Genomic DNA, 56,872 nt, shown 5'->3' on the forward strand with positions numbered 1-56,872 from the left:
GTCAGCACCCCAAAAAAACAAACCTTGCGAACCGCCCTCTTTCGAGTCTGGCAGCTTTGCAAGGCATCGTGCTGTCGATAGACGCTATTGTATAGACGTTTATCGACGCATTTCACAAATTTGCAATTTTTTTCAACTGCAAGCCTGTATCACACTTTCCACTTCTCCAGCAGCTTCTCCGGGCGCAGAGAGTCATAGCCTTCGAAAGGTTGGTGGATCCAGGGGTTGGTGGTCAGGAACTCCACCGAGTAATCGGGCGTGAAGGTGGAGACACCCTTGGTCCAGATCACCGCGCTGCGCAGCTCCGTGATGGGCGCGTAGTTGTTCTTGAGCATGTGGATCACCGCATTGAGCGTGTGACCAGAATCAGCCAAGTCATCGACCAGCAGCACACGCCCAGCAATCTCACCCTTGGGGGTGGTGATGAAGCGTGCGATGTCCAGGTGACCCTGCTGCGTGCCCGCTTCAGCGCGGTACGAGCTGGTGGACATGATGGCCAAGGGCTTGTCAAAAATACGGCTCAGGATGTCGCCAGGACGCATACCGCCGCGAGCCAGACACAGGATGGTGTCGAACTCCCAGCCGGATTGGTGAATCTTGATGGCCAGTTTTTCAATCAGTCCATGGTATTCGTCGTAGCTGACATACAGGTGCTTGCCGTCTTCAGTAAGCATGGGATTCCTCAATCAAAAAATAGCTACCAGCGCTCAGGCCTGGTACGGGTTGTGCATCAAGATGGTGTGGTCGCGATCAGGGCTGGTCGAGACAACGGCGATTGGTACGCCTGTCACTTCCGCAATGCGATCCAGGTAGCGGCGCGCGTTGATCGGCAGCTTGTCGTATTCGGTAACACCTACCGTGGTGTCGGTCCAGCCAGGAACCGATTCATAGATCGGCTTGCAGCGCTCGATATCGTCGGCACCCAAAGGCAGCAGATCGATGCGCTCGCCGTCGAGCTCGTAGCCCACGCACAGTTGCAGCTCTTCAATACCGTCGAGCACATCCAGCTTGGTGATGCACAGGCCGGACAGGCCATTGATCTGGGCGGAGCGCTTGAGCAAGGCCGCATCGAACCAGCCGCAGCGGCGATAGCGACCGGTGGTCACGCCTTTTTCAGCGCCGACGGTGCTCATCACCCAGCCAGGTGTGCCTTCTTTTTGCCATTCCAGCTCGGTCGGGAACGGGCCACCACCGACACGGGTGCAATAGGCCTTGGTGATGCCCAGCACATAGTGCAGCATGCCTGGGCCCACGCCGGCGCCAGCAGCGGCATTGCCGGCTACGCAGTTGGACGATGTCACATAGGGATAGGTGCCGTGGTCCACATCCAGCAGCGAGCCTTGCGCGCCTTCAAACAGCAGGTTGCCGCCTTCGGCATGCAGCTGGTTCAGCTCGGAAGACACATCAGCAACCATCGGCTTGATCAGCTCGGCGTGCTGCATGGCTTCGTTGTAGACGGCGTCGAATTGGATCTCGCCATTCTTCATGTAGGGCGCCAACTGCGGACCAAAGTCAAACTTCTGCGAACCGAGCACGTTCACCAAGATATGGTTGTGCAGCTTCAGCAGCTCACGCAGCTTGGTGGCAAAACGCTCGGGGTGCTTGAGATCTTGCACACGCAGGGCGCGGCGGGCAATCTTGTCTTCATAAGCCGGGCCAATACCCTTGCCGGTGGTGCCGATCTTTTGCACACCGCCTTGTTCACGGGCTGCTTCACGGGCCAGGTCCAGCGCTTGGTGGAAAGGCAGAATCAGCGGGCAGGCTTCAGAGACGCGCAGGCGATCACGCACCTGAACACCGGCCTTTTCCAGGCCTTCGATTTCTTCAAACAGCTTGCCAACCGACAGCACCACGCCGTTGCCGATGAAGCACTTGACGCCCGGGCGCATGATGCCGCTGGGAATCAGGTGCAAAGCCGTCTTCACGCCATTGATGACCAAGGTATGGCCTGCATTGTGGCCGCCTTGGAAGCGCACCACACCTTGTGCGCTCTCGGTCAGCCAGTCGACCAACTTACCCTTGCCTTCGTCACCCCATTGAGTGCCAACCACAACAACGTTGCGACCTTTGGAGATAGCCATGTCTTTTCCCATCCAAGAACAAAATACGGTTAAATGCTGCGCACGATCCACTGGCCATCCACTTCGGCCAGCTCTCGATCACAATTGAATTCGTCGACTTCGTCGTCATGCCCGGGCAGCGCGCAGACCACGGTTTCACCGGTCTGGCGCAAGCGAGCGATGACCTGGCGCATGTCCTGACGGTCTACCCAAGGCGCGCGAATGGCGGCCTTCAGCGGGCGCGGCTCGACCACCGGCACCAACTGCTTGATGTCCAGACTGAAGCCGACTGCCGGACGGCTGCGACCAAAGGCTGCGCCAACTTCGTCGTAACGGCCGCCGCGCACCAGCGCATCGGTCACGCCTTGCGCATAAATCGCAAAGCGCATGCCGCTGTAGTACGAGTAGCCCCGCAGATCGGCCAGGTCGAAAGTGACTGCTGGGCTGTCAATGCGGTCCGCCAACTGGCGCAAATCTGCCAGAATTGGCGCCACGCCGGGGATCGCCGCCAACGCTTTTTCAGCCTCTGCCAGCACTGCCACATCGCCATACAGATTCAGCAAGGCACGCAAACCATCGCGCTGCGCCTGCGGAAAATCGCGTGTCAGCAGCGCCAGCTCGGAGGCATCCTTGACCGCCAGCGCCGCATGCACGCGGCGCAAAGTGGGTAGATCCACCAACAGGCCTGCGAGCAGGCGCTGAACGATGCGGACATCGGCCAGGTCGACCGAAAAATCATGCAGCTGGGCCACGCGCAGCGATTGCGTCGCCAAGGCAATCACCTCGACATCGGCCTCTACCCCTGCATGGCCGTAGATTTCGGCACCGAACTGCAAAGGCTCGCGGGTGGCATGCGGGCGATCGGGCTTGGCGTGCAGCACCGGGCCGCAGTAGCACAGACGCGTCACACCCTTGCGGTTCAGCAAATGGGCATCAATGCGGGCAACTTGTTGGGTGGTGTCAGGGCGGATGCCCAGGGTGCGACCGGAGAGCTGGTCCACCAGCTTGAAAGTCAGCAGGTCCAGTGCTTCGCCGGAGCCGGAGAGCAGCGAGTCCAAATGCTCCAACAGCGGGGGCATCACCAGTTCGTAGCCGTAAGCACAAGCCGTGTCGAGCAGGCCACGCCGAAGCTCTTCGATGTGGCGCGCCTCGGAAGGCAGCACATCGGCAATGTGATCCGGGAGGATCCAAGCAGACATGGGGAATTGGGAGGGCTGTTAAAAACGTGATTCTACAGGGATGGCAGCCGATGAACGGCATATCCTGCTCTCGGCACTGCGCCTTTGCGGCCATTACAGAGCCCTTCGCCTAGCGGTGCTATAAGAAACCTCAATGAAAAAAGCCACTTTGCCTAAGCAAAGTGGCTTGTCGTCGTAGCGCCGAGGTCTTATTTGGCCGTCGGCGAGCGGTAGCCCTTGAAGAAATCGGACGACGACGGATCAACCACGATCACATCGGACTTTTTGTTGAAGCTCGATTTGTAGGCTTCCAGGCTGCGGTAGAACTGTGCAAACTGCGGATCCTTGCCAAAGGCCTCGGCGTAGACGCGGGCTGCTTCGGCATCACCCTGGCCCTTGAGGGCCTGGGCATCACGGTAAGCATTGGCCACCGTCACTTCCCGCTGGCGGTCCGCATCAGCGCGGATCTTTTCACCGACAGCACCACCGGTCGAGCGCAGCTCGTTGGCGACGCGCTTGCGCTCGGCTTCCATACGGCTGTAGACCGACTCAGTGATCGCCTCGACATAGTCCACACGCGTGATACGCACGTCAACAATGTCGATACCCCAGGGCTTGCCGCCCTTGACGGCTTCCAGCACTTCGCGCTTCACATCGGCCATGGTCTGCTCGCGCTTGCCAGAGATCATGTCTTGCACCGTACGGCGGTTGACTTCCTCCTGGAAGGCATTGCGCACCACGCGGTTGAGTTGCACAGCGCCCTGCCCTTCGGTGGTGCCCACATTGCGGATATAGGCCGATGGGTCGGTAATGCGCCAGCGCACGTACCAGTCGATCACCACACGCTGTTTTTCAGCTGTCAGCATCGATTCGGTATCGGTGCTGTCGAGCGTGAGTAAGCGTTTGTCCAGGTAGGTCACGTTCTGCAGCGGGGGCGGCAGCTTGAAGTTCAGACCAGGCTCAGTGATGACCTCCTTGATCTGACCCAAGGCATACTTGATGCCGAACTGGCGCTGGTCCACCACAAACACCGTGGAGCTGAGCAAGGCCAGCACCACCAGCACGGTTGAAGCTAAAAATCCCATTCGATTCACAAATCACTCCTAGCGCGACTCGCGGTCACGGGTACGGCTGGTATCACGGGCACGGGCATCGGGCACCGAAGGTGCTGGCACGGGTGCACTGGTCGTGGGCGCGGTCGAGCTGACCGAGGCATCACCTGCAGCAGCGCCAGCCTGGCCCTGCTGCATGAGCTTGTCCAGCGGCAAATACATCAGATTCGAGCCTTGCTTGGAATCCACCACCACCTTGGTCACATTGCTGTAGACCTGCTGCATGGTTTCCAGGTACAGACGGTCACGGGTGACCACCGGCGCCTTCTGGTACTCGGTATAGATCGATGAGAAGCGCTGCGCATCACCCTGGGCCTGCGCAACAATGCGCTCCTTGTAGGCAGCAGCCTCTTCCATCAGACGCGAAGCGGTACCGGTGGCACGGGGCACCACATCGTTGGCATAGGCTTCAGCCTGGTTCTTGGTGCGCTCACGCTCCTGGCCGGCCTTGAGCACATCGTCAAAGGCCGCTTGCACCTGCTCGGGAGGACGCACGCCACCTTGCTGCAGGTTGACACCCACCACTTCGACGCCAATCTTGTAGCGGTCCAGAATGACCTGCATCAGCTCGCGCACACGGGGTGCAATCTGGTCACGCTCTTCAGCCAGCGCAGCGTCCATCTTCATCTTGCCGACCACTTCGCGCACGGCGGTCTCGGCCACTTGGATGACGGTATCTGCCGGCGCCTTGCTCTCAAACAGCCAGGCGCGCGCATCGCTCAGGCGGTACTGCACGGCAAACTTGATCTCGACGATGTTCTCGTCTTCGGTCAGCATCGCCGACTCACGCAGACCCGTGGTCTTGATGATGCTGTCACGCCCCACGTCCGCAGAGCGAATCTGCGAGACATAGACCAGCTCATGGCGCTGGATGGGGTATGGCAGGCGCCAGTTGATACCGGCATTCACCGTCTTGTTGTACTTGCCAAACTGCGTGATGACGGCCTGCTGGCCTTCCTGCACGATGAAAAAGCCTGTACCCAGCCAGATCAGCGCAGCCACACCGACGATCAGACCCAGGCCAACGCCTGCGCCTTTGAACTCCGGCGGCTGGCCTGCGCCACCACGGCCGGTGCCGCCACCCTTGCCACCACCAAACAAGCCGCCCAGCTTCTTGTTCAGGTCTTGCCACAGCTCGTCCAGATCGGGCGCGCCACCAGAGGCGGGGCGCTGCGGATTCGGACGGTTGTTCTGCTCGGGAGGGGTGTAAGGTGGACGCGCAGGCTCTTGACCGGCATTGCTGCTGTCGTCCTTGCCGTCGTCGCCCCGCCCCCAGCGGGGATCGTTCAGGTTAAACATTCCGCGCAGGCCTTGCGGCAGCAAAGCCAGGCGCGGAAAACGTGAATGAAGTTTCATTAGCGATGTCTCTATGAATCAGCGTTACAAGCGCATGCAAGCAGCCATTGTGGCAGGCCTAGTGGGCATTTCCCAGCAATTCGTCATCAGCGTCTGGGGCTATCTCCAAAGTATCGCCCTGGTTGAGCGATGCCTGCCGAGCCACCAGGGCCTGAGCCAGGTACTCGCGCACCGCCTCCAGCCCCAGGCCCTTGGCCGCACTGACAAAGAATCGAGGAACCTGCACACCATCGAGCTCATAGCTGTCTGCAAGCACCGGCGGCCGCCGCTCTGGCTCAATGGCATCCAGTTTATTGAATACCAGAACCTGCGGCACGTTTTCTGCCCCAATTTCCCGTAGAACCTTTTGAACTTGTTGTATTTGTTCCGGGTGGGCAGGGTTGGAGGCATCCACCACATGCAGCAGCAAATCTGCATCGACTGCTTCTTGCAGTGTCGCCTCAAAAGCATTGACCAGCCCGTGGGGCAGATCACGGATGAACCCCACGGTGTCGGAGATGGAGACGGACTGCTGGGCCGCCTCCAGGTACATCTGCCGCGTTGTGGTGTCCAGGGTGGCAAACAGCTGGTCAGCCGCATAGGCCCGCGCCTTGACCACCGCATTGAAGAAGGTCGATTTGCCCGCATTGGTGTAACCCACCAACGAGACATTGAAGGTGTCGTTGCGCTGCCGCTGGCGGCGCTGCGTCGCCCGTTGCTTCTTGACCTTGAGGAGCCGGTCCTTGGTGCGCTTGATCGCATCGTTGATCATGCGCTTGTCCAGCTCAATCTGAGTCTCACCCGGCCCGCCACGCGTGCCGATGCCACCGCGCTGTCGCTCCAAGTGCGACCAGCGGCGCACCAGGCGCGTGCTGAGGTACTGCAGCTTGGCGAGTTCCACCTGGAGCTTGCCCTCATGGCTGCGCGCGCGCTGGGCAAAGATCTCCAAAATCAGCAAGGTGCGGTCATTGACCGGCATCTGCAAATGGCGCTCCAGGTTGCGCTGCTGCGCCGGGCTCAGTGCCTGGTCGAACAAGATCTCGGTGGCACCATAGGTCTGCGCAACCAGGCGGATCTCGTCGGCCTTGCCGCTGCCCACAAAGAGTGCCGCATCGGGCACCTTGCGCTTGCAGACCAAGCGTGCAACCGGGTCCAAACCTGCAGTTTGCGCAAGCAGGCCCAACTCTTCCAGTTCGGAATCGAAGTGCGGAAAACCAAAATCCACCCCGACCAACATGACCGGGGTGGATTTCTTATCGTTGAAATTTTGTTGATTACTCAATGATGTAGAGCTGTTCACCCGAGGATTTCACGGATGTAGGGCTGTCAAAAGCGTTAGGCTGCAGCCTCGTTGTCCTGGGATTCAGGGGACGAGAAATTCACAGCACGACCGGGAACAATGGTCGAGATCGCGTGCTTGTACACCATCTGGGTGACGGTGTTGCGCAGCAGCACAACGTACTGGTCAAAGGATTCGATCTGGCCTTGGAGCTTGATGCCGTTGACCAAATAAATGGACACTGGCACATGCTCGCGGCGCAGAGCGTTGAGGAAGGGATCTTGCAGAAGTTGGCCTTTGTTGCTCACGATATTCTCCGTGTTCAGACAGTGTTGTTGTAAAACGCCACCTTACCACAGTGGCAACTAAACTGAACGATAAATGGTTTATTCCATGCAATGGGTCTGTGGTGCAGACCTCACCTCACTTGTACGCTATCAATCTTTGTCAGCGTAAGGGTTAAGTGAGGTCTTGAATTCAATCCGCAAGGGGGTGCCGATTAAATTAAATTCCTTGCGGAAGCGCCCTTCCAAAAAGCGGCGATAGGCGTCGGTGATGTGTTCAAGCGAATTGCCATGGATCACGATCACTGGCGGGTTCATACCGCCTTGGTGCGCATAACGCAGCTTGGGGCGGTAAGGGCCGACCTTCTTGGGTGTCTGGAACTGCACCGACTCCAGCAGCAAGCGCGTGAGCACTGGCGTTGGCATCTTGCAGGTGGAGGACTTGTGCGCCTGGATCATCGAGGTCCAGACAGGGCCCAGGCCCTGGCGCTTTTTGGCCGAGATGAAATGCAACGGCGCAAACTTCAGGAAAGACAGGCGCAGCTCGATCGAGCGCTCCAGCATCTGGCGACCATAGTCATCCAGCGCATCCCATTTGTTGACGGCCAGCACCACGGCGCGGCCGCTCTCCAAAATGAAGCCTGCGATATGGGCATCCTGGTCCGTCACGCCCTGGGTCGCATCGAGCAACAGCAGCACCACGTTGGCGCCTTCAATGGCCTGCAAGGTCTTGACCACCGAGAACTTCTCGATCGCCTCAAACACGCGGCCCTTGCGGCGCAGGCCTGCGGTGTCGATCAGCTGGAACTGCTGGCCATTCTTCTCGAACGGCACCGCAATTGCGTCACGGGTCGTGCCGGCCATGTCAAAGGCCACCAAGCGCTCTTCACCCAGCCAGGTGTTGATCAAAGTGGACTTGCCCACGTTCGGGCGTCCTGCCACCGCCAGCTTGATGACCTTGTCATCCTCTTCGGGCTCGGCATCCTCTTCCTGGCTGAGCCAAGGCAATTTCTCCAGGGCCATGTCGATCATGGTCCGGATACCCTGGCCGTGCGCGGCCGAGACGGGGAATACCTCGCCCAGGCCCAGCTCGTAGAACTCGGCCAACTGGCCGCCATCCTTCATGCCTTCGGCCTTGTTGCCCACCAGCATGGCGGGCTTGCCCAGGCGGCGCAGATAACCGGCAATCTCATGGTCCTGGGCGGAGAGGCCCAGACGCACATCGACCACAAACAGCACCACGTCGGCCTCAGCAACCGCCTGGCGGGTCTGCTTGGCCATTTCCTTGAAGATACCGCTGGCGGCATCGGGCTCGAAACCGCCAGTATCAATCACGATGTATTCGTGCTTGCCTTGACGGCCTTGACCGTAGTGGCGGTCGCGGGTCAAACCGGCATAGTCGGCCACGATGGCATCGCGCGACTTGGTCATCCGGTTGAACAAGGTGGATTTGCCCACATTCGGGCGCCCCACCAAAGCAATAACTGGCTTCATTCCTGACTACTTTTTCTTTTCTTACTCGGGCCTAAAGCCATACACCGCGCCGTCATTCGTCTGCACCACCATGGTGTTGCCTGCCAGCACTGGCGCGACGGATATGCCGGAGCTATTGGTAGAAAAACGGTTCAGCGGAGAGCCGTCTTTCTTGGACAACATGTGTACGGTGCCTGAACTATCACCAAAAATGACCGAGCGCCCCAGCACCAGCGGCTGGCTCAGCTTGCGGTAGCGCAGACGGTTGCTGGTCCACACCACGCTGCCGCCGTTTTGCGCCCAGGCCGTGATCACGCCGTTGCCATCGGCACCGGCCACGACATCGGCATCACCCGAAATGCCATTGATACCTTCGGCACGCACCGTCCAGCTCAGCTGGGCCGTGGCGGCATCAATGCAGCCCACCGCCATCTGGTAGGCACGCGTGCACAACACCGAACCTTGGCGCGATACCCCGCCCACCAGCTCGACCAGACGCTCAACGTCGTTGGTGCCGCGCGGGCTGGCAATGGGCACTTCCCAGCGCAGAGCGCCGGTGTTGGGATCGATCCCGACAAAGCGGCCCGACACCCCAGCGATCAGGGTGTCCTGGTAAGCCGTCAGCACACCACTTTGGCGCAAAACCAGGGATTCGCTGGTCTTGGCCTGGTTCCACAGCGCCTGCCCGGAGGCGGCATCAAAGGCCTGCACCGAGCGGTCGGCGCTTTGCACAAAGATGCGCTGGCCGGCCACCAAAGGCGCGGTATAGACGCGCGCTGGCAGGCGCTTGCGCCACATCTCTTTGCCTTGGTTGATGGCCACCAGGTTACCGTCTTCGGTCACCACGGCGGCCCATTTGCCATCACTGCCTACACCTGCGGACAATTTCTGACCGAGGTTGAGGCGCCAGAGATCGGCACCGGTGTCGGCATTGACTGCAGCGATCTGGCCATCCGCAGAGGCCAAGGTCACGACATTGCCGCTGACATTCATCACCAAGGTCGGATTGCTCTTGCCAATACGCTGGGTCCAGGCCTGCTGTACGGACAGCAGCGCGACATTGGGCTCCAGCTCGACAGGCTTACGCTTGTCCGACGAGAACAAAGAGCAGCCCGCAATGGCCAGGGCCACTGCCGATACCGTCAAAACCTTGGCCGCAGCTGCTGCTGCGGCATATGCCTGTTGTTGTTTCATGCGCACTGCCTTTTGCCATCCATCACTTCAGATCTTCGCCCAGCGCATTGAGCTTGACGGAGATCACGTTGCGGTATTCCACGCCCGGTTCGGTCTTTTGCAGAGCCGCCTTGTAGGACTCGATGGCTTGCGCCTTATCGCCCTTGGCCAGGTAGACATCACCCTTGTGGTCTGCCACTACTGCATCAAATTCCGTCGGCATCTTGGTGTTAAGTTGCTTGAGCGCTTCATCATAGGCCTGGCTGTTGAGCAGCACGGCCGCCAGACGCACACGGGCCGTGGCCTTGAGGCCTTCGTCCGCGGCATTGTCTGCCACCCAGGTGAGCGCTGCCTTGGCATCGTCCATCTGGCCCTTGTCGCCCGCAGCCTTGGCCACCAGCAAGCCGGCATGCGCCGCTTGCACGGTACCTCCGTAGTTGCTGCGCAAGTCGCCAAAGGCCTGGTCGATGCGGGTCTTGTCGCCCGAGTTGACCGCCGCCTCGACAGCCGAGGACAGCGCGCTGGCCTGCGATGCCTGGCGGTTTTGCCAGTACAGGTAGCCATTCCAGGCCGCGAAGCCGCCCATCACGATGACCAGCACCGTGGTAATCAGCGTGCCCCACTTATTCCAGAAGTGCTTGAGCTGGTCTATCTGTTCCTGTTCTTCCAGATCTAAATGCGTTGCCATAGTTGTTCTAATGGAGTTGATTCAAAAAAATGTTGGCAGCCCAAGCTGCCCTCAAGCGCGCAATTGCGCTGCCCAATCGGCCACGGCGTTCAGCGGTTGCTCGGCCTGTGCGCCTTCGCCATCGCGCAGCTGTTTGACGGTGACCATACCGCGCTGCATCTCGTCAGTGCCAAAAATCAGCGCATGGCTTGCGCCGCTGGCATCGGCCTTCTTGAACTGCGATTTCATGCTACCCAGGTTGCCTGCCGAGGCCGAGCCATGCATCTGCACCCGGACACCGGCTTGCCGCAAACGCTGCATCACTTGCATGGCCTGCGGCAGCAGCGCCGCGTCCGGCAGGATAGCGTAGGCATCAATAGACGGGCGATCCCACTGGATATTCAACTCCTTGATCAGCTCAAGAACGCGCTCAATGCCCATGCCCCATCCCACCGCCGGCGCGGGCTTGCCGCCGATCTGCTCGATCAGGTAGTCATAGCGCCCGCCGCCGCAAATCGTGCCTTGGGAGCCCAGCTTGTCGGTGATGAACTCGAACACCGTCAGGTTGTAGTAGTCCATGCCGCGCACCAGACGCGGGTTGACCGACCAGGCCACGCCATTGGCATCCAGAATGTCCTGAACGGCCTTCAGGTGGGCCTTGGAGTCCTCGCCCAGAAAATCCAGCAACTGGGGCGCGGCATTGACCATGGCCTGCATCGCCGGGTTCTTGGTATCCAGCACGCGCAGCGGGTTGCTGTACATGCGGCGCTTGCCCTCTTCGTCCATCACCTGGGTGTGCTGCTCGAAATAGTCCACCAGGGCATCACGGTGGGCCCGGCGCTCGTCGGGCTGGCCCAGGCTGTTGAGCTCCAGGCGCACGCCTTCAATGCCCAAATCCTTCCACAGCTGCGCTGCCAGCAGGATTACTTCGGCATCCAGCTCGGCGCCGCCAAAGCCCATGGCTTCAACGCCCACTTGGTGGAACTGGCGGTAACGGCCGCGCTGGGGCTTTTCACGGCGGAACATGGCGCCAATGTAGAACAGGCGCTTGCCGCCGTCATACAGCATATTGTTCTCAACCACGGCACGCACCACGCCGGCCGTGCCTTCGGGGCGCAAGGTCAGGTGTTCGGCCTGGCCATGCTTGTCCGCCCGGTCTTCGAAGGAATACATTTCCTTCTCCACGATGTCGGTCACCTCGCCCAGGCCGCGCACAAACAAGGCCGTGTGCTCGGCCAAAGGCGTGCGGATATTGCGGTAGGCAAAGCGCCCCATCAAATCCCGCACCTTGCCCTCAAACCACTCCCACATGGCCGAATCGGGCGGCAGGATATCGTTCATGCCTTTGATGGCGGCCAGCTTTTCATTCATGCCCATGGGCTTCAATCTCTCTGTTCAAAAACCTTGCACACACTTGCGAACCAAGTGCAGGCAGCTGTCAATTATCTACCTTGGCGCTGCCGTAACGGCGCTCCACATAGGCCTGCACGATCTCGTGGAACTCTTGCGCAATGCGGTCGCCGCGCAAGGTCAGGGCCTTTTCGCCGTCGATAAAAACGGGCGCGGCAGGCGATTCGCCATTGCCGGGTAGGCTGATACCGATGTCGGCATGCTTGCTCTCGCCGGGGCCGTTGACGATGCAGCCCATCACGGCCACCTTCATCTTCTCGACGCCAGGGTATTTCACCCGCCACACCGGCATCTGCGAGCGCAGGTGCTGGTCAATGTCATGCGCCAGCTCCTGGAAGGTGGTGCTGGTGGTGCGACCGCAGCCTGGGCAGGCGGTGACGCTGGGCACAAAGCTGCGCATGCCCATGGCCTGCAAAATCTCGCTGGCCACCACCACCTCTTGGGTGCGTGCTTCGCCCGGCTGGGGTGTCAGTGACACGCGGATGGTGTCGCCAATGCCGTCCTGCAGCAAGATGGACAGCGCAGCGGCCGAGGCCACCGTGCCCTTGGTACCCATGCCCGCCTCGGTCAGCCCCAAGTGCAGCGCATAGTCGCAACGCGCCGACAGCCCCCGGTAAACAGCGATCAAATCCTGCACACCACTGACCTTGCAGGACAGAATGATCTGGTCACCGCTCAGGCCCATTTCCTCAGCCCGCTGCGCTGACGATATCGCCGACGTAATCAGCGCCTCGTACATCACTTGGCGCGCATCCCAAGGCACGGCCCGGCGGCTGTTCACATCCATCAGCTCGGCCAGCAGCTCCTGGTCCAGGCTGCCCCAGTTCACACCAATGCGCACGGCCTTGTCGTACGCGATGGCCGCCTCAATCATCTGGCCAAACTGCTTGTCCTTTTTGTCGCCCTTGCCGACATTGCCGGGGTTGATCCGGTATTTGGAGAGGGCTTTGGCACAATCGGGAAACTCGGTCAGCAGGCGATGCCCGTTGTAGTGAAAGTCGCCCACCAGAGGCACGTTCTCACCCATGCGGTCAAGCTGCTCGCGCACATAGGGCACGGCCGCTGCCGCCTCAGGCGTGTTGACGGTGATGCGCACCATCTCCGAGCCCGCCTGTGCCAGCTCCTTGACCTGGATGGCCGTCTCGATCACATCGACGGTATCGGTGTTCGTCATCGACTGTATGCGCACGGGCGCATCGCCCCCTACCGTGACCACACGGTCACCCCAGACCACGCGGGCCTGGCGGCTTTTACGGGCGGCGGGTGCCACCATGGACACGGGCGACAGGACGTTCTCTTCTTGCACTTAATTCACCTCAAAACGGGCAGTGCTGCCCTTGGTCACTTTTTTCAGATCAAAAACCGACCCGCGCAACTGCATCTCCACACCGGCTACATTGCCCACGATGAGCCTGAGCGGCGGCGTGGCCGCAATATCTTCAGTGGTGCCGGCGCGGATGGTCTTTTCAAACACCACCTTGCCACTGGCCTCTTTGACCTGCACCCAGCTGTCCTGGCTGGTCTTGAAGTGCAGCAAGGGTGCGCTTTCTGCCGGCGCAGCTGCTGCAGCCGCAGGGATGGCAGCTGCCGGGCTGGACTGGCCCGCCCCCGTTGGGCCAGTGCCAGAGTCGGCCGCGCCATTGGCCGGTGCCTCGGGCACTGGATCGGTGGAGCTGCCTCCCAGCGATACCGGCTCGGATTGGTCAGCCACACCGGCTACATTGTTGGAGCGTGGCGCAGCAGGGGCAGACGCAGCGGTCGAGCTCTTCCAGTAGCCCAAGAGCTGCGGATAAAACAGCACCCCAACGGTCGCCACCACCAGCAACACCACCACGCCCATCCAGGGAAAAGGCTTGCTGCTGGGGAAATCATTTTTCTTGCTCTGTGCCGGGCCCACCGCAACCCGCGCCTTGACACTGTCAACACCCGAGTTCAAATCCTTGCCGGGCGGCTTGGGCAACTGGGCCAACACCGGAGCTGGGTCGATCTTCAGCACCCGGCAGACCGCCGAGGCCAAGGCCCGCACAAAGACCACATCGGGAAACACCGCCAAGTCGCCCGCCTCCAGCGCTTCGAGCTTGTGCACGGACACCTTCAGGTGGGCAGCCAAGGCGGGCAGATGGTAGCCTCGCTCTTCGCGGGCCTGGCGCAGCATGTCCCCGGCGCCAAGTACTCCAGCAGCGCCCGATGGCTGGCCCGAACCGTTCACTTCTTCTTGCATATCAGACTCGATCACAGCACGCCTCCGCCGGCAATGCGTGCCGCCTCTTTGGAATCGGGAAAGCGCCTTTGCAGCTGTGCAGCCAGCGTGCGTGCGCTTTGGCCATCACCCAGGGCTTTTTCAATTTGGATGCCGAGAAACAAGGAGCCGGCATTGGCCAGTTCACCGTTGTTGAGGCGGCGAATGTAGAACTGGGCGCGCCGGGGGTCGCCGCGCTGGTTCATCAGCTTGGCCAGGTTGAAGCTGACGATGGGGTTGCCTGCGTCGTACTCATAGGCCTTGAGCAAGCTGGCCTCGGCCTCAGCAGGTTTGCCCGCCGCTTCCTGGCACAGGCCTTGCGCCATCAAGGTCTTGGCTTGCTGAAAATACTGGCGCTGCACCAAGGCCTGGTTGAAATAGCGATCTGCCGCATCGAACTGCTTTTCCTGGCAGAGCAACCAACCATGGTTGTGCATGATGTTGGCGTCGGTGGGCTTGAGGGTTTGGGCCTTGCTGAAGCTCTCCGCTGCGATATCGGGCTCGCCCAATTGCATGTAGATCAGCCCGCGCATGTTGTAGGCGTCGCCACTGGTCGGGTCCAAGGCCAAGACCTGCTTGATCTCATCGAGTGCGATGGTGGTCTTGCCCGACTGAAAATAATTGGCCGCCAGCTCAAGGCGGATGCGTGCACGCCGATGGACATCGGTCTCATCAGACTGGGTGACATAGGCCGCATCTTCACGCGCCGCCGTGGTAGCACCACAGCCGGCTAGCCCACCCACCAGGGCCAGACCCAGGAAGGTGGCAGCCACCAGGCGATGAACCCTCGGTTGCCCTGTTGTCAAAGCCTCTCGCATGCACACCCTCCTCAAACTATTGGACTACTTCTAAATTTGCGCCAGCGGTATGACCCGGTTTTTTGCCATGCGTTCTGCCGCTTTGGTGCGGTCTTTCACATCACCGGCCAGCTGGCCACAGGCGGCATCGATATCGTCGCCCCGGGTCTTGCGTACCGTGGTGACCACGCCCGCATCCGAGAGCATCTTGGCAAATTCAGTCACCCGGTTGGCAGGTGATCGTAACAGACCCGACGCTGGAAAAGGGTTGAAAGGAATCAAATTGAACTTGCACCATGCACCGCCCGAGCCCGCATACTCGCGCACCAGTGCTATCAATTGCTGGGCATGCTCGGGCTGGTCGTTGACGCCATCGAGCATGCAGTATTCAAAGGTGATGAAATCGCGCGGCGCAAACGCCAGGTAGCGGCGGCAGGACTGCATCAGCTCTTCGAGCGGGTATTTCTTGTTCAGTGGCACCAAGCCATTGCGCAGCGGGTCGTTGGGGGCGTGCAGCGACACGGCCAGCGCCACTGCGCAATCCTGCGAGAGGCGGTCCATCATCGGTACCACACCGGAGGTGGAGACGGTGACGCGGCGGCGCGACAAACCATAGCCATGGTCATCGAGCATGGTGCGCAGCGCAGGCACCAAGGCCGTGTAGTTTTGCAAGGGCTCGCCCATGCCCATCATCACCACGTTGGAGATGATGCGCTCCTCGCGCCCCAGGCGCTTGCGCAAGGCATGCTCGGCAAACCACAGCTGCGCCATGATTTCGCCGGTGGTCAGGTTGCGGCTGAAGCCCTGGTGCCCGGTAGAGCAAAAGCGGCATCCCACCGCGCAACCGGCCTGCGAAGAGACGCACAAGGTGCCACGGTCGTCTTCAGGAATAAATACGGATTCGACGGCATTGCCGTCACCGACATCAAACAGCCACTTGACCGTTCCGTCGGAGGACACATGCTCAGTGATCACGGGCAGCGCCGTGACATGGGCCGTGCCCTTGAGTTTTTCGCGCAGGGACTTGGCCAGATCGGTCATCTGGTCAAAATCGGCTGCACCGCGCTGGTGGATCCAGCGAAAAAGCTGCGTGGCCCGGAAGCGCTTCTCTCCCAGCCCTTCGCAAAAGGCGGTCAAACCAGCCAAATCAAAATCAAGCAAATTGGTGGTCATGGGGTATACGCTCGGGGCCACTTACCTATGCCGCGCGGCCACACAGGCCGCGCACATGTCAATTAACGGGTGTAAACGTTCATGCCGGGGAAGAAGAACGAGATTTCCACCGCAGCGGTTTCAGCAGCGTCAGAGCCGTGCACAGCGTTGGCATCGATGCTGTCAGCGAAATCAGCGCGGATGGTGCCCTTGTCGGCCTTCTTAGGGTCGGTAGCGCCCATCAGCTCACGGTTCTTCAGGATGGCGTTTTCGCCTTCCAGTGCCTGGATCATCACAGGGCCGGAGATCATGAAGTCCACCAGGTCCTTGAAGAAAGGACGGGCAGCGTGCACAGCGTAGAACTGTTCAGCGTCTTGACGCGACAGTTGCACCAGCTTGGCGGCGACGATCTTCAGGCCAGCAGCTTCAAAGCGGGCGTAGATTTGACCGATAACATTCTTAGCCACTGCGTCGGGCTTGATGATCGAGAGGGTGCGTTCAATTGCCATAATAAATTTCCTGTTGATGGTTTTTTTGCCGTAAAAGCAACCTTTGATTGTACGGCGTCCTGAAAGTCAGCGGCGTGACTACGACCTTCCGCCGCGGTTAAATCCACCACCACCACCACCACCGCCGCCACCGCCCTTGCGTTGACCCTGGCGTTGGCGTGTGAGACTGTCATGGCCAATGTAGCCCTGCGAGGTCTTCATCGGATCGGGCTGGCTGCTGCGCTTTTCGGGTGCCTTGCGCAGGCCACCACCGCGGGTGTTCTTAGCCGGGCCAATCGAAGGACGCGGGCCATTGTGCTGGGGGCGGTTGTCACTGCGGCCACCGCGCCCTGCGGAATTCTGCTCACGCGGCTTGCGTTCGGCAACGCCACCGGCAGCAATGGTCAGCGCCTGGATATCGTTCTGGTCCAACTCGACCCAGGAGCCACGGCGCAGACCGCGCGGCAGCACCATGGCGCCGTAGCGGATACGGATCAGGCGGCTGACCGCATGGCCCACCGACTCGAACATGCGGCGCACTTCGCGGTTGCGGCCTTCGGAGATGGTGACCCGGTACCAGCAGTTGGCACCCTCGCCACCACCGTCGTCGATGGAGCCGAAGCTGGCCATGCCGTCTTCCAGCTTCACACCGGCCAGCAGCAGGGCTTTTTCTTCATTCGTCAGCGCGCCCAGCACGCGGACTGCGTACTCGCGCTCCAGGCCGAAGCGGGGGTGCATCAGGTTGTTGGCCAACTCACCCGAGTTGGTGAACAGCAACAGACCTTCGGTGTTCAGATCCAGGCGACCGATGGACTGCCACTTGCCATGCGAGACGCGGGGCAGCTTGCGGAACACCGTCGGGCGGTTCTGGGGGTCGTCATGCGTCACCACCTCACCCACCGGCTTGTGGTAGGCCAGCACGCGCGCTGGCGGCTGCTCAATACGGAAGGTGATGAGCTTGCCGTTCACACGGATCTTGTCGCTGTGCAAGATGCGCTGACCGACGTGAGCAGGTTCGTTGTTGACGGAAATACGGCCTTCCAGAATCAGGCGCTCCATCTCCAGACGCGAACCCATGCCCGCCTGGGCGAGCAGCTTGTGCAGCTTGGGGGCCTCGACGTGGGGCTGGAGCACGCGCTTGACCGGTGCCGGAGCGTCCGAGTCCTCGGCATCTTCCAGCGCGCCGGCCACCACGTCTTCAAAGGCATAGCCCTCGGACGAGGTCTCCGGCTGCGGACGCGGCGCAGCAGCGCGGCTGCGGGGCGCGGCGGCTTCGCCATCTTCACCCTGCGCATCTCGGGGCTGTCCATCGCGATCGCGGAAGCGGCGGGCACGTGCCGGGTAGCGGCTTACGCGTTGCTCACCATCGCGGCGTGGGCGCGGCTCGGCAGCAGAGCCCTGCTCTGCAGCTTCGTCGGCTGCGCCCTCTTGCGGGGCGGCCTGTGCGGGCAGCGAATCGCCCGCAGTGTCTTGCGCGGGCAGCGCACGTTTGCGCGGGGCGCGGCGTTTTTCAGCCGGAGCAGCACCTTCTTGCAAGGCCTTATCTCCGTCCAGGGGCGAATTTGTATCGCTGGTATCACTCATCATCTTTTTGCTTTTCTACCCCGCCTAGCGCGGAATTATGGGCATCGTCATCACGGACCAAGGGATCCGCATCTTTTTCTGTAGCCAGTGCGGCAGGGGCATCCATATCGCCACCCGGCACACCAGCCTCGGCCGCCACACCAGCGGCAGCATCTTCATCACCGGCAGCCTCAGCCGCCAGCGCAAGCGCCGCATCCTGCGTCGCCTGCAGGGGCTCGGCAGCGGGAGCGGCCAAGGCCATGGGTTCACCGACCAGCTCAAATACCTCGGCATCCGCCGGCCCTGCATCCTGCAAGGCAGCATCCGCTGGCGGTGCTTCCAGCGGCAGGCTGTCAAACATCGTCTGCGGCGCGTTGCTGTTGTCGAGCTCCGGCAATTGGTCCAGCGACTGCAGGCCCAGGTCATCAAGAAACTGCCGGGTGGTCGCCAGCAAAGCCGGACGCCCGATCGTCTCGCGATAACCAATCACCTCCACCCAGCCTCGATCCTCCAATTGCTTGATGATCAGGCTGTTGACAGTCACCCCACGGATATCTTCAATGTCTCCACGCGTGACCGGTTGCCGGTAGGCAATGATGGCCAAGGTTTCCAAGGTGGCACGCGAATACTTCGGTGGCTTCTCGGGGTGCAAACGGTCCAGATACTCGCGCATCTCCGGCCGGCTCTGAAAGCGCCAGCCCGATGCCACCTGCACCAACTCCACACCGCGATGCGACCAATCGAGCTGCAACTCCTGCAGCAGCACCTTGAGCGTATCCGTCCCTAAATCATCCGCAAACAGACCCCGCAGCTCACGCACGGTGATGGGCTGGGGCGCGCAGATCAGCGCAGTCTCCAGCACCCGTTTTGCTTCCAAAGTATGCATGCGATAAATCCCTGTTGGCACGCAGCGCGCAGCTGCGTGTTGAGACAAAGGAATGCGTATCAAGAGGGCCGTGTTTGCATGGCCAAGATCACGGCGCAGGCATAAGCGCCCATAGCCGTCGGCACTGGGCGCCACCCATGCAGCATGCAAACTTGGTGTTTGCCCTGGTCAAAAACCAGCCCTGCATTGGCGGCGCTTAGGCCAATTCGGCCAAATTATACCGAAGATCCCAATTTTCCATCGCCGAGGTGATATCGGCCGGTGGCAGTGCGAACCAGGACATGCTCTGCCCCGTCACCGGATGCACAAAGGCCAACCTCAGCGCATGCAAGGCCTGGCGCTGCATGCCGGCAGCCGGTGTGCCGCCATAGAGCGTGTCCGCCAGCAAGGGGTGCTGGAGCGACGCCATGTGCACGCGAATCTGGTGGGTGCGCCCGGTATGCAGACTGCAGAACACCGCACAGCCCTGCTGGCCGTTGACCAAGAGGCGGATGTCGGTTCTGGCAGGCTTGCCGGGGTGCTGGGCCAGGTCCACTGCTGCCATGCGCAGGCGGTTGCGCGGATCGCGGCCAATCGGCAGGCTGACCGAGGTCTGCGCCGCGCCCTGCCAAGGCTTGTGGCCCAGCGCCAGGTAGTTGCGGCGCACATCGCGCGCAGCAATCAGCTTGACCAGCGCATCCATGGTCTGGCGCTCGCGCGCCACCACCATCAGGCCGCTGGTGTCCTTGTCCAGCCGGTGCACAATGCCCGCGCGCGGCAACAAAGCCGCCTTGGGATCCAAGGCCAGCAGCGCATTGAGCAAGGTGCCGCTCCAATTGCCCGGCGCCGGGTGCACCACCATGCCGGCGGGCTTGTTGATGACGAGCAGGTGCTCGTCCTGGTAGACCACGTCCAGCGGGATATCTTGCGGCAAGAAGGCCTGGCTTTGCTGCGTGGGACGCAGCTCGACCACCGCCTGGTCCCCGGCCTTGACCTTGGCACTGGGCTTGAGCCCGGCCTTGCCATTGACCAGTACCGCACCTTGCAATAGCAGCGCCTGCAGGTAGCTGCGGGAGAACTCAGGCACCCACAGCGCCAGCGCCTTGTCCAGGCGCAGACCGTGCTCGCCAATCCCGGCAACGATGCTGCGGGTCTCCCAGGTCTGTGACTCGACTTCCGCCGACTCTTCATCCCCTTCGTGCGACGCCAGCGCGGCATCCTCCAAATGGGAAAAGCCGACATCGTCGGCGGGCGGCGATGTCGACTTCGAAGAAGTGCCCGGCATCAGCGGGAAGGCAGGTAGCGCGATGGATCGACCGGCTTGCCCTGGCGGCGCACCTCAAAGTGCAGCTTCACGCGGTCGGCGTCCGAGCTGCCCATCTCGGCAATCTTCTGGCCCTTCTTAACCACTTGGTCGTCCTTGACCAGCAGGGTCTGGTTGTGGGCGTAAGCGGTCAGGTAGGTGTTGTTGTGCTTGACCAGAATCAGGTTGCCGTAGCCACGCAGGCCGGCACCCGAGTAGATCACGCGTCCGTCGGCGGCCGCAACGACCGGATCGCCGGCTTTGCCGCCAATATCCACGCCCTTGTTGCGCGCGTCGTCAAAGCCTTGAATGACCGCACCCGATGCAGGCCAGATAAAGCCCAGATTGCCATCGGCTGCAGCCGGAGCGGAAGCCGCTGCCGCAGCTGCCGGAGCAGGTGCAGGCGTGGCCGCTGGCGTGTTGGCACCCGTCACGGCAGGCGCGACGGCGGCAGGGGCGGCGCTTGCGGTAGTCGTCACCGGCGGCACCACGCGCAGCACCTGGCCCACTTCGATCACATTGGGATTGTCCAGGTTGCTCCAGCGGGCAATATCGCGCCAGTTCTGGCCATTGTCCGCCGCAATACGCATCAAGGTTTCGCCAGGCTTAACGGTGTAATAGCCAGGCTTGCCTGCGTTCTCTGCGCCAGGCAAGGTGGCGGGATCAATGCGCGCGGGCACAGACGCGTTCGACGAAGACATGCGGCCTGCCGACGAGCCCCGATCTTCCACGGGCGCCTGGTTGAGCGATGTGCTACCGCAACCCGCCAGCACCATGGCCGCTACCACACTGGCACCCCAGGTCAAAACACCACGTGAATCCAACATACCTATCCTTCTTAACCAAGCCCCGATTTTAGGGGTACGAAATGAACATGCTCCAGAACCGTGCGCTGAAACCCATCAGCGCTGCGGTCCACCACGAGCAAAACCTGTTGTTGACCTGGCCCCATCACCGGAGCCACCAGCCGGCCACCTTCCGCCAATTGATCGCACCAGGCCTGGGGGACGGAATCCCCCCCAGCCGCTGCGATGATCCCGGCATAGGGCGCGCCTTTTTCAAAACCCAGCATGCCATCGCCCAGGATCAGGTGCACATTGGCCAGCCGCAAAGGCCGCAGGTTAACCCGCGCCTTCTCATGCAACGCACGCAGCCGCTCAATGGTATACACCTCCTTGGCCATCAGGCTCAGAACCGCCGCCTGGTAGCCGCAGCCGGTGCCAATCTCCAAAATACGGCCCAGGCCCATTTTCCCTGCTGGCGATTGCAGCAGCAGCTCGCACATCCGCGCCACCACGCTGGGTTTGGAGATGGTCTGCCCCAATCCTATAGGCAAACTGGTGTCTTCATAGGCCTGCACCGCCAGCGCACTGTCAACAAACTGGTGGCGCAGCACGGAATTCATCACTTTGAGCACCCGGGTGTGCTCCACACCCGAGGCCGCCAGGCGCTGGACCATGCGCAGCCGAGCCGAGGTGAAGTCCACGCTCTCCGGGCCCAGGGACTCGCGCACCGCCATGGGCACGGGAGACAGCTCAGCGGGCAACCGGGCCCACTGCCGGTGCACACTGCTGGCCTGTGGTTTGCTGCTCACCGGCATGGCGCCGCGTGCAGGAAAGCCTGGCTTGCGCAAGCTCACCCTGGCACCTCCGCATCTTTGTGGCGCAGGCCCGATGCGGTCTGCGCCCAATAGGCCAGACTTTGGTGGTCGGTCAAATCCACTTTGAGGGGCGTGACCGCCATATGGCCTGCCGCAGTGGCATGAAAATCCGTGCCCTCGGCATCATCGAGCACCGAGCCGGCATTGCCGATCCAGTACATGGTCTCGCCCCGGGGGCTGGTCTGGGTGATCACCTTTTCAGCCGCATGCCTGCGCCCCAGACGGCAGAGCTTGAGCGGCTTGATCTGGGCAAAAGGCAGGTTGGGAATATTGATATTGAGCAGCCAGGGCTTGAGGGTCACTAGTTTGGAGGCTTCAAACTGCTGCACCAGCTCGCAGGCTTTTTGCGCGGCGGATTCGATCTCGCCCCAGCCTTTGTCGATCTGCGAGAAGGCCATTGCGGGCACGCCGAACAGGTAGCCCTCCATAGCAGCACCCACGGTACCTGAGTAGATGGTGTCATCGCCCATATTGGCACCATTATTAATGCCGGAGATAACCAAGTCAGGCCTGTAACCTAACAGACCCGTCAGTGCAATGTGTACACAGTCTGCTGGCGTGCCATTGACATAGCGAAAGCCATTGGCAGCGCGCTGCACGTACAGCGGCGAATGCAAGGTCAGCGCATTCGATTTGGCACTGTTGTTGTGCTCTGGTGCCACCACCTCGACATCGGCTACTGCCTGCAATGCAGCATGCAACGCCACGATGCCGGGCGCCTGATAACCATCATCGTTACAAAGCAGTATCTTCATGTCATTGAACCAGTTGCACTGCATTGTAGAGGTGCCAACACAGAACCCGAGCGGAGTGTGGCAGCAAAGCGACCTCGCAGACGCCCCCTGCTCACACCGCGCTGCTGCACAGGGGCCGAGGCACAAGGCTTTCGCATTGTAGTGAGGCCAGCTGCTCAGCCCTGTGCAGCATCGCCAATTGCTACACAAATTTACGATGATGGCCCTGCGCTGCGCCGCTCACAAGGCCAGGCCGGTCAGGTCTGGTCAGATCTTGGTCATGGCCATGCCCCTGACCTCAGGCAGCCATCCCTGTGCCGCCATCCGGTTCAGGATGGCAGTGCTTGCCTGTATCGGGTTCACACACCTGGGTGGTCAACGCGTGCAAGACGGCGGCGGTGCAACGCAACAAGGGCGTGGCTTTTCGCTTCGCAGATTGGGCCAGGCAGAGGTTGATCATCACCGGCGGTTCACTGATGGGCGCAACCACCAGATGATCATCGATGGCGTGCCCATCGAGTGCGCTGCGCGTCAAGGCAGCATAGCCATAGCCGCTGCGGACCAAATCCAGAATGGCAGGGACGCTGGAGACCTCCCAGACCACATTGAGCTGCACCTGTGAGAGCCGGGCCTGGGCCTCCATGAGCTTGCGAAAGATCTGGCCGTACTGCGGCATGATCAACGGAAACGCGCTGAGCTCCTCAAACCCCATGCTGCGGTAACAGCCCAGTGCACATTTGGGGCCGACCAGGCACAGGCGCTCCTGCAGCACCGGGATGACTTCGATGTGGGGATGGGGCTCGGGCGAATAGACCAGGCCCAGGTCGATGCGCCCCGATGCCAGCCACTCGGCCATCTGCACCGAGAAGCCCTCCACAATCGCCAGGCGGGCCTTGGGCATCTTGCGGCTGAAGGCATCGATCAAGGGCAAGGTCAAGCGCCGCGCCAGGCTGGGAGGAAGCCCCACCACAATGCGGCCGACCGGCTCATCGCGCTCGCGGCCCAGGTCTTCCTTGGCCTGGGCCACGTGCTGCAAGATGGCATGGCTGTGCTCCAGCAGGCGCCGCCCTGCCTCGGTCAAAGTCACCCCTCGGCCTGTGCGAATCAGCAAGGTCTCACGCAGCTCCATCTCCAAAGCCCGCACCTGCCTGCTCAGCGCGGGCTGCGCCGTATCTGACAGCATGGCTGCCTTGCTGAAGCTGCCGGTTTCTGCCACCGCCACAAAGGTCTCAATCTGCTGCAAATTCATAGCTGCCTCCTTGAATGCAAACCATTTTAATAATTTTTAGCTATTAATATGCCATTTTGCTATAGCTGCTAGCTGGATGGGTCCCTAGGTGCTTTGGGCCATCTTCCACAGAATCAGGTTCTTTCTAGCCAACACATGACAAGGAAGCCCCGCATGCCACACCAGCAGCTCCATGCCCGCAAGGCCCTGCGCCCAGCAAACCCGCAGCAGCCCCAGCCCGCCCGCACGCGGTAGACCTGAATCCCTGCACGCCCTTGCGGCGCGCTGGCCGCCTTCCAGCACCATCTTCACGCGGGCGGCTCCCTCGCTGGCCTGGCACAAGGCGCAGCTGCATCCCCTCCCGCCAAGGACCGCAAAACATCCTGAGCTGGGCCACACGCCCCTCTCCCAGGCCACCCCCAACACCCATTCAAGGAACACCTCCATGGTCGACAAAGCCCACACCGAATTCTGGCAAAGCCTCAGCCCCATCCCCAACCCGTTCATGCCCGACGCCTTGCCCGAGGTCTACATCCCGGATGCCGCCAGCGAAGACGAGCGCCTCTATGTCCCGTTTACCGACACGGTGTTTTCCCGCCCGCTGTGGATCTCGCCATCCCAGAACAAATGGTGCGACATCCTGATGGCCAAGAAGGCGGGTCTCGTCAACCGGCACTACCACCCCCATGAAGTCTTTGCCTACACGATCTCGGGCAAGTGGGGCTACCTGGAACATGACTGGACGGCGACCAAGGGCGACTTTGTCTATGAGACGCCGGGCGAAGGCCACACCCTGGTCGCCTTCGACCACCCCGAACCCATGCGGGCCTTCTTCATTGTCAAAGGACCGCTAATCTGGCTCGATGAGCAAGGCCAACCGGACGGCTACTTTGATGTGCATTCCTACATCGCCTTGTGCAAGGCCCACTACGAAAAAGTGGGGCTGGGCGCCGCCGCCGTGGAAAAGCTCTTCCGCTGACCGATCCACGATAAGGAGAACGCGATGCACACCTCCACCCGTCGCCCCATCTGGAGCTATGAGAATCGGCTGCTGCTGATTCTTTTTCTGACCTTCGGCTTTGTCTTCTTTGACCGCCTGGCCCTGTCCTTTCTGTTCCCCTTCATGCAAGACGAGCTCGATCTGAGCCAGACCCAACTGGGCATGATCTCATCGGTCCTGGCACTGACATGGGCCCTGTCCGGGGCGCTGGCAGGCGTCTGGTCAGATTCCCGGGCTAAGCGCAAGTCCTTGCTGGTGGTTGCCGTGCTGGGCTTTTCGATCTGCTCAGCCCTCTCAGGGCTGGTGGGTGGCTTCATCAGCCTGCTGGTGTTTCGCGCACTGATGGGCCTGGCCGAGGGCCCGGTACTGCCCATCTCGCAGTCCTTGATGATCCAAAGCTCCTCGCCATCTCGCAGAGGCTTGAACATGGGGCTGCTCCAAGGCTCGTCGGCAGGCCTGATTGGCGCGATGATCGGCCCGCCCGTGGTCATCGGCCTGGCCACCCACTACGGCTGGCGCCTGGCCTTCTATGTCACCGTCATCCCCGGCATCTTGCTTGCGCTGTGCATATGGCGCTGGGTGCGCGAGCACCCGGACGGCCTGCCGCCACCGCCGGCCCGGTCGGCCCCCATCAACCGCTGGGCTTTGCTGCGCGAGCGCAATGTCCTGCTGTGCATGCTGATCAGCTGCTTTTTTCTGACCTGGTTCATCATCATCATCTCGTTCGCCCCAACCTTCCTCGTCAAATACCGGCAGTTTTCCGCCAGCGACATGGGTTTTGTGATGAGTTGCCTGGGTGCTGCCTGGGTGTACTGGGGCTTTGCCGTGCCCGCCATCTCCGACCGCATCGGTCGCAAGTCGGCTTTGCTCATCTTTGCCCCCATTGCGGCGCTCAGCCCGATTGCCATGATCTACACAGAGTCGGTCACCACGCTGGGGCTGGTCGTATTTCTGACCTACACCCGTCTGGGCTGCTTTACCCTCTTCATGGCCACCATTCCGGCGGAAACCGTTCCGCCGCAAGTGCTGGCCGGCGCACTGGGCCTCATCATGGGTGCGGGCGAGTTGGTAGGCGGCTTCCTGGCCCCCACCATTGCAGGCTTTGCGGCCGACCAGTACGGTCTGCCCACCGCGATGTGGATCGCTGCAGGTGGGGCATGCATTGCAGGTCTGCTCGCATTGGGGCTCAAGGAAACCGCCCCTTTGGTGCTGCAAAGACGTGCCGCCGCAGGAGGCCAGCCATGAGGCTGCGCGCACCTGGTATGCACGGCGCCCCATACCCGCCTCCGAAAAACGCAGACTGCGACAGCCCCAGCCCCCCCGTCACTGCCGCTGTCAACGCCAACGCCAGCCTGGATGTAGGCAGCCGTTTAGAAGCGCCCAAGCACCATGGCGGTGCGGACCTGGCCCAGCACGGTGCGCAGACCAGGGGCCTGCCGCGCCCTACAGCCGCCCCTTACCGCAACCCCCACGCCTAGGAGAACCCCATGCCTCAAACACTCAACACCCCATTCATCCTTGTGACAGGAGGTACCTCCGGCATTGGCGCGAGCACGGCCCTGCACTTTGCCCATGCCGGCGCTTCGGTGCTGGCCCTTGGGCTGGATGCCCAGGGACTGCATGCACCCCGGCATCCGCGTATCCAGTGCCAGGAGCTGGATGTCTGCGACAGCGCGCAGCTGAACCAAACCATAGAAGGCCTGCCCCGGCTCGATGCGCTCATCAACGCCGCAGGTATCAGCCGCCATGAAAAGGAGTACCAGCCCGAGACCTTCATGCAGGTGCTGCACACCAATTTGACGGCCGTCATGCAGGCCTCGATGGCGGCGGCACCGCATTTGCAGCAAAGCCGGGGCTGCATCGTCAATGTGGCCTCTTTGTACAGCTATTTCGGCAGCAAGGATCGGCCCGCCTACAGTGCCAGCAAAGGCGGCATCGTGCAGCTGACCCGCTCTCTGGCCCAAACCTGGGCGACTGCGGGGGTACGCGTCAATGCCGTGGCCCCAGGCTGGATCGCCACACCCTTGAGCGAAGGGCTGATGGCCGACCCTGAGGCATCAGCGGGGATTCTGTCCCGCACGCCGATGCAGCGCTGGGGCCAGGCCGCCGAAGTGGCTGCGGTGATCGGCTTTCTGTGCTCGCCAGCAGCATCCTTTGTCAATGGCGCGGTGATACCGGTCGATGGCGGCTATCTGACGGTCTAGAAACCCTCCGCAAAACGCCCTGCGGTGGTCTGAACGCGGGCTCGGGCGATCCGCTGCGCTGTCGTCCTCGGCAATAGCTGCGGCTCGCCTGCAAAAGACGCCTTGCGCCTCATCCCGCTTTGCGTCCATCCCCCTTGGCGAGGGTTTTGCAGAGCTTGCCTCGCCTGGTGCGGCAGCGCTTGGGGCCGCCAAACCGCCCCCTCGCACTGCACCAGCACTGCACCAACGCACCTTCAGCACTGCTCGAACGCGTACTTTTCGGTATCCACCTCGCGCTGCGATGCGGGTGCGTAACGGTCGCCCGCGATCGCTTCGGGGGCAAACAAGGCATCGAGCTCGGCCAGCAAGCCGGCATCCAGGCGCACATGGGCGCCCCGCAGATTTTCCTGCAAATGGTCAATATTGGTGGTGCCCGGCAGCGCAACCACATGCTCGCCCTGGTGCAGCACCCAGGCAATGGCCAGCTCGGCCAGGCTGCAATCCGCACGCTCAGCCATCGCCTGCATGGGCGCCAGCAGCCGCAGGTTCTTGGCATAGGCTTCGGGCTGGAAGCGCGGCATGCCTGCACGAATATCGCCCGGAACCCAGTCCGTGCCTGCCGGCAGCTTGCCCGACAGAAAGGCGCGCCCCATCGGGCTGAAGGCCACATAGGCAATGCCCAGCTCGCGGCAGGCCTGCAAGCTGCCCAGCTCGGCATTGCGTGACCACAAGGAATACTCGCTTTGCAAAGCCGCAATCGGGTAGGTCGCATGGGCGCGCCGCAGCGTATCCGCGCCCACCTCGGACAGACCCAGCGCCCGCACCTTGCCCTCTTCCACCAGGCGCGACATCTCGCCCACCGATTCCTCGATCGGCACACGGCGGTCCCAGCGGTGCAGGTAGTACAGATCGATCACCTCCGTGCCCAGCCGCTGCAAGCTGTCTTCGCAATTGCGGCGCAAGGTTTTAGGATGGCCATCGATCACGCGGCGCAACACGCCATCGTCGCCGCGCACCCCAGCCATGCCGCACTTGCTTGCCAAGGTGATACGGCTGCGGTGGGGCTTGAGCACCGGCCCCACCAGGGATTCATTGGCACCAAAGCCGTAGAGCGCTGCGGTATCAAACAGCGTAACGCCCGCATCCAGCGCGGCGTACAACAAGGCCTGTGCCTGGGCAGCGGTGGCCGGGTGGCCATAGGCATGGCTCAAGTTCATGCACCCCAGGGCGACAGGGCCTACCTGGAAAGGGCCGATATGGCGCTCGGTCATCATCTCTCTCTCCTCCAAAAAACCGAAACCGCCCCTGAGACATGTGCGGGCGGTTGCGGGCGGCCGCATACAGCGGCACGGGGCTGGGCGATATTACTGCAGCTGCGCCTGCAGCGCTTGCAGAACCTCGTAGCAGGGCAGCACCTGTGCGACGCCGGCCTGCGGTTGACGGCCCTCGCGGATTGCGGCGAAAAACTCCCGGTCCTGCAGCTCGATGCCATTCATCGACACATCGACGCCGGAGACATCGATGGCCTCGTCCTTGCCGTTGACCAGCTCGTCATAGCGCGCCACATAGGTGCCTGTATCGCCGATGTAGCGAAAAAAGGTGCCCAGAGGCCCGTCATTGTTGAACGACAGGCTCAGCGTGCAGATAGCCCCGCTAGCCGCCTTGAGCACGATGGCCATGTCCATCGCAATACCCAACTCGGGGTGCTGCGGCCCTTGCACGGCATGGGCCTGCACGATGGGACTGCCTGCCTGGTGGGCGAACAAATCCACCGTATGCGCAGCATGGTGCCAGAGCAGGTGGTCGGTCCAGCTGCGCGGCTGGCCAAGGGCATTCATATTGCTGCGGCGCAAGAAATAGGTCTGCACATCCATTTGCTGGAGCGTAAAGGTCCCCGTCTTCACGCGCTGCTGAATCCACTGGTGGCTGGGGTTAAAGCGGCGTGTATGGCCGCACATCGCCACCAGCCCGGTGGATTTTTGCAGTGCCACCACCGCCAGCGCATCTTCCAGGCGGTCGGCCAGCGGGATCTCTACCTGCACATGCTTGCCCGCCTGCAGGCACTGGCTGGCCTGGGCCGCATGCAGTTGGGTGGGGCTGCACAAAATCACGGCATCCACCTCGGGCAGCGCTAGGCTGTCCTGCAGGTCGGTCGCCACATGCGCTATGGCGTATTGCGCGGCAATCTTCTGGGCCTTGGCCAGGTCCGGGTCGACCAGGGAGACGACCTGGACGCCGGCGATGTGGCGGATACCGTCCAGGTGTTTGAGGCCAAAGGCGCCCGCACCGGCCAGCGCCACTTTGATGGTAGGAAGGGTCATAAGAAGTTCCATAGTTCCCCAGCCTCCAGGCCATGGCCTGCGCTGCGGTTGGCAAGACAAAAAGAACCGCCATGGCGCGGCATGGGCGGCTTAGCCATTCTCAAGAATCAGGTGGCCCACGGCGGTGTTGGAGGCCGGCACGTGGTAGAAGCGGTGCTTGACGGTCGGCCGCCTTGCGGGATCGGCCACATCCGCCATGGCCCCTCGGGCAATCAGCCACATCACCAGCTCAATGCCTTCGGAGCCCGCCTCTCGCACATAGTCGATATGGGGCACCTTGGCCAAGGTCGCAGGGTGGTGGATGAGCTGATCGAGGAAGCAGTTGTCCCACTCCTGGTTGATCAAGCCTGCACGCGCGCCCTGCAGCTGGTGGCTCATGCCACCGGTGCCCCAGATCTGCACCTTCAAGTCCTGGTCAAAGCTCTCCACCGCTTGGCGGATAGCGCTGCCCAGGTTGAAGCAGCGCTGGCCCGACGGCACCGGGTACTGCAGCACGTTCACTGCAAAGGGAATCACCGGACACGGCCAGGCCCCGCTGCTGGGCGACTGCTCCCCGCACATCAGCGACAGCGGCACGGTCAGGCCATGGTCCACCTCCATCTTGTTGACCACGGTGAGGTCAAAGTCCTGCTGTATCACCGAGTGTGCGATATGCGATGCCAGCTCGGGATGGCCGAGCACCTTGGGCACCGGGCGCGGCCCCCAGCCTTCATCAGCAGGCAGGAACTCCGCTGCAGTGCCGATGGCAAAGGTGGGAATCAAATCCAGGCTGAAGGCCGTGGCATGGTCGTTGTAGACCAGAAAGATGACATCGGGCGTGTTGTCGCGCATCCATTGGCGTGAATACCTATACCCCTGAAAAAGCGGTTTCCAATAGGCCTCCTGGGTCTTTCCCTGATCCAGGGCGACGCCAATGGCGGGTACATGGGACGTAAACACCGATGCGGTAATACGCGCCATATCAGATCGCTCCCTTGCCAGCCACAGCCACAGCGCCAGCGCCGGAGGTGTCCGCCAGTTCGGTCACAGAGCGATTGCCTTCGACCGAGCGACCACCCGCAACCATCATCGCGCGGTAGGCGTCTTCGCTCATGCCCGTCATCGAGCCGGCCATCTGCTGAAAGCTCTTGCCATCGGTGGCCCCGATCTTGGCCAAGAAGTAGATATTGCCGCCGCTGCGAATGCACCTGTTCAGGTCACGGGCCAGTACCGCTTGTTTTTGCTCCTCGCTCATCGCCCATTCATCGAGATAGGTACGTTCATCCGCTTTGAAGCGCTGGCGATTGTCGCCCTGCATCAAGGACATGCAAAACTGGTTGAGCCAATAGCCCTTGCGCGATTGGTCCGCATCGAAAACAACGGTACCGGGGACATCGAGATAGGGTTTATCCAAAGCCATGCTGATTTTCATTCCTCATTTGTTATGCATTTAAAAAGGCCTGCCAGACTGGCAAACTGCTCAAAAGTTGAGATGCGCGTCCTGGCTGCACTCATGCGTCTTCGGGCCAGTACAAGCGCAGGGGGTTGTCCACCAGCAGTTGGTGCTGCAGCGCGCGTGTGGGGGCAATCTGGGCGATGAAGTCCACCAAAATCCCGTCATCGGGCATATGGCCTCTCAGATTGGGATGGGGCCAATCCGTGCCCCAGAGCACACGATGGGGAAAGGCCTCCACCACCCGGCGCGCAAAAGGCACCACATCCTGGTAGGGCCGCAGCTCGCCATGCAAGGCCGGCGGCCCGGTCACTGACAGCCGCTCCGGGCAGCTGACCTTGCACCAGACGTTGTCGTGCTCGTGCATGAGCTGGAGAAACAGCCCGAAGCCAGGCCCATGGGCAGGCTCACGCACATCAGGGCAGCCCATGTGATCCACCACCACCGTATTGGGCAGGCGGCTGAAAAAAGGCCACAAGGCCGGCAGATCCGCCGCTTCAAAATAGACCACCACATGCCAGCCCAGATCGGCAATGCGCTCGGCAATCTCCAGCAGCTCATCCTCAGGCGTGCAATCCACCAGCCGTTTGACAAAATTGAAGCGCACGCCCCGCACACCCGCGGCGTGCATCTGCTGCAACTCCAGGTCAGTGACATCACGCCCCACGGTAGCCACCCCGCGCGCCCGGCCCCCAGAGGCCTTGCAGGCATCGAGCATGGCGCGGTTGTCGGTGCCATGGCAGCTGGCTTGCACGATCACATTGCGTGAAAAGCCCAGGTGGTCACGCAAGGCAAACAGCTGCTGCTTGCCGGCATCGCAAGGGGTGTACTTGCGCTCGGCGGCAAAGGGGAACTCCTGGGCCGGGCCAAACACATGGCAGTGCGCATCCACCGCACCCAGGGGCAATGCCAGAAATGGCTTGGCCGGCCGGGGGTGCCAGTCCAGCCAGCCGGGGGTTTTTTCAATGCAAGACATCGTGTCGCCCTCCTCAGTCGATATAGCGCAAACCAAATTTGGCCAGCGAATCACGCATCTGGTAGAGGTCCAGTCCCAGCACCCCCGCCGCCAGCTGGGCCCGCTTGGCCCGCTCCTGGCGCTCGCGCTCCAGCGCCGTCTCCCAGGTGGCTTGCGCCATGGCCGCCGGTACACAGACCACGCCGTCGTCATCGGCCACGATTACGTCGCCAGGCCTGACCCACATGCCGGCGCAGACCACCGGGATGTTGACCGAGCCCAACGTCGCCTTGATGGTGCCCTTGGAGGACACTGCCCGGCTCCAGACCGGAAAAGCCATGTCCTGCAATGCCTTGGTATCCCGCACGCCGGCATCAATGACCAGGGCGCGCGCACCTCTGGCCTGAAAGCTGGTCGCCAGCAGGTCACCAAAATAGCCATCGCTGCATTGGGAGGTGACTGCCGCCACCACGATGTCGCCGGGCTGGATCTGCTCGGCCGCCACATGCAGCATCCAGTTATCGCCAGGCTGCAGCAACACCGTCACCGCAGTGCCGGAGACCTGCTGGCCTGCATAAATGGGACGCAGCGCGGGCTGGAGCAAGCCCACCCTGCCCATGGCCTCGTGGACGGTGGCCGAGCCCAGGCTGGCCAAGCCATCGGCAACCACACCGTCAGCGCGCTGGATATTGCGGTAAACAACGCCAAGTTCGTACATAAATAACTGCTTCCTTCGTTCTTGGGTGGGAGGCGCCTTACAGCCCCTTGCTGCGAAGCGCGGCATCCAGGCGTGGAAACACGCGGCGCGCATTGCCCTCGTACACCTGCTGGCGCTCTTCGTCACTGAGATGAGGCGTCGCCTCGATATAGCGTTTGGTGTCGTCGTAGTGCTGGCCGGTTTGCGGATCGATGCCGCGTACCGCACCCAGCATCTCGCTGGCAAACAGAATGTTCTTGGCGGGGATCACGCGCGTCAGCAGATCAATGCCTGCCTGGTGGTAAACGCAGGTGTCAAAAAACAGGTTCTCCAGCAGGTGCTCCTCCAGCAAGGGCTTGCCCAGCGCCTGCGCCAGGCCCCGAAAGCGCCCCCAGTGGTAAGGCACGGCCCCACCCCCGTGGGGAATCAGAAATCGCAGCGTGGGAAAGTCCTGGAACAGCGCACTGTTCAGGCATTGCATGAAGGCCGTGGTATCGGCATTGAGGTAGTGCGCGCCGGTGGTGTGAAAGCAGGCGTTGCAGCTGGTGGAGACATGCACCATGGCGGGAATGTCGTACTCCACCATCTTCTCGTAGATGGGGTACCAGGCACGGTCGCTCAGTGGCGGTGCAGTCCAGTGCCCGCCAGAGGGATCAGGGTTGAGGTTGATGGCCACATTGCCGTACTGCTCGACACAGCGGACCAACTCGGTAATGCAGCTGCGGGGGTCGACCCCCGGTGACTGGGGCAGCATGGCGGCAGGCACAAAGTGGTCAGGGAACAGCTCGCTGACGCGAAAGCACATCTCATTGCAGACATCGGCCCAGGCGCTCGATGTCTCGAAATCGCCGATATGGTGGGCCATGAAGCTGGCACGCGGGCTGAAGACTGTCATGTCCAGGCCGCGCTGGCGCATCAACTTGAGCTGGTTGCTCTCGATGGTCTCGCGGATCTCGTCATCGCTGATGCGCAAGTCTGCGGCCCGAGGCGCCTGGCGCGGGTCATGGAGGCCAGCCATCTGCAGATCGCGCCACTGGCCCAAGGCAGCGGGTGCGGTGGTGTAGTGCCCGTGTACGTCGATGATCATGCGGTGCTCCTATCGGATGGTTGGAAACAGGGCTTGGTGCCACCCAGCGGCATCAGCGCCCGGCATGTGCGCGGGGCACTTGCGGCAGGGCAGCAAAGTGCTGCTTGACGAGCAAGGCCACCATGCCGATCAGCCCGGGAATCGCCAGCACCGCAAAAATCTCCGTGGTGCCCCATCGCCGCACCAACAGCTCGGCCAGCACCAATGAGCCGGTGATGCCGCCGAAGCGGCCGATAGCCAGCATCCAGGCCACACCGGTGGCACGGCCGCGTGTGGGGTAAAAACCGGCAGCCAGCGCCGGCATGGATGCCTGCGCGGTGTTCATGAACAGGCCTGCCAGCAGCACCGCCGCCACCAGCCAGGCGAGCTGGCCGACGGCCAGACCGATGCAGGCGACCGCCACGGCCGCCAGGCCATAGCCCAGCGCCACAACGCGGTCCGCATTGAAGCGATCCATCAGCCACCCCGACAGCACGGCCCCCACCCCGCCCAGCGGGAACAGCGCTGCCACCAGCGCCCCGGTGCGGGCATCCAGCCCCGCATCGCTGAAGATGACCGGCATCCAGTTGACCAGCGCATAGAAAATCACCAGCCCCATGAAATAGGCCAGCCACAGCATGGCCGAGCCCAAGCGGTAGCGGGGCGAGACCACCAGCGCGATGGCGCTGCCCTCCTGGCCCTCAGCACGGGATTCGCCCAGCACAAAAGCTTGCGCCGGCGCCACGCTGCGGCCGATCACCCGCGCCACCACCTTCCGTAGCTGCTCTGCCGGGTAGCCCTGGGCCACCAGGTAGCGCAGCGATTCCGGCAGCAGCCGCAGCAGCAAGACCAGCAACAGCAAAGGCGCGATGCCGCCCAGCAGCAACACGCTGGCCCAACCCCAGGCCGGAATCATCCAGGCGGCGACAAAGCCCCCCATGGCGGCGCCCAGCGGGAAGCCGCAGAACATGGCATTGGTCAAGGTGGCACGCCGCGCATCCGGGCAGTACTCGCTCATCAAGGTCACCGCATTGGGCATGGCCGCCCCCAGGCCAATGCCGGTGACAAAGCGCAGCACGGTCAGCGTCTGCACATCGGGGGAGAATGCCGAGGCCAAACTGGCCAGTGCAAACAGGGCCACCGATACCACCAGCACCGACTTGCGGCCCCAGTGGTCCGCCAGGGGGCCGGCGCCAAAAGCACCCACCGCCAGGCCCAGCAGCGCTGCACCCAGCACGGGTGCCAGGTCCGTGCGGCTCAGCCCCCAGTCGCTGATCAGCGATGGGGCGATATAGCCCATGGCTGCCGTGTCGAAGCCATCGAACAGGACGACCAAAAAACACAGCGCAAAGATGATCCACTGGTATCCAGAGAAACCCCGGGCGTTCAGCAAGGCCTGCACATCGGTGGTCTGCGGTTCTGTGCTTTTCTCAGGCATACGCATGGCTCCGTGGCATGGCATCGCAGCCGGGGGGGTGACGCTGGGGCCGGCGGCAAGCAGCGCCGCAAAGCCGTCTCATGCCTGCCCCGCCCAGATGGCGGTGGGCACCATCGCTTCGCCGCGCATCAGCACGCGCGCAGTGCGCAACAAGGCCACTTTGGGCGCCTGGCCCGTATGCGCAGCATCGGGGCTGAGGGTGACATGCAAGGCCCCCGATGGGTGCTCGATCGCAAGCGTCTCCACGCCGCTGCTGGCCTGCCGATGGGCCAGGCCTTCGCAGATGGAGCCCGGCAAGCTGATGGCCGTACCCACCGTGACAGCGGCCAACACGCCAATGCTCTCGTGGCAGACAAGCGGAATAAAGCTGCGCGTGCACAGCGCACCCCCTTGCCGGGGCGGTGCCACCATGGTCATCTTGGGGTAGCTTTTGGTGCTGACATCGCCCAGACCCATGGCCTGCGCAGCCTGCAGACGCAGGGCTTCGACCCGGCGCCGAAGCGGGGTGTCGGCCTGGAGCGTAGCCACCGACTCATAGCCGGTGGCGCCCACATCGGCCGCCCGGAAGATCACCAGGGGCATGCCGTTGTCAATGCAGGTCACCGTAATACGGAAGGGGGCAAAGCCTTCGCCGCTGACCTGGAAGCTGTCCTGCGGCTGCCCGGTGGGCAGCAACGCCTTGCACAGCGAGCCCGCCGTTTCCAAAAAGCGGATCTCGATCGGGGCGGCGCTGCCTGGCACCCCATCAATGCGGGCCTCGCCGCCATCGGCCAGGCGTCCGTCCGACAGGGGCAGGCTGATCTCGGCCAGCAGGCCGGTATTGCGGGTCAGCACACGGAACGTGGCGCACCCACCCTGCGCCTGCAGCATGCCCGTCTCCAGCGCAAAGGGCACCACGCCCGCCAGCATATTGCCGCAATTGGGACTGGTATCGACCGTGTCCTTGTCCGGCTGCACCTGGGCAAACAGAAACTCCAGATCCACATCCTCTTGAGCGGACCGGCTGACAATGCCGATCTTGCTGCACAGCGGATGCGCCCCTCCCAGGCCATCGATCTGGCGCCGGTCAGGAGAGCCCATGGCAGCCAGCAGCACCCGGTCGCGGGTGGGCACATCCTGGGGCAGGTCAGCCGCGTTGAAGAAAGCCCCCTTGGAGGTGCCGCCTCTGACCAGCAGACAAGGAATAGCCGTAGACATCAGGATCTCCGTGTGTGTTCTATAGGCAGCCATTCTGGAGACAGACACTCCAAAGCGCCACGGGTGTGGCGGCCTAGCAGCTATAACCTCAGGGCATATCCGAGCAGGCCCCGTGCGGCGCATCGTGGGGGCCGCGCATGGAGGCCAGCTCCATGGCAAACACCGGGCCCAGCGCAGACGAACGACTCCTCCTACGGCAGCAGCCCTTGCGCGCCTGCAGCTTGGCGCCACCCCATCGCCTAGCATGAATGCCATGCTGAGCCAGAGATTCAATATCGCTATTTTTCTGAAGTGGGGCAGTGCAGCGGCAGTCTGCTGCGCCGCAACGGCCGTCTTCGCCATGAGTGACGAAGAAATCCGCGCCGAGACGGACCGCATGGGCGCCCAGTACCACACGGCCATGGCCCATTGCCAGCGCTTACAGGGCCACCCCAAAGACATCTGTGAAGCGGATGCCAAAGGCCAGCTGCGTGTGGCGCGCGCCGAGCGAGACGCCAAGCTGCTGGGCGACGCCGACCACCACTACCAGGTGCGGGTGGCCAGGGCCGATGCAGACTACCGCGTGGCCAACGAGCGCTGCAACGACATGCGCGGTGATGCCGTGATGGTCTGCAAAAAAGATGCCCAGGCCGCCCACAGCAAAGCCCTGCAGGACGCCCATGTCAAACGGGTGGAGGCACCCCCCGCCACCTCCACGGACGAGAAAATGCCTCGCTAAAGCGGTGCGTGAGAGGCCCGGGGCTAGTGCGCAAGGCTGGTGCGGCTGATGTATTCGAACGCCTCGCGCCCAGCGTCGTCCAATGCATTGGCACACAGGTTGGCGCGCTCGTCCACGATGACACCCATGTTGTTGGTGCCCACCACGGTGCCACGGCCCGTACCAAAGTCGAAATCGATCATCGCAGGGCCACCGCTTGATCCCGGGCCCTGCACGCAGGGCATGCCCCACTCACGATCCACATCGCTGCCGAAGGCCTTGCAGCCATTGAGTACCGTGCGCTGGGTTGCACAGTAGGCCAGACGCTGGCCGGAGTACTCCGGGTTGGCCAATTCGTAGGGCGGTGGTGGCGGCAGGATGCCATAGGCATTGGCCCACACGGGATAACCAAAAGTAATCCGTGGGCCCGCTGTGGGCGGCGCATCGAAACGGATGGCCTGTTGTCCGGCAATATCGCCAACGCTATCCCCGTCACTGTTGGCCCGGGCCTGCAGGAACGCGCCATCTCTCTCAAACTCCAAAGCGCCTGGCGGTGCCACCAGGCGCCGGATCGTGTAGCGCCCCTGCGGCCCGGTCCCGTCACGGAAAGCAGGTAGGAACAGCAGATGGCTGCTCCATTCGCCCGCCCCCTGCGCGCTAAGCGCATGCAGGCAGTGCATCGCGGTGACCAACACATCCCTTGAAGCACTCTCAACCACCGTCGCGGTGCAGGATGCGTCCTGTCCGCCAGGACGCACGAAGAACAGCCTACCCACGCCTGCAGGCCAGGCGCCCGTGCCCTCCCAGGCATCGCCGTCCGAGTTCAGCGGGTCTGGCACAGGCGGCTTGAGGGGCGCATCCCCTTTGTCATTGACCGCCAGCAGCTTCTCGTCAGTCCAATAGGCGAGCACGGCGTCAGGCGCTTCGGCATAGACATGTTCAAACACGCCCGCGGCCAGCACGCCCGGGGCGTAGCAACAAATGCCCGCAAGGCTGACAGCGCGGGAAATTTGTTGGAGCTTGGCCAGCATGCGACTGCCCGGCATGCGGGGCACAGCGTATTTCTTCTGCGCCGCACCCGGTCTGGCGTGGCTGTATCCGGGGGAAGCTGCAGCAGCGCTCAACGTGCCGCCTCGCATAAACACACAATGTTTCGCCGATGGCATAACCGTCTCCTTGGGTGGTTGGGAGGTCCCATCGTGGAGGCGGTGCATCCCCAAAGCCATGGGCACGGCGGCCTAACAGCTATAGCCTCTGGGCATAGCTTTGTACCGCCCCCCTCCATCCCCTTCCGCCACCGCGCCAGGTTGATCGGCGACTCCAGCCCGGCCCTTTGTCGCTGGGAAAACACGGCGGTATCGCCCATAAAAATGCCCTGCTGCCTACAGGCCAACGGGCGATGTCAGCAGCGGGAACACCGCGTGCAAAGCGCTTGGAAGGGGCGGTGGTGCCAGCCCCCAGCACCAGCCGCTAGCGGCGGCAAACAGCGTAACCCTGCACCACGACAGACTGGCTTGTTAAGGTTGGAAAACCATGCCCGCTGGATGTCGTGTAGCACAGCCAAAACTGCGCTAGGCGCTCGCTTCTAGAAATGCGCCACCAGGCGATACAGCCGCCGCAGGCCCACAACGGATGGAGGCACCCCCCGCCATGTCGACGGACGATAAATGCCTCGCGAATACCGAGCGTGAGTGGCCCGGTGCTAGTGAGCCAGGCTGGTGCGGCTGATGTATTCGAACGCCTCGCGCCCAGCGTCGTCCAGCGTGCTGGCGCACAGGTTGGCGCGCTCGTCCACGACGACACCCATGTCGATGGTGCCCACCACGGTGCCATGACCCGAATCAAAGTCGAAATCGATCATCGCAGGGCCACCGCTTGATCCCGGTCCCTGCACGCAGGGCATGCCCCATTGAATATCGACATCGGTGCCGAAGGCCTTGCAGCCATTGAGTACCGTGCGCTGGGTTGAACAGTAGGCCAGACGCTGGCCGGAGTACTCCGGATTACCGAATTCGTAGGGCGGCGGTGGCGGCAGGATGCCATAGGAATTCGACCACACGGGATAACCAAAGCTAATACGTGGGCCCGCTGTGGGCGACGCATCAAAACGGATGGCCTGTTGTCCGGCGACATCGCCAACGCGGGCCCCGTCACTGTTGGCTCTGGCCTGCAGGAACGCGCCATCTCGCAAGGGCTCTAAAGCGTTGGTCGGCACTGCCGGTGCCACCAGGCGTCGGATCGTGTAGCGCCCCTGCGGCCCCGTCCCGTCACGGAAAGCCGGCAGGAACAGCAGATGGCTGTTCCATCCTTGAACGCCCTGTGCATTAAGCGCATGCATGCAGTGCCTGGCCGTCACCAATACATCCTTTGAAGCACTCTCGACCACCGTCGCGGTGCAGGATGAGTCCTGGCCGTCAGGACGCACGAAGAACAACCTACCCACGCCTGCAGGCCAGGCACCCGTCCCCTCCCAGGCATCACCGTCCGAGTTCAGCGGGTCTGGCACAGGCGGCTTGAGGGGCGCATCCCCTTTGTCATTGACCGTCAGCAGCTTCTCGTCAGTCCAATAGGCCAGCACTGCTTCGGGGGGTTCGTCGTAGATACGCTCAAGTAAGCCTGCGGCCAGGACGCCCGGGGCGTAGCAACAAATGCCCGCAAGGCTGACAGCGCGGGAAATTTGCTGGAGCTTCACAAGCATGCGACTGCCCGGCATGCGGGGCACAGCGTATTTCTTCCGCGCAGCACCTGGCCTCGCGTGGCTGCATCCGGGGGATGCTGCAGCAGCCCTGCGCGTGCCGCCGCGCACAAACACACAATGATTCGCCGATGGCATAACCGTCTCCTTGGGTGGTGAGGAGTTCCCATCGTGGAGCCAGTGCACGCCATAAGCCATGGGCGTGGCGGCCTAACAGCTATAAGCTCTGGGCATAGCTTTGAACCGCCTCCATTCCATCCCATTCCGCCAGCGCGCCAGGTCGACCGGCGATTCCAGCCCAGCCCTTTGTCGCTGGGAAAACACGGCGGTATTGCCCAAAAAAATGCCCTGCTGCCTACATGCCAGCGGGCGATGTATGCAGCAGGGACAGCGCGTGCAAGGCGCTTGGCAGGGGCGGCGTTGCCAGCCCCCAGCACCAGGCACTAGCGGCGGCAGACGGCGTAACCCAGCACCACCCCAATGGCCAGCGCGGCACCCGCAATCTGCCAGGGCTCATCGTGGGCGTATTTGTCGGTGCATGCCGCTGTGTGCTTGGTCTGGGCCAGCGCACGTGCGGCTGAATCCCTGGCCATGCCCACGCCTTCATCCATGCGTTCGCGGATGCGCTTGATCTCGGGAATCGCATCCAGCTCCTTGACCGACAGCAATGCACGCACATCGCCCACCAGCTTGTCGACATCGCCCTTCACATCCGACAGACTGACTTGTTTAGGTTTGAAAAACATGCTCGCTTCCTTTCGTGTATCAAAGCCAAAAACTGCTCTAGGCGCTACCTTATAGAAATCCCCCATCCAGCGATGTAGGAATGCGGCGCAGATAGGGCCGCGGCCTGCGCCGGGGGCCGCCGCAGGCCCATGTCGGCTGCTAGGCGCACAGCCTCTGCCCAGCGTTCTCCTACAAGCCCAGCGCGCAAGATGGACCACCATCGCAACAGCAAGCTTGCCACTACCTTGGAGCATGTATGAGCGACCCCAAAAAGCCCGACCCGCAGTCCCACGAAACCACCGAGATCGACACCACCCGCAAGCAGCATCCCAGCGACACTGGCGCGCAGGCCAAAATGCCGCACGAGAAGGACCAGTCGGTCGGAGAAGTCAGCGACCAGCCAGCGCCCGAAATGGCACAAGCCCATGCCGATCTGAAACGCGGCCTGGTAGACACCGATGCACGCGGCGTGGACGGCCGGCCAAAAGCCGACAAAGCAGGCCCTGCCTGATATCGGCCCTAGCGCCCGCAGCCGATGCGGGGTCTGTCAGCGCCCTGCATCGGCTGCGGGCACTGAGCAGCTGCATCATTGCGTAACAATATAAAGAATTCCATTTAAACTCTGGAACAGAATTTGCTTTCGTACTAAGCTGGTCGGGTTGGAGCCCGTACATGCGGCTTCGACAGGAAGGTACGCCGTGTCGCAACGTAAGCAAGAGGACCCTGCCAAAGACGATTACCTCGATCTGCTCAAGGAAGAAGGTGCGAGTCTCCTCATGCAAAACCCGCAGGAAGGCACACTGGAGCACGCCAAGATGATGCTCATCGATGCCAAGATTGACCAACTCACCAGCCCCATCACCGTCCCTCACTGGAGAGACACCGGCTTGTGAAACACCGCCCGCTGCCAGCGGGCTTTTTCTTGCCTGGGCGAGAGGGAGCAGAGGCAGACACCCAGCCCCTGCCCCACGCCTGCACCCTCTCAGTGGCTGGGCCCGGGTGGCTGGGCTTGCAATGTCTCCCGCTGCTCCTGGTCGCTGGGCAAGGTCACCCAGCGGGCCAGCTTGGGCCGCAGCCAACGCTCAAAATCATCCATCACGGCATAAACCACCGGCACCAGCACCAGCGACAGCGCGGTGGACGAGACCAGGCCGCCAATCACCGCCACCGCCAGCGGCTGGCGAAACTCCGAGCCACTGCTCACGCCCAGCGCGGTAGGCAGCATGCCCATGGCCATCGCAATGGTGGTCATGATGATCGGCCGGGTGCGCTCATGGGCGGCCTCCAGCAGGGCCTCCGTCTGGCTCTTGCCCATGCGCTCGGCCTCCACCGCATGCTCGACCAGCAAGATGGAGTTTTTGGCCGCCAGGCCCATCAGCATCAGCAAGCCGATGAGTACCGGCAGGTTCAGCTCCCCGCCCGTCGCCAGCAAGGCCAGAAAGGCACCCGCCAGCGACAAAGGCAGCGCTGCCAGAATCACCACCGGTTTGACAAAGCTGCGGAACAGCAGAATCAGCACGCCAAAGATCAAGCCCACCCCGGCCATGATGGCCAGGCCAAAGCTGGCAAACAGCTCCTGCATGCCTTCGGCATCGCCATACAGGGGGCGTGACACCCCTTCGGGCAGATTCTTCAGAAAAGGCAGGGCGTCCACCGCCGCATTGGCCTGGCCCAGCGACACGCCATTGACCTCCGCCTCCAAGGTGATGCGGCGCTCGCGGTCAAAGCGGTCGATGTGCGACTCGCCCACCTGGAACTGCATGTCCGCCACCGCCGACAACGGCACCGTACCGCCCTGGCCCGTGGGCACACGCAGCGCGCCAATGCCCTCCAGATCCTGCAGCGCATCCTGCGGCAAGCGCACGCGCACGGCCAGGCGCTGGCGCCCGGTGTTGAACTTGGAGGCCGTCGCATCCAGGTCGCCCAGGCTGGCCATGCGCGCCACCTCGGCCACCACATCAGGGGTCACCCCCAGGCGCGCTGCCGCATCGGGCTTGAGCCGTATCACCAGCTCGGGGCCCGGGTTGGGCGCCACCTGGTGCACATTGGCCAGCATCGGCAGGCCGCGCAGCTCGCGCTCGGCGTCAGCGGCCGTGCGGCGCAGCAAGTCGCCATCATGGCCACCCAAAATCACCTGCAGGTTTTGCGTGCCGCCCCCTTCGCTTTCGCTATAGCTCAGCCGCACATCGGGCACCTGCAGCAGCAAGGGGCGCATATGGTCCTGGAAGGCCTTGGTCGTCATCGTGCGCGCTGACTTGAGCTGCACAATCACCGAGCCCTTGCGCGGATCGCCATCGCGCTGGCTGCTGCCCACGCTGACAAACACATCCTGCACATCACTTTGCTGGCGCAGCAGCCGGGACAGGCTGGCAGCTGATGCCCGCATGTCTTCGGTGGTGGCCCCTGGCGCGCCTTGCAGGCTGATCTGCACCGTGCCGCCATCGCCCTTGGGGGCAAAGCCCGTGGGCAGCAGCGAGGCCAGCATCAGCGAGCCCACAAAAATCAGCACCCCCGCGCCCAGCGACAGCCAGCGGTGCGCCAAGGTCCATTCCAGCAGGCGCCGGTACCGGCCAACAAAAGCTTGGGGGGGATGGGGCTGGGCCGACGGCTTGAGCAAATAGGCACACATCAACGGCGACAGCAGACGCGCCACCAGCAGCGAGAACATCACCGACACAGCCACCGTCACCCCGAACTCGCGGAAGTACGGCCCGGCATAGCCGCCCATAAAGGCCACCGGCAAAAACACCACGGCAATGGCCAAGGTGGTGGCCACCACCGCCAGGCCAATCGCATCGGCCCCCTCCATCGATGCGCGCCAGGGCGAAGCTCCGGCCTGCACCCGCTTTTGGATGTTCTCCACCTCCACGATGGCGTCATCCACCAGCACGCCAATCACCAAGGTCAGCGCCAGCAGCGACAGCATATTGAGCGAATAGCCCAGCCAATGGATGACCGCAAACGTAGGGATCAGCGAGATCGGCATGGCCACCGCAGCAATCACCGTCGCGCGCCAATCGCGCAGAAAGAGAAACACCACGACTGCCGCCAGCAGCATGCCTTCAAGCAAGGTCGCCACTGTGGCATCAAAGCTCTCGCGGGTGTTCTTGGCGCCCGACGACACCAGCTGGTAGGACACCCCCGGCTGCTCCTTGGCCAGCGCGGCAACCGCCTTGGCGACGGCTTTCTCCACATCCACATCCGAGGCAGCCTTGGTCTTCATCACCTGAAAACCCACCACCGCCTCGCCATTGAGCACGGCAAAACCCCGCCGGTCACTGGCCCCGCTGGCCACGGTGGCCACATCGCCCAGGCGCAGATGGCGACCGTCGCGCGTGGCAATCACCAGCGCTGCCAGGGATTCCACCGAAGGCGCTGCGGCCAGCACCCGCACCTGCTGCTCCTGCGCGCCAATGCGCGTGCGGCCGCCCGAGGCATCCAGGTTATGCGCGCGCAGCGCATCATTGACGGCCACCGCCGTCAGCCCCAGCGCCTGCAGCTTGGCGGGGTCCAGGGTCACGGTGATATCGCGCGCCACGCCGCCCACCTGCGTGACCTGGCCCACACCCGGCAGCGCCACCAGCTTGCGGGCCACCACATCTTCAATAAACCAGTTCAGCGCCACATCGTCCATGCCCGGTGCCGAGACCGCATAGGTCAACAAGGGCATGGCATCAAAATCCAGGCGCTCGACAATCGGCGGCTCAATGCTGGCAGGCAAGTTGGCGCGCACCCGGTCAATGGCCGCACGCACTTCATCCACCGCGCGCTGCGGGTCCAGCCCAATCTCGAACTCCACCAAGGTCAGGGACATGCCCTGGGTGACCGTCGAGATCACATGCTTGACCCGCGCCACATTGGCCACGCCGTCTTCCACTACGCGGGTGACCTGGGTCTCCACCTCGGTAGCTGCCGCGCTGGGCAAGGCCACGGCCACCTGCACGATGGGGAAGGACACATCCGGGTAAAGCTTGATCGGCATGCTCCGGTAGGCCATCAAACCCGCAACCAGGATGGCGATGAACAGCACCACCACCGGAATCGGGTTCTGGATGGACCAGGCAGAAATACGCAGCTTCATGGCTGGCCTCCGGCGGCGGCTGGCGCCTGCGCCGCAGGGGCTTCTGCCGCCTTGGCTGCAGGACTCACCTGCACCCGGTCGCCATCCAGCACAAAGGCGCCTCCGCCCAGGGCCAGGCGCGTGCCTACCGGCGGGCCATCGCGCAAGGCCACCCAGCCCTGGGCACGTGCGCCCAGGCTCACCGGCAGCTTGCGAATGCGGCTGTCCGCATCGATGGTCGCCAACTGCGGGCCACCGGCTTCGAAGTGGATGGCTTTCTCGGGCACGGCCGCCACTGGCGCCGAGGCCTGCGCAAACCGTGCCTGCGCAAAACCGCCTGGGCGCAGATCAGCGCGCACCGGCAGCACCACCCGCACCTGGGCCAACTTGGTCTTGTCATCCACCCGGCGCGACAGCAGCCGCACCTGGCCATCGAGCACCACGCCCGATGCCAGGGTCACCTCCACCCGGTGGCCCGGCTGGATTCGGTCGACCTGGTCCTCGGGCACCTCGGCCGCCAGCTCCACCATGCCATCCCGCGCCAGGCGGAACATGGCCTCCCCCCCGGCGCTGGCCACATCGCCCCGGCGCACATTGCGCTGAAGCACCACGCCAGCCACCGGCGCGCGCAGCACCATGCGCTCGGCCTCCACGCGCAGGCCCGCCAAGGTGGCAGCCGCCACATCGGCATTGGCATTGGCGCTGGCTGCTGCCGTACGGCGCTGCTGGATCTGCTCGTCCGACAACACGCCCTGGCCGTCCAGCCCGTCGACCCGCGCCGATTCGGCCTGGGCCTGCTTGGCCTGGGCCCTGGCCTGCACCAGGCTGGCCTGTGCCTGGGCGATCTTGGCTTGCAACAAGCCATCGTCCAAGCGCGCCAGCGGCTGGCCGGCGCGCACACTGTCGCCCTCATCGGCCAACAGCGCTGCCACCCGGTAACCCCCCAACTCCGAGCCAATCGCAATTTCCTCACGCGCCACCAGCAGGCCCGATGCCTGTTGCACGCCGCCCATGGGCCGCAGCTCCACCTCAGCCACGCTCACCGTCCGCACCACCTCGGTCACCGGCTTGGGGGCCTTGTCCGCACTGCCTTCCGAGCAGGCCACCAGCCCCAGCAAGGCCGCAGCCCCGAATCCCAAGCGCCATCCACTTGCCATGTATCTCAGCATCGCATCCCTCTCAATTCGTCTTTTGTGTTTCGGCGCCCAGCGCCAGCGCGTCGCGCGGCCAACCGCCGCCTAGCGCCTGGAACACCTGCACTGCATGCGCCAAGGCCTCGGCGCGCGCCTGGGTCAGGCCGCCGCGCGAGTCGCGGTATACCTGCTCGGCATCGAGCACCACCACCAGGTCAAAAAAGCCCGCCTCATAGCCCTTGCGCGCCGCCTCATAGGCCGTCTGCGCGCGCGCCTGGGCTTGTTCCAGCACCTGCAGCCGCTGCGCGTCCGGGGCCATGCGCAGCAGCGCCTGGTCCGTCTCGGAAAAGGCGCGCTGCACCACCTGCTCATAGGCAATCACCGCCTGCTCGGCGCGGGCGCCCTGGGCGCGGGCATTGGCCAGCAGGCGTGGGCGGTCCAGCACCGGCATCGCCACATTGCCCGCCAGCGACCAAAGGCTGGTACTGAGCGCCGCACCCTGGTTTTGCCAGTTCAGCCCCAGGCTGGGGGTCAAGGTGATGCTGGGCAGCAGCGCCAAGCGCGACACATCCAGCCCGCCAGCGGCCGCATCCATCTGTGCCTGGGCCTGCAATACATCGGGGCGCCGCGCCAGCAAATCTGCCGGCAGCGCACGCGGCAGCGCTGGCGCCTGGGTCTGGCTGTCATCCAGCACCAGGGCAGACAGGGGTTGGTCCCCCCGGCCCACCAGCACCAGCAAGGCGCGGCGCGCGGCATCCAGCTGCGACTGCAGCACCAGCGCATTGGCCTGGGCCGCCAGCAGGCTGGCATCGACCCGCGCCACATCGGCCAGTGCCACCAGGCCACGCTCCAGCTTGCGCGCCAGCACCTGCTGCAGGCGGGTCTGGATGGTGATCGTCGCCTGCGCATCGGCCAGTGCAGCGGTCAGGCGCTGGGCCTCAAACAGGCTGCGCGCTACTTCGGCCACCAGGCTGGCCCGCTCGGCATAGGCGCCATACAGCGCCGCGCCATAGTTGCCGTCGGACTGGCGGGCCAGTGCATCGCCCCGGCCCAGCACATCCAGCTCCCAGGAGACCTGCAGGTCCAGCCCGGCACTGCTTTGCCGGCCCAAGCCGACCCCGCCAGCGCCCAGCTGGGCACCGCTTAGCTGGTTTACGCCTCGGCGATCCCCACTGGCGCGCAGCCCGCCCTGGGGCTGGTACTGGGTGAGCGCGGCCTCGCGCACGGCACGGGCCTCGCGTATCCGTGCCAGTGCCATACGCGCTTCAGTGCTGCTTGCCAGCGCCTGGTCCACCAGGCTGTTAAGCAGGGGTTGCTCGAACAAGGTCCACCAGGTATCGAGGGCGGGCACGGCCGCATCTTTTGCTGCGCTGGAACCTGGCACCGAGAACTGCGACGCCACCACCGGCGCCGGCACGGGTGCATCGGGCACCGACGAGCAGCCCGACAGGGCTGCAAAACACAGGGGCGCTGCCGCCCAATAAATCTGCTTCATAGCGGGGCGGGCTCAGGGTTGTGCCTTGCGACCAGTCACAGCGCGGGGCTTGCTGGCTTGGGGTTTGGTAGCTTGGGGTTTGGTAGCTGGGGGTTTGGTAGCTGGGGGTTTGGCGGCTGGGGGTTTGGCGGCTTGGGAACGCGTGGTGGCCGCAGCGGCGGATGGCAGCGCCTGCGCCGCCTGCTTGGGGCGCTCGGCCAGCTTGGCGACCAGCTCCTGTAAGGTCTGCGCCGTCACCTGGTGAAAATCCTGGGCCTGCAGCAGCCGCGCTGTGGCATCGGCCGGCAGCGGGCTGGCGGCCAGCAGCTCGTCCACATAGGTGCTAAAGCGCTGGCAGTCTGCAATGCTCTGCTCCAGCACAATCAAAAACGGGTTGGCCCGCAGGCTGAAAAAATCTTGCCGCTCGCCGCGCATCGCCACCCGCTCGATGATGCCCAGGCGCTCCAGCAAACGCGTATTGGTGCTGACGCTGGCCCGGCTGGCCTGCATGCGCTCGGCCAGCTGCGCAAAGCTGATGGGCCCGCCATCGAGCAAAAAAATGCCGATCAGGCGGCCGGCGATGCGCGGCAGGCCGCTGGTCTCCGCCTGGATCGCATTGCGCTCGATAAACAGCTCGCGCGCCTCCAGTGCTTCATGCGCCTTTTTGGCCGCCATTGCGGCTTTCACCGGGTCTTGCTGGGTCACATTCACCGCCATTCATTCATATTGTTCGGTCACGGCTGAACAATATAAACGAATTCGGGTTGACCCTAGTTTTCAGAAGTAACGCGCTTAAAAAGAAAAAAGGGCCGTCGTGTACGGCCCTTCCGTTCTGGTGCTTAGGACTGCCGCAAGGCCAGCCGCGCCGTCAGCAAGGTGCGGCCCGGCTCGGAATCAATGCCGAGCACGCCACCCACCCGGGCGATACGCACGGCCATGGAGCGCATGCCAATGCCCAGGCCCGAGGCGTCGACAGCGGCCACATCAAAGCCCACGCCATCGTCCTCAATCTCCAGCACCAGGTCATCGGCCTCGGGCTGCAAAAAGGACAGGCGCACATGGCGCGCCTGGCTGTGCTTGATGACATTGGTGAGGGCTTCTTCGACCAGGCGCGTCATCGCCAGGTACTGCAGCGCATCAGGCGGTGTGCGCCAGGTGGGCGCAAACTGCCAGTCGCAGCGGATGTCAAGGGCATCGAACAGGTTGGTAAAGCGGTGGCGCAAGGGGGCCAGCCACTCCTGCGGAGACGCGGGCACCCGCACCTGCGCGGAGGAATTGCTGTCAATCGTCTGGCGCAGGTCATCCCGAATGAGCTTGAGCATGGACAGCACCTGGGGCCGGGCCAGGCCGCCATCGCCCTGCTCTACGGCGGCAATCATGTGCACCAGGGAGCCGCCCAGCCCATCGTGCAAATCGTGGGTCAGGGCCAGGCGCTCCTGCAGGCGCGCATTCGAGAGCTTTTGTGCATCGAGCTCGGCCTTGAGTTGCTCGGCCTTCTTCTGCTCGGTGATGTCAAAGGTAAAGCCGATCAGCCCCGTGGTCTCACCCTGGGCATCGCAGAGCACATGCACCACCTCGCGCACCCAGACAAAGCTGCCATCGCTGGTCAGCGCACGGTATTCGGCTTCGTGGTCCACACCGGCCAGGCACAGGCCCACACAGCGGTTGACCGTGGTGTCGCGCTCGTCGGGGTGGATGCGCTCGGCCCAGTCGTTCACCGTCTGCCAGCTGTCCTGGCTCCAGCCCAGCAGCGCCTCGATCTGCGGGCCCACATAGGTGTATTTCTTGCTCGCCCAATCGATGCGGAACGGAATCGCCAAGGTGGATTCCAGCAAGGTTTGGTAGAGACCGTTGTCGGTGTCTGGCTCCAGGGTGCGCAGTCGGGGCTGGGTATCGAGCATAGGAGGTGTCAGGGTTGCGTCAACAAAGGGTGGACCGTCGGCAATGCATTCCAGAACCAGAAGAAGTAGCCGCTGTCTTTGGGCAGCAAGGTCAGCGTTTGCACACTTCTTTGTGCGCCACCCCGCCAACAGGCCAGGGCTGAATTGCGATTGCCGTGCAGATCGATATAGGCCGCATCGGGGATTTTGGGCCTTGGCGGAATGTACAAGGCCATGCCTTGCGGCACCCAAAGATCGGCGAGGAAGATTTTAGCCCGCTGCGGCCAATATCGCCCTACCGAAATCACCAGCGGAAGCTGGGGATCTACCGAGGAGAACACATGCGGAAAATTATGGTGTTCCAGGTCGGTACACACCGAGGGCTGCAGTTGAAAGCGCTCAGCTTTGGGCAGATAAGGGCATTGCTGCCCTGCAAACATGCCGTACTCAAAGGGCGTGTCGTGCAGCACTCTGATGGGGCTTTGCATGCGCAGGCCTTGGCCAGGTTCAATCAGCGTGATGCCAAAGGCAGCAGCGGCTTCACGCGAGGCCCAGTGGGGCTCATACACCACCTCGTTGGCGACGAACTCCATCTTGGTCTGCTCGCCATACTGGGGATCGGGGATGGTCGTCTGCGTGCCACTGACCTGGTAACCACGTCCCCAAGAGGGCTCGGGGGTGCAGTCCCCAGAAGGGCTGGCCACGGGTTGCAGCTCCACCACCCCGGTCGGCAACGCATGCACAAACTCGGGTTTGCCCCGAATGTTGCAGACATAGGGCTTCGCCACGGTGTCTACCGGGCTGCCCTCCGATTCCCCGATCAGCAAGAGCGGATCAAAATTAGTTTGCGACACGGTCAATCACTCCAAAACGGATGGGTAGGCCATTACGGGAAAGAGGGAAAAGGAATCAGCGCTGTGCGACTCAATCGACCAGCCGCCGCCGACGGGCTTCCTGCGCCGCCTGCGTGCGCGAGGACACCGACAGCTTGCGGTAGACATTCTTGATATGCGACTCCACCGTGTAGCGCGACAAAAACAGGCGCTCGGCGATCTCGCGGTTGCTCAGGCCCTCCACCACCAGGTGCAAGATGGTGTTCTCCCGCGTGCTCAGGCTGGGGTCATCCACGCGATGGACCGTGGGCGGGGCTTGCAGCGGCAGCTCTTCAATGATGCGCCGCGCAATGAATGGGTCGATGGGCGCGCCGCCGCGCAGCACGCTGCGCAAGGCCATGGCCATTTCCAGGTCGTCGCGCTCCTTGAGCACATAGCCCACCGCACCGGCCCGCAGGGCCGCCCAGATCATCTCTTGCGTGCTCCAGGCCGACACCACCATGATTGGCAAACTGGGTGCCTGGCCATGCAGCTCGGCGATCAGCTCAATACCGCTGCCATCGGGCAAGCCCAGGTCCACCAGCGCCAGCGAGACGGTATGCGCCTCATCCTCCAGATAGGCGCGCGCCTCGGCCAGCGAGCCGGCCATCACCAGCGCATCGCTGCTATAGCCCAGCTGCAGCAGCAAGCCCTGCAGGCGGTTGCGCACCAGCGGGTTGTCCTCTACCACCAGTACGGGTGCCGGCAGTGCGAGATCGGCGGTGAGCGTTTGAGTCGGCATGGGGTCCTGTTCATATTCCAAGTGCTGCAATTATTCCGCAAGCCAGAGGCTTTGCATGTCACTGAAATTGGTGAATCTCGGGGCCCACGCCCGGTCATAGAACGCCAAACCGCCCACAGGAACCCGGTCCAGCGCAGACTGCTGCTACCATCGCGCGCCTCACGCTCCCCTGCTTTCAGCGTCTCCCGCGCATCCTGCATCGTGATGAACCCGTTGACGTTCAGACATCCGTCGCAGCGAATGCGGGTACCACGCCAAGATGGAGAGCCTCTTCTCATCGATGAAGACCGAAGGGCTCAGCCGCACGGTCTACCGGACAAGGCAAGAAGCCAGGTCCGATGCTCAAGGCCTGTGCTAGCGGCGCTTCATGGGCTAAGCAAATCGTCCGGAAAACTGGGTCAGGCCCACCCCAACGCCATGGAAACACCGAGCGATGGGCCCTTCTCGGAGCAAGATGAGTCGCCTATTTTTGCCCACTGGCCTGGCTGACATACAGCGCTAACGCGTGGATGTCAGCATCGTTCATATGGGCCTTGAATGATGGCATGCTGCCGATGCCATCGCGCAGCGCGCGCGCTACACGCGCAGCATCGGGCTGCAACTCATCGAGTGAGGGCCCGATCATGCCTTCGGCTCCGGCGCTCTTCAGCGTGTGGCATGCCGCACAGGCTGGAGTTGCTGTGGCAAAAAGTTTTTTACCACGCGCTATTTGCGCGGCTTCGTCGGCGTGTGCGCCAGTGACTGCCAAGGCTGAGAAGGCAAGTGTGCCGAGATAATGCATAGGCTTGCTGCCTGTCATGGTCATGATGCGGATACTCAGACTATGGTGATAGTCAGTGCGTGGTCGGCCCAACTGGTATTGCTATAGCCGCTCTTGTTTTCGCCACGGGTCTGGGCTTGCACATGGCCTTGGGAATCGGTGGCACGGCTGGCCAGTACGTGTGTCCCCTTGGGGAGCTTGGCCTGCAACGCAAATTGGCGCCAAGCATACTTCCCCATGTCTGGACCGACCAAGCGCGCGGTGCGCCATGTCTTGCCGCCATCGATAGAGATTTCCACCGCTTGGATGGCATGCATGCCGCCAAAGGCCAGGCCATGAATTTGCACAGTACCAGCGCAGACCCTGTCTTCAGGCAATGGGCTGTTGATCCAGGACTTGACACGCATCTCCTGAACGGAGGGTTGGCTGGGGTCGCTTTTTTCACCCGGTGGCGTGATGCGATAGCCGTGCGACATGATGCGTGCATCACTTTCCTTGGCCGTAAATGCCAACTGTTTGATGTACTTGATGTTGTTCACACCGGCATAGCCAGGGACGATCAGACGCAGAGGACCACCGTGGGCCAGCGGTGTAGGTTCGCCGTTCATCTCCCAGGCCAAAAGCGCATCCTGCATGGCAGAGATGGGCACGGAGCGTTCCACGATCACGCTCTTGGGGTCGATGCCCGCAGGCAGTACCTCACCGCCAGTGCCGGTCATGTAAGCCAGGTCATCGGCAAGACCGCCAAGGGCTTGAACCACGTCGCGCACGGGGACGCCACTCCAAGTCACGCAACCTGCAGCACCCACCGTCCACGGGGTTCCACTGGGCTGGCTTGGAAAGAAAGCTCGGCCATTACCGGAGCATTGCAGCACCATCGTCACCGTCTCCAGTCCCAAGCGCTTGAGTTCACGCAGGCTCAGGCTCTTGGGGTCCCTGACACCCGTCACTCTCAGCCGCCAGGCGTCGGGATCAGCCACGATGGTGTCGGCTGGCAAAGGTAAATTATTGCGCACATAAAGCTGGCGGCTTGGCGTGATGACACTGGTGCCAAATGCGCTGCGCTTGGTCTCGATCGTGGTACTGCTGTGAACGATGAGCGCATCGGCATTTTTCCAATTTGCATAACCGGGCAAGGGTTTGGCAAGAGGCGCCGCTGCTGCGGCCGCAGTCTGTGCAAAGACCGGACCATGACGCCCGGCAAGACCGGCGGCAGCGAGTGCGCTGGCGCTACCGGACAGGAAGTCGCGGCGAGGCAGCGATGTAGGAACTTGGGCCATGGTCTGTCCTTGTTATCAATGAAAGAAAAATAGGATCGAAGATGCGGGAGTGCCTAAAGTGTCGGCTCGCCTCTGCGCGTGCGCGATAAGCAAAGAGGTCTTGCTTCTTTGGTGCGCAGGCAGACATGCCGAACGCCCTGAGCACACCGAAGTCTCTGCCCTTCATGGCGTAGGCTTTCGCAGTGACATGAGGCGGGACGCGCTTGTGGCAGCGGCGGGAGGACGATCAGACTCCAGAGCGGCTCTCAGGGCATCGCGGGCACGCGCCAGGCGCGACAGCACGGTGCCTGGTGCAATATCCAGCGCCTCGGCCATTTGCTTTGTGGGCATGTCATCAAAGTAGTACAGCACCAGTGCTTCGCGATGAATAGCGGCGATGCGGGCCAAGGCCCTGACCACGTCCAGCTGCACATCCAAGGATTGGTGCTGGTCGTTGATGTTCTCCGCCGCCTCACCGCTCATGGCGAGGACCGGCTCCATGTTGCGATAGGCATGGCGCCGCATGATCTGGAACAACCAAGCACGTGCCATCGCTGGATCGCGTAGCTGCTTGCGAAAGCGCCAGGCGCTGGTGAAGCAGTCCTGCACCACGTCCTCGGCAATAGCCCGTGAACCCGTCAAGGCCCAAGCGCTGCGCAGCAAAAAGCGGTAGTGCTCGCGCACCCACTGGTTGTAGAGCGACTCAACGGAAGAGATCATATTGCTCAAGAGCGTTGAATCTACACTATCATTCCATCCGAAAAAAAGATTTATGCTATTAACTCTGTATCGAGACCAGCCCATTGGCCCATTCCGTGGCTCGTAGATGGCGCGAATATGGAGCAGCAAGGCATCTGTCGGTTCTCCGTGAGTTTTGAATTTTTCTCACTGAAGTTTGAACTCGGGGCGCTTTGAGCTCAGACCGAAAGGTGCCAGGGCTGCTTCCAGCCTGTCGCTGGCCCGTGAGGCTGCTGGTGCGCCTGGTCAATTCGAAGGTAGGATGGCGGCTATCGGCCGAGGCTGTGTAAAAACGCTTGGCTGACCACGCTTCAAAAATTAAAATCACAGCACCCGTTTTCAGCGAGGTGACCCATGAAGCGATTCATTGAAGGCCAGACCCGCGAGCAAGTGACCTTACTGCCCGAGTGTCTAGATGACTTTGTGGGTGCAGACAATCCTGTGCGCATTGTCGATGCGTTCGTTGAAGAACTGGACTTGCTCTCACTGGGCTTTGATGGGTCAACACCCGCAGCCACAGGCCGCCCGGGCTACCACCCTGCGGTACTGCTCAAGGTCTACATCTACGGGTATCTCAATCGCATCCAATCCAGTCGTCGCCTGGAGCGTGAAGCGCAGCGCAATGTGGAGCTCATGTGGCTCACAGGGCGCTTGGCGCCTGACTTCAAAACGATCGCTGACTTCCGCCGGGACAACGGCTCGGGCATTCGCAATGTGAGCCGCCGATTCGTAGTTCTGTGTCGTGATCTGAAGCTGTTCAGCCAGGCGCTGGTAGCGATTGACGGCAGCAAGTTCAAAGCCGTTAATACGCGTGACAAGAACTTCTCCATGGGCAAGATCGACAAGCGCCAACAACAGATTGAAGAAAGCATTCAACGCTATCTGTCAGCTCTGGATACGGCCGATCGCACACAGCCTGTGGAACTTGAAGCACGTACCGCCCGTCTTCAAGACAAGATCGCCATGTTGCGTAAACAAATGCAGGTGCTCGATGAAGTGAAGGAGCAACTCAAAGAGCAGCCCGAGAAGCAACTATCGATGACAGATCCTGATGCGCGCTCCATGGCGACCAGTGGCCGAGGTTCTGGCATGGTGGCTTATAACGTTCAAGTGGCAGTGGATGCCAAACATCATTTGATCGTCGCCCATGAAGTGATCAACCAAGGGCATGACAGAAGTGCTCTGGCCTCCATGGCGCTGGCTGCACGTAAGGCCATGGGCAAACGCAAACTGCAAGCCATTGCTGATCGAGGCTACTACAGCGGCGAGCAGATCAAAGCATGTGAAGACACTGGCGTTGCTGCCATTGTTCCCAAGCCCAATACATCCGGTGCACGCGCCCAAGGACGCTTCGATCGCTCAGACTTCATCTACATCCAGAAAGATGACGAATACCAGTGCCCTGCAGGACAGCGTGCCATCTATCGCTTTACCCGCGAGGAAGCTGGTTTGCAAATGCGACGCTACTGGAGCAGCGCCTGTACGCAATGCTCGATCAAATCCAAGTGCACGCCCAGCGATTACCGACGCATCAGCCGATGGGAGCACGAAGACGTAGTGGAACGCGCACAGCAACGGTTAGATCAAATGCCAGACGCCATGATGGTGAGAAGGCGAACGGTGGAGCATGTGTTTGGCACGCTGAAGCATTGGATGGGATACACGCACTTCTTAACCAAGCGCTTACCCAATGTCAGCACCGAGATGAGCTTGAACGTGCTGGCCTACAACCTCAAGAGAGTGCTTTGCATTCTTGGGTTTGAGAGAACAATCGCAGCGATGCGTCTGGCGGGCGGATGAGCCCTTTTTACGCGATGAAATTAAAGTAAAAAAGGCCTTGAATACTCGATTGGGAGGGGTCAGATCGTTTTGGCCGGAAAAATCTTCGACATCCTGAAATGCAGAAAATCTGTCGATTCATTGGCTGAGATGCTGATGAGATTTTGAGTTTCCACACAGCCTCGGTCGCAAGCCGCCATCGGAGCGAGCTCGGCCAGCTGGCCAGGTGCGCAGGATCTATGCAAGCGCGGTCGTCGTGCAATCGCAAAGTTCAAAACTCAGTGATCGGTGGACCTGACAATTCAAAACTCAATGATTAGCGAGTTCAAAACTTGATGATCCATCTTCGCGCAAGTGCTTGTTTCGCCGTGATGCGGAGTTCAAAACTCACAGAGAACCGACAGCATCGCCGCTGTGCAGCCTGCGCCTACCATGCGCCTGCCGCACATGGCCTTTGGATGGAGGCCAGCGTGGAAGGTGCTCTCGTTTGCGCTTGCTTCCATTTATGCCCGCGTCCCAGCATTCTTCGGGATGGGGCTATGAACTCAACATTTGGGGCAGGCTCGGCCCCTGGTAGCTCGCACGGCAAGCGGTTCAGCTAAAACGCTGCTCCAGCGCATCCCAGGCGGGCTTGCCCACCAGCCGCTGGCGCTCGGCAAAGGTCGCCACCAGGCCACTCGACTCCTGCACCGCTTTGTCATCGCGCAGCCCGGTCAGCGCTTTTTGCATGCCTGCCACCGCGCCTTGCAGCGCGGCATTGGCGTACAGCACGATGCCGTAACCCAAGCCGCCCAGCTGCTCGGCATCAAAGATGGGGGTCTTGCCGCCAATCACCATGTTCATCAGCTGCGGCGCTGCCAAGCGGGTTGGCAACGCCCGGATTTCTTCGGCGCTGGTAACGGCCTCGACAAAGAGAATATCGGCCCCGGCTTCGGCAAAGCGCTGGGCGCGCTCCACCGCTGCCTCAAAACCGTGGGTGGCCGCCGCATCGGTGCGCGCCATGATCAGCAAATTGGGGTCGCGCCGCGCATCCACCGCAGCCTTGATCTTGCTGACCGCCTCTTCGGTCGAGATCACCTCCTTGCCGCTGAAATGCCCGCAGCGCTTGGGCGCCACCTGGTCTTCGAGCTGGATGCAGTCGGCACCGGCACGCTCCAGGGTGCGCACCGTGTGGTAGACGTTGAGCGCATTGCCAAAGCCGGTATCGGCATCGACCAGCAAGGGCACACTGACCGTGTCGCGGATGCGCGCCGTGTGGTCGGCGATCTCAGCGAGGCCCATAAAGCCCTGGTCCGGCAGGCCCAACCACATATTGGTCACACCCGCGCCCGTCACATAAATCGCCTCAAAGCCCAGGTCCTCGATCACCTTGGCCGACAGCGCATTGAAGGCCCCCGGCACCAGCACGCCCCGGCGCGCCGCCACCATGTCTTTCAGCAGTTGCTTGGTATCCATTCCACCGTCTCCCGTTCAAAAACAATCGCCCGGCACCCGCACGGCGCCTTCCATCAGAATGCGTGCGCTGCGGCTCATCAGCGCCTTGGTCACCACCCACTGGCCATCCTGCAGGCGTGCCTCCGCTCCCACCCGCAGGGTTCCCGAGGGGTGGCCAAAGCGCACCGCGCTGCGCTCGCCGCCACCGGCAGCCAGGTTGACCAGGGTGCCCGGCACGGCTGCTGCGGTGCCAATGGCCACCGCTGCCGTGCCCATCATCGCGTGGTGCAGCTGGCCCATCGACAGCGCCCGCACCAGCAAGTCCACGTCCTGC

54 protein-coding genes (1 of these 54 cut by a window edge) are annotated in these 56,872 nt (G+C 62.4%); 7 read left to right on the forward strand and 47 right to left on the reverse strand.

Annotation, left to right across the window (positions count from 1 at the left end; translation table 11 throughout):
- Positions 1-149: 149 nt before the first annotated feature.
- From M2375_RS20600 to M2375_RS20710, 23 genes are all read right to left on the reverse strand, one after another.
- Positions 150-674: a phosphoribosyltransferase gene (locus tag M2375_RS20600; RefSeq protein ID WP_259170091.1), complete on the reverse strand. Its 525-nt coding sequence runs from the start codon at positions 672-674 to the stop codon at positions 150-152.
- Between the two features lie 33 nt (positions 675-707).
- Complete coding sequence (locus M2375_RS20605) at positions 708-2,081, reverse strand: adenylosuccinate synthase (RefSeq protein ID WP_259170092.1); 1,374 nt, start codon at positions 2,079-2,081, stop codon at positions 708-710.
- Positions 2,082-2,110: 29 nt separating this feature from the next.
- On the reverse strand, positions 2,111-3,259 hold the full coding sequence (locus M2375_RS20610; protein WP_259170094.1) for an ATP phosphoribosyltransferase regulatory subunit: 1,149 nt from the start codon (positions 3,257-3,259) through the stop codon (positions 2,111-2,113).
- Positions 3,260-3,447: 188 nt separating this feature from the next.
- The gene (hflC, locus tag M2375_RS20615) at positions 3,448-4,332 is read right to left on the reverse strand and encodes a protease modulator HflC (protein WP_259170095.1); all 885 of its coding nucleotides are present in this window, start codon (positions 4,330-4,332) and stop codon (positions 3,448-3,450) included.
- 9 nt (positions 4,333-4,341) lie between these two features.
- Positions 4,342-5,706, reverse strand: a complete 1,365-nt coding sequence (hflK, locus tag M2375_RS20620) for an FtsH protease activity modulator HflK (protein ID WP_259170096.1) — start codon at positions 5,704-5,706, stop codon at positions 4,342-4,344.
- 58 nt (positions 5,707-5,764) lie between these two features.
- Positions 5,765-6,922: a GTPase HflX gene (hflX, locus tag M2375_RS20625; RefSeq protein WP_259170211.1), complete on the reverse strand. Its 1,158-nt coding sequence runs from the start codon at positions 6,920-6,922 to the stop codon at positions 5,765-5,767.
- Between the two features lie 98 nt (positions 6,923-7,020).
- Complete coding sequence (gene hfq, locus M2375_RS20630; RefSeq protein WP_404979358.1) at positions 7,021-7,272, reverse strand: RNA chaperone Hfq; 252 nt, start codon at positions 7,270-7,272, stop codon at positions 7,021-7,023.
- A gap of 129 nt (positions 7,273-7,401) precedes the next feature.
- A complete protein-coding gene (gene der / locus M2375_RS20635; protein ID WP_259170099.1) occupies positions 7,402-8,742 on the reverse strand; it encodes a ribosome biogenesis GTPase Der in 1,341 nt (446 codons plus the stop codon).
- A gap of 21 nt (positions 8,743-8,763) precedes the next feature.
- Positions 8,764-9,915, reverse strand: a complete 1,152-nt coding sequence (gene bamB, locus M2375_RS20640; protein WP_259170100.1) for an outer membrane protein assembly factor BamB — start codon at positions 9,913-9,915, stop codon at positions 8,764-8,766.
- 22 nt (positions 9,916-9,937) lie between these two features.
- The gene (locus M2375_RS20645; RefSeq protein WP_259170102.1) at positions 9,938-10,582 is read right to left on the reverse strand and encodes a tetratricopeptide repeat protein; all 645 of its coding nucleotides are present in this window, start codon (positions 10,580-10,582) and stop codon (positions 9,938-9,940) included.
- A gap of 51 nt (positions 10,583-10,633) precedes the next feature.
- Positions 10,634-11,938 carry a histidine--tRNA ligase gene (gene hisS / locus M2375_RS20650; RefSeq protein WP_259170105.1) on the reverse strand — a complete coding sequence of 435 codons (1,305 nt, stop codon included), beginning with the start codon at positions 11,936-11,938 and terminating at the stop codon, positions 10,634-10,636.
- Between the two features lie 61 nt (positions 11,939-11,999).
- Positions 12,000-13,244: a flavodoxin-dependent (E)-4-hydroxy-3-methylbut-2-enyl-diphosphate synthase gene (ispG, locus tag M2375_RS20655; protein WP_259170213.1), complete on the reverse strand. Its 1,245-nt coding sequence runs from the start codon at positions 13,242-13,244 to the stop codon at positions 12,000-12,002.
- Between the two features lie 33 nt (positions 13,245-13,277).
- Positions 13,278-14,192 carry a helix-turn-helix domain-containing protein gene (locus M2375_RS20660; RefSeq protein WP_259170106.1) on the reverse strand — a complete coding sequence of 305 codons (915 nt, stop codon included), beginning with the start codon at positions 14,190-14,192 and terminating at the stop codon, positions 13,278-13,280.
- A gap of 11 nt (positions 14,193-14,203) precedes the next feature.
- The gene (pilW, locus tag M2375_RS20665) at positions 14,204-14,983 is read right to left on the reverse strand and encodes a type IV pilus biogenesis/stability protein PilW (protein ID WP_259170107.1); all 780 of its coding nucleotides are present in this window, start codon (positions 14,981-14,983) and stop codon (positions 14,204-14,206) included.
- Positions 14,984-15,058: 75 nt separating this feature from the next.
- Complete coding sequence (gene rlmN, locus M2375_RS20670; RefSeq protein WP_259170108.1) at positions 15,059-16,180, reverse strand: 23S rRNA (adenine(2503)-C(2))-methyltransferase RlmN; 1,122 nt, start codon at positions 16,178-16,180, stop codon at positions 15,059-15,061.
- A gap of 62 nt (positions 16,181-16,242) precedes the next feature.
- Positions 16,243-16,668 carry a nucleoside-diphosphate kinase gene (gene ndk / locus M2375_RS20675; RefSeq protein ID WP_259170109.1) on the reverse strand — a complete coding sequence of 142 codons (426 nt, stop codon included), beginning with the start codon at positions 16,666-16,668 and terminating at the stop codon, positions 16,243-16,245.
- A 78-nt stretch (positions 16,669-16,746) separates the two neighbouring features.
- A complete protein-coding gene (locus M2375_RS20680) occupies positions 16,747-18,234 on the reverse strand; it encodes a pseudouridine synthase (protein ID WP_404979359.1) in 1,488 nt (495 codons plus the stop codon).
- The gene (gene scpB, locus M2375_RS20685) at positions 18,224-19,096 is read right to left on the reverse strand and encodes an SMC-Scp complex subunit ScpB (RefSeq protein ID WP_259170111.1); all 873 of its coding nucleotides are present in this window, start codon (positions 19,094-19,096) and stop codon (positions 18,224-18,226) included. The genes M2375_RS20680 and scpB overlap by 11 nt, the downstream gene beginning before the upstream one ends.
- Before the next feature lie 196 nt (positions 19,097-19,292).
- Complete coding sequence (locus M2375_RS20690; RefSeq protein WP_259170114.1) at positions 19,293-20,360, reverse strand: RluA family pseudouridine synthase; 1,068 nt, start codon at positions 20,358-20,360, stop codon at positions 19,293-19,295.
- Positions 20,360-21,205, reverse strand: coding sequence for a peptidoglycan DD-metalloendopeptidase family protein (locus tag M2375_RS20695; RefSeq protein WP_259170116.1), 846 nt, complete (start codon positions 21,203-21,205; stop codon positions 20,360-20,362). Before M2375_RS20695 ends, M2375_RS20690 begins: the two co-directional genes overlap by 1 nt.
- 11 nt (positions 21,206-21,216) lie before the next feature.
- Complete coding sequence (locus M2375_RS20700) at positions 21,217-21,978, reverse strand: protein-L-isoaspartate(D-aspartate) O-methyltransferase (protein WP_404979362.1); 762 nt, start codon at positions 21,976-21,978, stop codon at positions 21,217-21,219.
- Between the two features lie 35 nt (positions 21,979-22,013).
- Positions 22,014-22,793 (reverse strand): 5'/3'-nucleotidase SurE, encoded by a 780-nt coding sequence (gene surE / locus M2375_RS20705; RefSeq protein ID WP_259170118.1) that lies wholly within the window; start codon positions 22,791-22,793, stop codon positions 22,014-22,016.
- A 277-nt stretch (positions 22,794-23,070) separates the two neighbouring features.
- Positions 23,071-24,021 carry a LysR family transcriptional regulator gene (locus M2375_RS20710; protein WP_259170121.1) on the reverse strand — a complete coding sequence of 317 codons (951 nt, stop codon included), beginning with the start codon at positions 24,019-24,021 and terminating at the stop codon, positions 23,071-23,073.
- 424 nt (positions 24,022-24,445) lie between these two features.
- Here M2375_RS20710 and M2375_RS20715 point away from each other — a divergent pair, with 424 nt between their 5' ends.
- The 3 genes from M2375_RS20715 to M2375_RS20725 all read left to right on the forward strand — a co-directional run bounded on the left by M2375_RS20715 (position 24,446) and on the right by M2375_RS20725 (position 27,204).
- Complete coding sequence (locus M2375_RS20715; RefSeq protein WP_259170123.1) at positions 24,446-24,979, forward strand: 2,4'-dihydroxyacetophenone dioxygenase family protein; 534 nt, start codon at positions 24,446-24,448, stop codon at positions 24,977-24,979.
- A 24-nt stretch (positions 24,980-25,003) separates the two neighbouring features.
- Positions 25,004-26,245: an MFS transporter gene (locus M2375_RS20720; protein WP_259170126.1), complete on the forward strand. Its 1,242-nt coding sequence runs from the start codon at positions 25,004-25,006 to the stop codon at positions 26,243-26,245.
- Positions 26,246-26,487: 242 nt separating this feature from the next.
- On the forward strand, positions 26,488-27,204 hold the full coding sequence (locus M2375_RS20725; protein WP_259170127.1) for an SDR family NAD(P)-dependent oxidoreductase: 717 nt from the start codon (positions 26,488-26,490) through the stop codon (positions 27,202-27,204).
- A gap of 233 nt (positions 27,205-27,437) precedes the next feature.
- Here M2375_RS20725 and M2375_RS20730 read toward each other — a convergent pair whose 3' ends face one another.
- From M2375_RS20730 to M2375_RS20770, 9 genes are all read right to left on the reverse strand, one after another.
- Positions 27,438-28,454, reverse strand: coding sequence for an aldo/keto reductase (locus M2375_RS20730; protein WP_259170215.1), 1,017 nt, complete (start codon positions 28,452-28,454; stop codon positions 27,438-27,440).
- A 93-nt stretch (positions 28,455-28,547) separates the two neighbouring features.
- Positions 28,548-29,504, reverse strand: coding sequence for a Gfo/Idh/MocA family oxidoreductase (locus tag M2375_RS20735; protein ID WP_259170128.1), 957 nt, complete (start codon positions 29,502-29,504; stop codon positions 28,548-28,550).
- A 90-nt stretch (positions 29,505-29,594) separates the two neighbouring features.
- Positions 29,595-30,464: a class III extradiol dioxygenase subunit beta gene (locus M2375_RS20740; protein ID WP_259170129.1), complete on the reverse strand. Its 870-nt coding sequence runs from the start codon at positions 30,462-30,464 to the stop codon at positions 29,595-29,597.
- 1 nt (position 30,465) lies between these two features.
- Positions 30,466-30,903, reverse strand: a complete 438-nt coding sequence (gene ligA, locus M2375_RS20745; protein ID WP_259170130.1) for a protocatechuate 4,5-dioxygenase subunit alpha — start codon at positions 30,901-30,903, stop codon at positions 30,466-30,468.
- 91 nt (positions 30,904-30,994) lie between these two features.
- The gene (locus M2375_RS20750) at positions 30,995-31,912 is read right to left on the reverse strand and encodes an amidohydrolase family protein (RefSeq protein ID WP_259170132.1); all 918 of its coding nucleotides are present in this window, start codon (positions 31,910-31,912) and stop codon (positions 30,995-30,997) included.
- 13 nt (positions 31,913-31,925) lie between these two features.
- Positions 31,926-32,609 (reverse strand): 4-carboxy-4-hydroxy-2-oxoadipate aldolase/oxaloacetate decarboxylase, encoded by a 684-nt coding sequence (ligK, locus tag M2375_RS20755; RefSeq protein WP_259170133.1) that lies wholly within the window; start codon positions 32,607-32,609, stop codon positions 31,926-31,928.
- A 37-nt stretch (positions 32,610-32,646) separates the two neighbouring features.
- Positions 32,647-33,675: an amidohydrolase family protein gene (locus M2375_RS20760; protein ID WP_259170134.1), complete on the reverse strand. Its 1,029-nt coding sequence runs from the start codon at positions 33,673-33,675 to the stop codon at positions 32,647-32,649.
- Positions 33,676-33,727: 52 nt separating this feature from the next.
- Entirely contained in the window at positions 33,728-35,098 is a 1,371-nt protein-coding gene (locus tag M2375_RS20765) for an MFS transporter (protein WP_404979360.1), read from the reverse strand.
- A gap of 72 nt (positions 35,099-35,170) precedes the next feature.
- The gene (locus M2375_RS20770; RefSeq protein ID WP_259170136.1) at positions 35,171-36,289 is read right to left on the reverse strand and encodes a 4-oxalomesaconate tautomerase; all 1,119 of its coding nucleotides are present in this window, start codon (positions 36,287-36,289) and stop codon (positions 35,171-35,173) included.
- A 340-nt stretch (positions 36,290-36,629) separates the two neighbouring features.
- Here M2375_RS20770 and M2375_RS20775 point away from each other — a divergent pair, with 340 nt between their 5' ends.
- On the forward strand, positions 36,630-37,007 hold the full coding sequence (locus tag M2375_RS20775) for a hypothetical protein (protein ID WP_259170137.1): 378 nt from the start codon (positions 36,630-36,632) through the stop codon (positions 37,005-37,007).
- Between the two features lie 23 nt (positions 37,008-37,030).
- Here M2375_RS20775 and M2375_RS20780 read toward each other — a convergent pair whose 3' ends face one another.
- The 3 genes from M2375_RS20780 to M2375_RS20790 form a co-directional block, all read right to left on the reverse strand.
- Positions 37,031-38,017 carry a serine protease gene (locus M2375_RS20780; RefSeq protein WP_259170138.1) on the reverse strand — a complete coding sequence of 329 codons (987 nt, stop codon included), beginning with the start codon at positions 38,015-38,017 and terminating at the stop codon, positions 37,031-37,033.
- 671 nt (positions 38,018-38,688) lie between these two features.
- Positions 38,689-39,684 carry a hypothetical protein gene (locus M2375_RS20785; protein ID WP_259170139.1) on the reverse strand — a complete coding sequence of 332 codons (996 nt, stop codon included), beginning with the start codon at positions 39,682-39,684 and terminating at the stop codon, positions 38,689-38,691.
- Positions 39,685-40,124: 440 nt separating this feature from the next.
- Positions 40,125-40,427, reverse strand: a complete 303-nt coding sequence (locus tag M2375_RS20790) for a YqjD family protein (protein WP_259170140.1) — start codon at positions 40,425-40,427, stop codon at positions 40,125-40,127.
- Positions 40,428-40,663: 236 nt separating this feature from the next.
- Here M2375_RS20790 and M2375_RS20795 point away from each other — a divergent pair, with 236 nt between their 5' ends.
- On the forward strand, positions 40,664-40,918 hold the full coding sequence (locus M2375_RS20795; RefSeq protein WP_259170141.1) for a hypothetical protein: 255 nt from the start codon (positions 40,664-40,666) through the stop codon (positions 40,916-40,918).
- Positions 40,919-41,105: 187 nt separating this feature from the next.
- Positions 41,106-41,300: a hypothetical protein gene (locus tag M2375_RS20800; RefSeq protein WP_259170142.1), complete on the forward strand. Its 195-nt coding sequence runs from the start codon at positions 41,106-41,108 to the stop codon at positions 41,298-41,300.
- Between the two features lie 89 nt (positions 41,301-41,389).
- Here M2375_RS20800 and M2375_RS20805 read toward each other — a convergent pair whose 3' ends face one another.
- The 10 genes from M2375_RS20805 to M2375_RS20850 all read right to left on the reverse strand — a co-directional run bounded on the left by M2375_RS20805 (position 41,390) and on the right by M2375_RS20850 (position 53,307).
- Positions 41,390-44,488 (reverse strand): efflux RND transporter permease subunit, encoded by a 3,099-nt coding sequence (locus M2375_RS20805; protein ID WP_259170143.1) that lies wholly within the window; start codon positions 44,486-44,488, stop codon positions 41,390-41,392.
- Complete coding sequence (locus M2375_RS20810) at positions 44,485-45,624, reverse strand: efflux RND transporter periplasmic adaptor subunit (protein ID WP_259170144.1); 1,140 nt, start codon at positions 45,622-45,624, stop codon at positions 44,485-44,487. Before M2375_RS20810 ends, M2375_RS20805 begins: the two co-directional genes overlap by 4 nt.
- 22 nt (positions 45,625-45,646) lie before the next feature.
- Positions 45,647-47,095 (reverse strand): efflux transporter outer membrane subunit, encoded by a 1,449-nt coding sequence (locus M2375_RS20815; protein WP_259170145.1) that lies wholly within the window; start codon positions 47,093-47,095, stop codon positions 45,647-45,649.
- Between the two features lie 12 nt (positions 47,096-47,107).
- Positions 47,108-47,779, reverse strand: coding sequence for a GbsR/MarR family transcriptional regulator (locus M2375_RS20820; protein WP_259170147.1), 672 nt, complete (start codon positions 47,777-47,779; stop codon positions 47,108-47,110).
- Positions 47,780-47,913: 134 nt separating this feature from the next.
- Positions 47,914-48,975: a PAS domain-containing protein gene (locus M2375_RS20825; RefSeq protein ID WP_259170148.1), complete on the reverse strand. Its 1,062-nt coding sequence runs from the start codon at positions 48,973-48,975 to the stop codon at positions 47,914-47,916.
- An 8-nt stretch (positions 48,976-48,983) separates the two neighbouring features.
- Entirely contained in the window at positions 48,984-49,808 is an 825-nt protein-coding gene (locus M2375_RS20830; protein WP_259170149.1) for a hypothetical protein, read from the reverse strand.
- A gap of 70 nt (positions 49,809-49,878) precedes the next feature.
- Positions 49,879-50,568: a response regulator transcription factor gene (locus tag M2375_RS20835; RefSeq protein WP_259170150.1), complete on the reverse strand. Its 690-nt coding sequence runs from the start codon at positions 50,566-50,568 to the stop codon at positions 49,879-49,881.
- Positions 50,569-51,031: 463 nt separating this feature from the next.
- Positions 51,032-51,373 (reverse strand): c-type cytochrome, encoded by a 342-nt coding sequence (locus M2375_RS20840; protein WP_404979361.1) that lies wholly within the window; start codon positions 51,371-51,373, stop codon positions 51,032-51,034.
- An 11-nt stretch (positions 51,374-51,384) separates the two neighbouring features.
- Entirely contained in the window at positions 51,385-52,608 is a 1,224-nt protein-coding gene (locus M2375_RS20845; protein ID WP_259170151.1) for a sulfite oxidase, read from the reverse strand.
- A 162-nt stretch (positions 52,609-52,770) separates the two neighbouring features.
- Positions 52,771-53,307, reverse strand: a complete 537-nt coding sequence (locus M2375_RS20850) for an RNA polymerase sigma factor (protein ID WP_259170152.1) — start codon at positions 53,305-53,307, stop codon at positions 52,771-52,773.
- 372 nt (positions 53,308-53,679) lie between these two features.
- Between M2375_RS20850 and M2375_RS20855 the strand changes: the two genes are divergently transcribed.
- The gene (locus M2375_RS20855) at positions 53,680-55,125 is read left to right on the forward strand and encodes an IS1182 family transposase (protein ID WP_259170153.1); all 1,446 of its coding nucleotides are present in this window, start codon (positions 53,680-53,682) and stop codon (positions 55,123-55,125) included.
- Positions 55,126-55,698: 573 nt separating this feature from the next.
- Here M2375_RS20855 and M2375_RS20860 read toward each other — a convergent pair.
- Together M2375_RS20860 and prpF are read right to left on the reverse strand one after the other, a co-directional pair.
- Positions 55,699-56,559, reverse strand: coding sequence for an oxaloacetate decarboxylase (locus M2375_RS20860; RefSeq protein WP_259170154.1), 861 nt, complete (start codon positions 56,557-56,559; stop codon positions 55,699-55,701).
- A gap of 15 nt (positions 56,560-56,574) precedes the next feature.
- Positions 56,575-56,872 carry the final stretch of a 2-methylaconitate cis-trans isomerase PrpF gene (prpF, locus tag M2375_RS20865; RefSeq protein ID WP_259170217.1) on the reverse strand. Its footprint extends 890 nt past the window's final position, so only the last 298 of its 1,188 coding nucleotides appear in the window; its start codon lies beyond the right edge, outside the window — the gene reads right to left on this strand; its stop codon occupies positions 56,575-56,577.

This window comes from Comamonas sp. BIGb0152 (genome assembly GCF_024809975.1).
Classification (GTDB): Bacteria; Pseudomonadota; Gammaproteobacteria; order Burkholderiales; family Burkholderiaceae_C; genus Comamonas.

Excerpts from the sequence above, each read along its gene's own strand:
- M2375_RS20600 (WP_259170091.1), bottom strand. The coding sequence starts at position 674 with ATGCTTACTGAAGACGGCAAGCACCTGTATGTCAGCTACGACGAATAC.
- M2375_RS20605 (WP_259170092.1), bottom strand. The coding sequence starts at position 2,081 with ATGGCTATCTCCAAAGGTCGCAACGTTGTTGTGGTTGGCACTCAATGG.
- M2375_RS20610 (WP_259170094.1), bottom strand. The coding sequence starts at position 3,259 with ATGTCTGCTTGGATCCTCCCGGATCACATTGCCGATGTGCTGCCTTCC.
- hflK (WP_259170096.1), bottom strand. The coding sequence starts at position 5,706 with ATGAAACTTCATTCACGTTTTCCGCGCCTGGCTTTGCTGCCGCAAGGC.
- hflX (WP_259170211.1), bottom strand. The coding sequence starts at position 6,922 with ATGTTGGTCGGGGTGGATTTTGGTTTTCCGCACTTCGATTCCGAACTG.
- der (WP_259170099.1), bottom strand. The coding sequence starts at position 8,742 with ATGAAGCCAGTTATTGCTTTGGTGGGGCGCCCGAATGTGGGCAAATCC.
- bamB (WP_259170100.1), bottom strand. The coding sequence starts at position 9,915 with ATGAAACAACAACAGGCATATGCCGCAGCAGCAGCTGCGGCCAAGGTT.
- M2375_RS20645 (WP_259170102.1), bottom strand. The coding sequence starts at position 10,582 with ATGGCAACGCATTTAGATCTGGAAGAACAGGAACAGATAGACCAGCTC.
- hisS (WP_259170105.1), bottom strand. The coding sequence starts at position 11,938 with ATGGGCATGAATGAAAAGCTGGCCGCCATCAAAGGCATGAACGATATC.
- ispG (WP_259170213.1), bottom strand. The coding sequence starts at position 13,244 with ATGGTGGCACCCGCCGCCCGTAAAAGCCGCCAGGCCCGCGTGGTCTGG.
- M2375_RS20660 (WP_259170106.1), bottom strand. The coding sequence starts at position 14,192 with ATGCAAGAAGAAGTGAACGGTTCGGGCCAGCCATCGGGCGCTGCTGGA.
- rlmN (WP_259170108.1), bottom strand. The coding sequence starts at position 16,180 with ATGACCACCAATTTGCTTGATTTTGATTTGGCTGGTTTGACCGCCTTT.
- ndk (WP_259170109.1), bottom strand. The coding sequence starts at position 16,668 with ATGGCAATTGAACGCACCCTCTCGATCATCAAGCCCGACGCAGTGGCT.
- M2375_RS20680 (WP_404979359.1), bottom strand. The coding sequence starts at position 18,234 with ATGATGAGTGATACCAGCGATACAAATTCGCCCCTGGACGGAGATAAG.
- scpB (WP_259170111.1), bottom strand. The coding sequence starts at position 19,096 with ATGCATACTTTGGAAGCAAAACGGGTGCTGGAGACTGCGCTGATCTGC.
- M2375_RS20690 (WP_259170114.1), bottom strand. The coding sequence starts at position 20,360 with ATGCCGGGCACTTCTTCGAAGTCGACATCGCCGCCCGCCGACGATGTC.
- M2375_RS20695 (WP_259170116.1), bottom strand. The coding sequence starts at position 21,205 with ATGTTGGATTCACGTGGTGTTTTGACCTGGGGTGCCAGTGTGGTAGCG.
- M2375_RS20700 (WP_404979362.1), bottom strand. The coding sequence starts at position 21,978 with ATGCCGGTGAGCAGCAAACCACAGGCCAGCAGTGTGCACCGGCAGTGG.
- surE (WP_259170118.1), bottom strand. The coding sequence starts at position 22,793 with ATGAAGATACTGCTTTGTAACGATGATGGTTATCAGGCGCCCGGCATC.
- M2375_RS20710 (WP_259170121.1), bottom strand. The coding sequence starts at position 24,021 with ATGAATTTGCAGCAGATTGAGACCTTTGTGGCGGTGGCAGAAACCGGC.
- M2375_RS20715 (WP_259170123.1), top strand. The coding sequence starts at position 24,446 with ATGGTCGACAAAGCCCACACCGAATTCTGGCAAAGCCTCAGCCCCATC.
- M2375_RS20720 (WP_259170126.1), top strand. The coding sequence starts at position 25,004 with ATGCACACCTCCACCCGTCGCCCCATCTGGAGCTATGAGAATCGGCTG.
- M2375_RS20725 (WP_259170127.1), top strand. The coding sequence starts at position 26,488 with ATGCCTCAAACACTCAACACCCCATTCATCCTTGTGACAGGAGGTACC.
- M2375_RS20730 (WP_259170215.1), bottom strand. The coding sequence starts at position 28,454 with ATGACCGAGCGCCATATCGGCCCTTTCCAGGTAGGCCCTGTCGCCCTG.
- M2375_RS20735 (WP_259170128.1), bottom strand. The coding sequence starts at position 29,504 with ATGACCCTTCCTACCATCAAAGTGGCGCTGGCCGGTGCGGGCGCCTTT.
- M2375_RS20740 (WP_259170129.1), bottom strand. The coding sequence starts at position 30,464 with ATGGCGCGTATTACCGCATCGGTGTTTACGTCCCATGTACCCGCCATT.
- ligA (WP_259170130.1), bottom strand. The coding sequence starts at position 30,903 with ATGGCTTTGGATAAACCCTATCTCGATGTCCCCGGTACCGTTGTTTTC.
- M2375_RS20750 (WP_259170132.1), bottom strand. The coding sequence starts at position 31,912 with ATGTCTTGCATTGAAAAAACCCCCGGCTGGCTGGACTGGCACCCCCGG.
- ligK (WP_259170133.1), bottom strand. The coding sequence starts at position 32,609 with ATGTACGAACTTGGCGTTGTTTACCGCAATATCCAGCGCGCTGACGGT.
- M2375_RS20760 (WP_259170134.1), bottom strand. The coding sequence starts at position 33,675 with ATGATCATCGACGTACACGGGCACTACACCACCGCACCCGCTGCCTTG.
- M2375_RS20765 (WP_404979360.1), bottom strand. The coding sequence starts at position 35,098 with ATGCGTATGCCTGAGAAAAGCACAGAACCGCAGACCACCGATGTGCAG.
- M2375_RS20770 (WP_259170136.1), bottom strand. The coding sequence starts at position 36,289 with ATGTCTACGGCTATTCCTTGTCTGCTGGTCAGAGGCGGCACCTCCAAG.
- M2375_RS20775 (WP_259170137.1), top strand. The coding sequence starts at position 36,630 with ATGAGTGACGAAGAAATCCGCGCCGAGACGGACCGCATGGGCGCCCAG.
- M2375_RS20780 (WP_259170138.1), bottom strand. The coding sequence starts at position 38,017 with ATGCTGGCCAAGCTCCAACAAATTTCCCGCGCTGTCAGCCTTGCGGGC.
- M2375_RS20785 (WP_259170139.1), bottom strand. The coding sequence starts at position 39,684 with ATGCTTGTGAAGCTCCAGCAAATTTCCCGCGCTGTCAGCCTTGCGGGC.
- M2375_RS20790 (WP_259170140.1), bottom strand. The coding sequence starts at position 40,427 with ATGTTTTTCAAACCTAAACAAGTCAGTCTGTCGGATGTGAAGGGCGAT.
- M2375_RS20795 (WP_259170141.1), top strand. The coding sequence starts at position 40,664 with ATGAGCGACCCCAAAAAGCCCGACCCGCAGTCCCACGAAACCACCGAG.
- M2375_RS20805 (WP_259170143.1), bottom strand. The coding sequence starts at position 44,488 with ATGAAGCTGCGTATTTCTGCCTGGTCCATCCAGAACCCGATTCCGGTG.
- M2375_RS20810 (WP_259170144.1), bottom strand. The coding sequence starts at position 45,624 with ATGGCAAGTGGATGGCGCTTGGGATTCGGGGCTGCGGCCTTGCTGGGG.
- M2375_RS20815 (WP_259170145.1), bottom strand. The coding sequence starts at position 47,095 with ATGAAGCAGATTTATTGGGCGGCAGCGCCCCTGTGTTTTGCAGCCCTG.
- M2375_RS20825 (WP_259170148.1), bottom strand. The coding sequence starts at position 48,975 with ATGCTCGATACCCAGCCCCGACTGCGCACCCTGGAGCCAGACACCGAC.
- M2375_RS20835 (WP_259170150.1), bottom strand. The coding sequence starts at position 50,568 with ATGCCGACTCAAACGCTCACCGCCGATCTCGCACTGCCGGCACCCGTA.
- M2375_RS20840 (WP_404979361.1), bottom strand. The coding sequence starts at position 51,373 with ATGACCATGACAGGCAGCAAGCCTATGCATTATCTCGGCACACTTGCC.
- M2375_RS20845 (WP_259170151.1), bottom strand. The coding sequence starts at position 52,608 with ATGGCCCAAGTTCCTACATCGCTGCCTCGCCGCGACTTCCTGTCCGGT.
- M2375_RS20850 (WP_259170152.1), bottom strand. The coding sequence starts at position 53,307 with ATGATCTCTTCCGTTGAGTCGCTCTACAACCAGTGGGTGCGCGAGCAC.
- M2375_RS20855 (WP_259170153.1), top strand. The coding sequence starts at position 53,680 with ATGAAGCGATTCATTGAAGGCCAGACCCGCGAGCAAGTGACCTTACTG.
- M2375_RS20860 (WP_259170154.1), bottom strand. The coding sequence starts at position 56,559 with ATGGATACCAAGCAACTGCTGAAAGACATGGTGGCGGCGCGCCGGGGC.